The 55597-nt window shown below is 64.8% G+C and carries 56 protein-coding genes (1 of these 56 running past the window's edge); 17 read left to right on the top strand and 39 right to left on the bottom strand.

Going from position 1 to position 55597, the window contains the following annotated elements; genetic code table 11:
• Positions 1-127: 127 nt before the first annotated feature.
• The 4 genes from JQ603_RS30055 to JQ603_RS30040 form a co-directional block, all read right to left on the bottom strand.
• Entirely contained in the window at positions 128-553 is a 426-nt protein-coding gene (locus tag JQ603_RS30055) for a DUF1801 domain-containing protein (RefSeq protein WP_212345065.1), read from the bottom strand.
• A 47-nt stretch (positions 554-600) separates the two neighbouring features.
• On the bottom strand, positions 601-2367 hold the full coding sequence (locus tag JQ603_RS30050) for an adenylate/guanylate cyclase domain-containing protein (RefSeq protein WP_212345063.1): 1767 nt from the start codon (positions 2365-2367) through the stop codon (positions 601-603).
• 116 nt (positions 2368-2483) lie between these two features.
• Complete coding sequence (locus tag JQ603_RS30045) at positions 2484-2756, bottom strand: DUF2312 domain-containing protein (RefSeq protein WP_018641571.1); 273 nt, start codon at positions 2754-2756, stop codon at positions 2484-2486.
• A gap of 197 nt (positions 2757-2953) precedes the next feature.
• Positions 2954-3259, bottom strand: a complete 306-nt coding sequence (locus tag JQ603_RS30040) for a DUF1244 domain-containing protein (RefSeq protein WP_183244176.1) — start codon at positions 3257-3259, stop codon at positions 2954-2956.
• Between the two features lie 167 nt (positions 3260-3426).
• Between JQ603_RS30040 and JQ603_RS30035 the strand changes: the two genes are divergently transcribed.
• Both JQ603_RS30035 and pyk read left to right on the top strand, forming a co-directional pair.
• Positions 3427-4008 carry a DUF1036 domain-containing protein gene (locus JQ603_RS30035; protein ID WP_212345059.1) on the top strand — a complete coding sequence of 194 codons (582 nt, stop codon included), beginning with the start codon at positions 3427-3429 and terminating at the stop codon, positions 4006-4008.
• The gene (gene pyk, locus JQ603_RS30030; protein ID WP_212345056.1) at positions 4005-5441 is read left to right on the top strand and encodes a pyruvate kinase; all 1437 of its coding nucleotides are present in this window, start codon (positions 4005-4007) and stop codon (positions 5439-5441) included. The genes JQ603_RS30035 and pyk overlap by 4 nt, the downstream gene beginning before the upstream one ends.
• Before the next feature lie 151 nt (positions 5442-5592).
• Here the strand turns inward: pyk and JQ603_RS30025 are convergent, their stop codons facing one another.
• Positions 5593-6273: a TetR/AcrR family transcriptional regulator gene (locus JQ603_RS30025; protein ID WP_026311776.1), complete on the bottom strand. Its 681-nt coding sequence runs from the start codon at positions 6271-6273 to the stop codon at positions 5593-5595.
• A gap of 268 nt (positions 6274-6541) precedes the next feature.
• Here JQ603_RS30025 and JQ603_RS30020 point away from each other — a divergent pair, with 268 nt between their 5' ends.
• Complete coding sequence (locus JQ603_RS30020) at positions 6542-7525, top strand: phosphatase PAP2 family protein (RefSeq protein WP_212345053.1); 984 nt, start codon at positions 6542-6544, stop codon at positions 7523-7525.
• 417 nt (positions 7526-7942) lie between these two features.
• Here JQ603_RS30020 and JQ603_RS30015 read toward each other — a convergent pair whose 3' ends face one another.
• Entirely contained in the window at positions 7943-8107 is a 165-nt protein-coding gene (locus tag JQ603_RS30015; RefSeq protein ID WP_128949876.1) for a Flp family type IVb pilin, read from the bottom strand.
• A gap of 289 nt (positions 8108-8396) precedes the next feature.
• Between JQ603_RS30015 and JQ603_RS30010 the strand changes: the two genes are divergently transcribed.
• The gene (locus tag JQ603_RS30010; protein ID WP_212345050.1) at positions 8397-9869 is read left to right on the top strand and encodes a hypothetical protein; all 1473 of its coding nucleotides are present in this window, start codon (positions 8397-8399) and stop codon (positions 9867-9869) included.
• 70 nt (positions 9870-9939) lie between these two features.
• On the opposite strand, the gene JQ603_RS30005 is transcribed toward JQ603_RS30010, so the two are convergent.
• On the bottom strand, positions 9940-11715 hold the full coding sequence (locus JQ603_RS30005) for a DUF6798 domain-containing protein (RefSeq protein WP_212345047.1): 1776 nt from the start codon (positions 11713-11715) through the stop codon (positions 9940-9942).
• Between the two features lie 368 nt (positions 11716-12083).
• Between JQ603_RS30005 and JQ603_RS30000 the strand changes: the two genes are divergently transcribed.
• Positions 12084-12923: an alpha/beta fold hydrolase gene (locus JQ603_RS30000; protein WP_212345045.1), complete on the top strand. Its 840-nt coding sequence runs from the start codon at positions 12084-12086 to the stop codon at positions 12921-12923.
• 502 nt (positions 12924-13425) lie between these two features.
• Here the strand turns inward: JQ603_RS30000 and ftsH are convergent.
• From ftsH to tolQ, 10 genes are all read right to left on the bottom strand, one after another.
• Positions 13426-15348: an ATP-dependent zinc metalloprotease FtsH gene (ftsH, locus tag JQ603_RS29995; protein ID WP_018641582.1), complete on the bottom strand. Its 1923-nt coding sequence runs from the start codon at positions 15346-15348 to the stop codon at positions 13426-13428.
• 291 nt (positions 15349-15639) lie between these two features.
• Complete coding sequence (tilS, locus tag JQ603_RS29990) at positions 15640-16701, bottom strand: tRNA lysidine(34) synthetase TilS (RefSeq protein WP_212345042.1); 1062 nt, start codon at positions 16699-16701, stop codon at positions 15640-15642.
• 144 nt (positions 16702-16845) lie between these two features.
• Positions 16846-17898, bottom strand: a complete 1053-nt coding sequence (ybgF, locus tag JQ603_RS29985) for a tol-pal system protein YbgF (protein WP_212345039.1) — start codon at positions 17896-17898, stop codon at positions 16846-16848.
• A 190-nt stretch (positions 17899-18088) separates the two neighbouring features.
• Entirely contained in the window at positions 18089-18577 is a 489-nt protein-coding gene (pal, locus tag JQ603_RS29980) for a peptidoglycan-associated lipoprotein Pal (RefSeq protein ID WP_024337630.1), read from the bottom strand.
• Positions 18578-18845: 268 nt separating this feature from the next.
• A complete protein-coding gene (locus JQ603_RS29975) occupies positions 18846-19571 on the bottom strand; it encodes an N-acyl amino acid synthase FeeM domain-containing protein (RefSeq protein ID WP_212345036.1) in 726 nt (241 codons plus the stop codon).
• Between the two features lie 181 nt (positions 19572-19752).
• On the bottom strand, positions 19753-22086 hold the full coding sequence (locus tag JQ603_RS29970) for a putative bifunctional diguanylate cyclase/phosphodiesterase (RefSeq protein WP_212345033.1): 2334 nt from the start codon (positions 22084-22086) through the stop codon (positions 19753-19755).
• Positions 22087-22322: 236 nt separating this feature from the next.
• Entirely contained in the window at positions 22323-23687 is a 1365-nt protein-coding gene (gene tolB / locus JQ603_RS29965) for a Tol-Pal system beta propeller repeat protein TolB (protein ID WP_245003954.1), read from the bottom strand.
• 23 nt (positions 23688-23710) lie between these two features.
• Positions 23711-24670, bottom strand: coding sequence for a protein TolA (locus JQ603_RS29960; protein WP_212345447.1), 960 nt, complete (start codon positions 24668-24670; stop codon positions 23711-23713).
• 4 nt (positions 24671-24674) lie between these two features.
• Positions 24675-25127, bottom strand: coding sequence for a protein TolR (tolR, locus tag JQ603_RS29955; protein ID WP_080139316.1), 453 nt, complete (start codon positions 25125-25127; stop codon positions 24675-24677).
• Between the two features lie 42 nt (positions 25128-25169).
• Positions 25170-25886: a protein TolQ gene (gene tolQ / locus JQ603_RS29950; protein ID WP_018641591.1), complete on the bottom strand. Its 717-nt coding sequence runs from the start codon at positions 25884-25886 to the stop codon at positions 25170-25172.
• A 434-nt stretch (positions 25887-26320) separates the two neighbouring features.
• Here tolQ and JQ603_RS29945 point away from each other — a divergent pair, with 434 nt between their 5' ends.
• From JQ603_RS29945 to JQ603_RS29935, 3 genes are all read left to right on the top strand, one after another.
• Entirely contained in the window at positions 26321-26839 is a 519-nt protein-coding gene (locus JQ603_RS29945) for a DUF2231 domain-containing protein (protein WP_212345030.1), read from the top strand.
• Between the two features lie 385 nt (positions 26840-27224).
• The gene (gene ggt, locus JQ603_RS29940) at positions 27225-28931 is read left to right on the top strand and encodes a gamma-glutamyltransferase (RefSeq protein WP_245003952.1); all 1707 of its coding nucleotides are present in this window, start codon (positions 27225-27227) and stop codon (positions 28929-28931) included.
• Positions 28932-29205: 274 nt separating this feature from the next.
• Positions 29206-29493: a hypothetical protein gene (locus tag JQ603_RS29935; RefSeq protein ID WP_212345024.1), complete on the top strand. Its 288-nt coding sequence runs from the start codon at positions 29206-29208 to the stop codon at positions 29491-29493.
• 23 nt (positions 29494-29516) lie between these two features.
• On the opposite strand, the gene JQ603_RS29930 is transcribed toward JQ603_RS29935, so the two are convergent.
• Both JQ603_RS29930 and JQ603_RS29925 read right to left on the bottom strand, forming a co-directional pair.
• Positions 29517-30227, bottom strand: a complete 711-nt coding sequence (locus JQ603_RS29930) for an SDR family NAD(P)-dependent oxidoreductase (RefSeq protein ID WP_212345021.1) — start codon at positions 30225-30227, stop codon at positions 29517-29519.
• A gap of 24 nt (positions 30228-30251) precedes the next feature.
• On the bottom strand, positions 30252-31019 hold the full coding sequence (locus JQ603_RS29925; protein WP_212345018.1) for a serine O-acetyltransferase: 768 nt from the start codon (positions 31017-31019) through the stop codon (positions 30252-30254).
• A 309-nt stretch (positions 31020-31328) separates the two neighbouring features.
• Between JQ603_RS29925 and JQ603_RS29920 the strand changes: the two genes are divergently transcribed.
• On the top strand, positions 31329-32492 hold the full coding sequence (locus JQ603_RS29920) for an acyl-CoA desaturase (protein WP_212345016.1): 1164 nt from the start codon (positions 31329-31331) through the stop codon (positions 32490-32492).
• Here JQ603_RS29920 and JQ603_RS29915 read toward each other — a convergent pair.
• The 8 genes from JQ603_RS29915 to JQ603_RS29880 all read right to left on the bottom strand — a co-directional run bounded on the left by JQ603_RS29915 (position 32479) and on the right by JQ603_RS29880 (position 36112).
• Complete coding sequence (locus JQ603_RS29915; RefSeq protein ID WP_212345463.1) at positions 32479-32643, bottom strand: hypothetical protein; 165 nt, start codon at positions 32641-32643, stop codon at positions 32479-32481. The two genes, JQ603_RS29920 and JQ603_RS29915, sit on opposite strands and share 14 nt — an antisense overlap.
• Complete coding sequence (locus JQ603_RS29910; RefSeq protein ID WP_245003951.1) at positions 32640-32909, bottom strand: hypothetical protein; 270 nt, start codon at positions 32907-32909, stop codon at positions 32640-32642. Before JQ603_RS29910 ends, JQ603_RS29915 begins: the two co-directional genes overlap by 4 nt.
• A 53-nt stretch (positions 32910-32962) precedes the next feature.
• On the bottom strand, positions 32963-33130 hold the full coding sequence (locus tag JQ603_RS29905; protein ID WP_212345015.1) for a hypothetical protein: 168 nt from the start codon (positions 33128-33130) through the stop codon (positions 32963-32965).
• Positions 33131-33308: 178 nt separating this feature from the next.
• On the bottom strand, positions 33309-33800 hold the full coding sequence (locus JQ603_RS29900; protein ID WP_212345013.1) for a DUF2852 domain-containing protein: 492 nt from the start codon (positions 33798-33800) through the stop codon (positions 33309-33311).
• A 121-nt stretch (positions 33801-33921) separates the two neighbouring features.
• Positions 33922-34674, bottom strand: coding sequence for a TetR/AcrR family transcriptional regulator (locus JQ603_RS29895; RefSeq protein ID WP_212345011.1), 753 nt, complete (start codon positions 34672-34674; stop codon positions 33922-33924).
• A gap of 126 nt (positions 34675-34800) precedes the next feature.
• Positions 34801-35166, bottom strand: coding sequence for a YciI family protein (locus JQ603_RS29890; RefSeq protein ID WP_212345008.1), 366 nt, complete (start codon positions 35164-35166; stop codon positions 34801-34803).
• 55 nt (positions 35167-35221) lie between these two features.
• Positions 35222-35626: a YciI family protein gene (locus JQ603_RS29885; RefSeq protein ID WP_212345006.1), complete on the bottom strand. Its 405-nt coding sequence runs from the start codon at positions 35624-35626 to the stop codon at positions 35222-35224.
• 120 nt (positions 35627-35746) lie between these two features.
• Complete coding sequence (locus tag JQ603_RS29880; RefSeq protein ID WP_212345004.1) at positions 35747-36112, bottom strand: nuclear transport factor 2 family protein; 366 nt, start codon at positions 36110-36112, stop codon at positions 35747-35749.
• Between the two features lie 314 nt (positions 36113-36426).
• On the opposite strand from JQ603_RS29880, the gene JQ603_RS29875 reads away from it, so the two are divergent.
• From JQ603_RS29875 to JQ603_RS29855, 5 genes are all read left to right on the top strand, one after another.
• Complete coding sequence (locus JQ603_RS29875) at positions 36427-38091, top strand: methyl-accepting chemotaxis protein (protein WP_212345002.1); 1665 nt, start codon at positions 36427-36429, stop codon at positions 38089-38091.
• 226 nt (positions 38092-38317) lie between these two features.
• Entirely contained in the window at positions 38318-39106 is a 789-nt protein-coding gene (locus JQ603_RS29870) for an SDR family NAD(P)-dependent oxidoreductase (protein WP_212345000.1), read from the top strand.
• A gap of 129 nt (positions 39107-39235) precedes the next feature.
• A complete protein-coding gene (locus tag JQ603_RS29865) occupies positions 39236-39673 on the top strand; it encodes a hypothetical protein (RefSeq protein WP_212344999.1) in 438 nt (145 codons plus the stop codon).
• A 266-nt stretch (positions 39674-39939) separates the two neighbouring features.
• Entirely contained in the window at positions 39940-40290 is a 351-nt protein-coding gene (locus JQ603_RS29860) for a hypothetical protein (RefSeq protein WP_212344997.1), read from the top strand.
• Between the two features lie 428 nt (positions 40291-40718).
• A complete protein-coding gene (locus tag JQ603_RS29855) occupies positions 40719-41069 on the top strand; it encodes a hypothetical protein (protein WP_212344995.1) in 351 nt (116 codons plus the stop codon).
• Positions 41070-41173: 104 nt separating this feature from the next.
• On the opposite strand, the gene JQ603_RS29850 is transcribed toward JQ603_RS29855, so the two are convergent.
• From JQ603_RS29850 to JQ603_RS29835, 4 genes are all read right to left on the bottom strand, one after another.
• Positions 41174-41587: a VOC family protein gene (locus JQ603_RS29850; protein WP_212344993.1), complete on the bottom strand. Its 414-nt coding sequence runs from the start codon at positions 41585-41587 to the stop codon at positions 41174-41176.
• Between the two features lie 34 nt (positions 41588-41621).
• Positions 41622-42161, bottom strand: coding sequence for an SRPBCC family protein (locus JQ603_RS29845; protein ID WP_212344991.1), 540 nt, complete (start codon positions 42159-42161; stop codon positions 41622-41624).
• A gap of 187 nt (positions 42162-42348) precedes the next feature.
• On the bottom strand, positions 42349-43635 hold the full coding sequence (locus JQ603_RS29840) for an RNA polymerase sigma factor (protein WP_212344988.1): 1287 nt from the start codon (positions 43633-43635) through the stop codon (positions 42349-42351).
• Positions 43632-44000, bottom strand: a complete 369-nt coding sequence (locus JQ603_RS29835; protein ID WP_212344987.1) for a YciI family protein — start codon at positions 43998-44000, stop codon at positions 43632-43634. Before JQ603_RS29835 ends, JQ603_RS29840 begins: the two co-directional genes overlap by 4 nt.
• Before the next feature lie 144 nt (positions 44001-44144).
• On the opposite strand from JQ603_RS29835, the gene JQ603_RS29830 reads away from it, so the two are divergent.
• Both JQ603_RS29830 and JQ603_RS29825 read left to right on the top strand, forming a co-directional pair.
• Positions 44145-45110 carry a 2-hydroxyacid dehydrogenase gene (locus JQ603_RS29830; protein ID WP_212344986.1) on the top strand — a complete coding sequence of 322 codons (966 nt, stop codon included), beginning with the start codon at positions 44145-44147 and terminating at the stop codon, positions 45108-45110.
• A 311-nt stretch (positions 45111-45421) separates the two neighbouring features.
• The gene (locus tag JQ603_RS29825) at positions 45422-47389 is read left to right on the top strand and encodes a methyl-accepting chemotaxis protein (protein WP_212344985.1); all 1968 of its coding nucleotides are present in this window, start codon (positions 45422-45424) and stop codon (positions 47387-47389) included.
• 194 nt (positions 47390-47583) lie between these two features.
• On the opposite strand, the gene JQ603_RS29820 is transcribed toward JQ603_RS29825, so the two are convergent.
• Complete coding sequence (locus JQ603_RS29820; protein ID WP_212344984.1) at positions 47584-48270, bottom strand: TetR/AcrR family transcriptional regulator; 687 nt, start codon at positions 48268-48270, stop codon at positions 47584-47586.
• A gap of 106 nt (positions 48271-48376) precedes the next feature.
• Between JQ603_RS29820 and JQ603_RS29815 the strand changes: the two genes are divergently transcribed.
• Complete coding sequence (locus JQ603_RS29815) at positions 48377-49021, top strand: glutathione binding-like protein (RefSeq protein ID WP_212344983.1); 645 nt, start codon at positions 48377-48379, stop codon at positions 49019-49021.
• 72 nt (positions 49022-49093) lie between these two features.
• Here the strand turns inward: JQ603_RS29815 and JQ603_RS29810 are convergent, their stop codons facing one another.
• The 7 genes from JQ603_RS29810 to JQ603_RS29780 all read right to left on the bottom strand — a co-directional run.
• Positions 49094-49861 (bottom strand): substrate-binding periplasmic protein, encoded by a 768-nt coding sequence (locus JQ603_RS29810; RefSeq protein WP_212344982.1) that lies wholly within the window; start codon positions 49859-49861, stop codon positions 49094-49096.
• Positions 49862-49896: 35 nt separating this feature from the next.
• Positions 49897-50223, bottom strand: a complete 327-nt coding sequence (locus tag JQ603_RS29805; RefSeq protein ID WP_245003950.1) for a c-type cytochrome — start codon at positions 50221-50223, stop codon at positions 49897-49899.
• A gap of 104 nt (positions 50224-50327) precedes the next feature.
• Positions 50328-52046 (bottom strand): pyrroloquinoline quinone-dependent dehydrogenase, encoded by a 1719-nt coding sequence (locus JQ603_RS29800; protein ID WP_212344979.1) that lies wholly within the window; start codon positions 52044-52046, stop codon positions 50328-50330.
• Between the two features lie 296 nt (positions 52047-52342).
• Entirely contained in the window at positions 52343-53647 is a 1305-nt protein-coding gene (locus JQ603_RS29795; RefSeq protein ID WP_212344976.1) for a TRAP transporter large permease, read from the bottom strand.
• A gap of 31 nt (positions 53648-53678) precedes the next feature.
• Complete coding sequence (locus JQ603_RS29790; protein ID WP_212344973.1) at positions 53679-54272, bottom strand: TRAP transporter small permease subunit; 594 nt, start codon at positions 54270-54272, stop codon at positions 53679-53681.
• Positions 54273-54282: 10 nt separating this feature from the next.
• Positions 54283-55284 carry a TRAP transporter substrate-binding protein gene (locus tag JQ603_RS29785; RefSeq protein ID WP_212344970.1) on the bottom strand — a complete coding sequence of 334 codons (1002 nt, stop codon included), beginning with the start codon at positions 55282-55284 and terminating at the stop codon, positions 54283-54285.
• 33 nt (positions 55285-55317) lie between these two features.
• Positions 55318-55597 carry the 3' end of a hydantoinase B/oxoprolinase family protein gene (locus tag JQ603_RS29780; protein ID WP_212344967.1) on the bottom strand. Its footprint extends 1379 nt past the window's final position, so 280 of the gene's 1659 nt are visible here — the last part of the coding sequence; its start codon lies beyond the right edge, outside the window; it ends in the stop codon at positions 55318-55320.

Below are 55597 nucleotides of genomic sequence, written 5' to 3'. Positions count from 1 at the left end.
TAAGCCCTTACTATTTCCAAGAAATCAGTCTCGTAGCCCGGATGGAGCGAAGCGTAATCCGGGAAAGCGGCGCGTGCTGCGCGAGACCCCGGATTTCGCTGCGCTCCATCCGGGCTACAAGTGCAGCCTATCTCGCTTTCCTGCCCCGCCGATCCAGATGATAGGTCAGCGCCAGCGACAGGCAGACGGCGAGCTCCCGCTTCGGCAGTTTGCCCGCCACCGGCAGCAGCAATGCCCTGGTCTGCCGATACTCGAACTGATCTGGAAAGCGCTCGCGAAAGGTGTCGACCAGCGTCGTCTTGCAGTTGAACAGAATGGCGGCGTGATCGGAATCCTTCAGGCGCCCGAGCCTGATCGTTGAGCCACTGCCCGTCTCTTCGGTCAGATAGGCCGGCTCGCCCCATTTCAGGGTTTCGCTGAGCCGGCCGACCTCCTCATGCTTCGCGGCGGTCGCAAAGATCAGATCGCGCACCTGAAGGAGCCGCTTGCGCATCGACGCCGGAAAGGCGTCGAAGGCCCGGCTCACCTCACGCGGCACTATCGGCCCGGTCACAGTCTCACTCTCGATGGATCGGCGATCGGTCTCCGCCATGTGCCAGATCAGGCCGGCAGGCCTGCCCGGAGAAGGCCTGCCTCATAGCGCTGACGATCGACCTGCCGCTTGTAATGCTGGGTGGAAAGATGATTGGCCACGGAAAATGCCGGCTCACGCTTGAGCACTTCAGCCGCGTGCGCGCCCGCAGCCACTGCATTGCCCATCTGCGCGAAGATCCCGGCAAGGAATGCATGATGGGTGTGATCGGGGCGTGAGATCCTCGAGAAGGCTTCGGCGGCTTCGGCGTATTTCTCGGCACAGTAATAGGCGCGCCCGAGATGGCTCCAGAAGCGTTCCGGATGATACGGGTTGAGCCGCATCGCCTTCTTGATCCAGTCGATGCCCTCCTCCGGCCTTCCCAGCCAGGTCAGAAGCTCGCCCTGCTGCACTACCACGAGGTCATAGTTCGGGTTGAGCGCGAGCGCACGCTCCTGGTGGTAAGTGGCTTTATCATGGTCGTCGCGATTCAGATTGAGTGCCGCGAGGATGCGGTGCACGTCGCTGTCATTGTCGTCGAGGCCCAGCGCGGTTTCCAGCTCTGAAGCCACCTGCTGGAAGGTGGCGTCGCGATCCGCACACCAGTTATAGACCCAGGTCTGGCCCAGGACGCACGCCTTCCACGCGTGTGCGTGAGCATAGTTGCCGTCGAGTTCGAGCGCCCGGTCGAGCAGAAGCTGCGCCCGCGCATTGTCTTCGCGATTGGAGCGATGGTGCAAGGTCTTCGCGGCCAGCACGCATTCATAGGCGGCCATGTTGTCCGTCGGCTTGCGGTTCGCCCGATCGTGCGTCGCCGCCTCGACACGGCCGGGCAACGTGGCGACAATCGCCCGGGTCATCTCGTCCTGGATCGCGAAGATGTCCTTGAGCTCGCCGTCATAGCGCTCGGCCCAAATATGTCGATCCGTCTCCGCATCGATCAGCTGCACGGTGACGCGGACGCGCCCCCCGGCCTTTCGCACGCTTCCCTCGATGACGTAGTCGACACCGAATTCGCGGCCGACATCCTGCACCTTGACCGACTTTCCCTTGTACACGAAGGTCGAGTTGCGCGAGATCACCAGCAGGTCGTGGAAGCGTGAAAGCTCCGTAATGATGTCCTCGGTCAAACCGTCCGCGAAGAACTCCTGTTCCGGATCGCCGCTCATGTTGGCGAAGGGCAGCACCGCGATTGACGGCTTCTTCGACTTGCCAGTCGCCTTTGCAGCGGCCGTCGTGCCGACCGGCGCACTTGCCGGCCCGTCCTCCAATCGAATCCGGTAGACGCGGATGGCGCGCACGATGTTCTTGACGTTCTGCTCGCCGATGTCCTCGAATGCGACACCATCGAGGCGCTCGCCCAGTTGGTCGCGCACCGCGCTGGAGATGCAGATGCCTCCAGGCTCGGCCAGGGCCTCCAACCGTGCCGCGACGTTGACGCCGTCGCCGAAAATGTCGTTCTGATCGACGATCACGTCGCCCAGATTGATACCGATGCGGAATTGTATCCATCGCGGCGGCGGGACATCGGCGTTGCGGCGCCCCATCCGGCTCTGAATTTCAGCAGCGCACAACACTGCGTCGACGACGCTATGGAATTCGACGAGCAGGCCGTCGCCCGTCGTCTTGATGATGCGGCCGTGATTTTTGGCAATCGCCGGATCGATGAGCTCGATCCGGTGGGTCTTGAGGCGCGCGAGGGTGCCACCCTCGTCGACCTCCATCAGCCGACTAAAGCCGACCATGTCAGCCGCGAGGACCGCGGCGAGCCTGCGCTCTGGTCCAGGCACATCCATTGCTCGGTCCCTTCACCGAGCATTCTAGCAGACGAGCGGATTTTGCCCAAGCGCGGGCCGTCCGCAAATTGCGGCCCGGCGAGGTATCTTACGGGTGAGGCGCGGTCCTGCCGCCTTCAGAGCATCCCGAGCGCCTGCATGTAGGTCTCGAGGATGGTCTCGGCCTCGGCGCGCTCGTTGGGGTCCTGCTTGCGCAGGCGCACAATGGTGCGCAGCGCCTTGACGTCGTAGCCGTTGCCCTTGCTCTCGGCATAGACGTCGCGGATGTCGTCGGAGATCGCCTTCTTCTCTTCCTCCAGCCGCTCGATGCGTTCGATGATGGACTTGAGCTGGTCCTTGGCAAATTTCGTCGCGGGCTCGTCGTCGCGGACGGCGGCGGAGGTGGCCATCTTGGTACTCCCAATGGAACTGGCAAAACGAGGTGACGCCGGCATCCTCACCGCGCGTGCTGGGTAGACCCTTAAGCGTTAGCGCCCCCAGCGTTCAAGCAAGCATCGCGCTCGTCCACAGCGCGCCCACACCTTCCTGCGGGGGTGAAAAGAAAGCTGTTGTGTGATGCGACTCAGGCGATGCGTGGCGGGGCCGTTCAGTGCCCGTGGGGATGGACCTTCTTCATCGCCTCGAGCTGCTCGGGCGTGGCCGTGCCCTGGTACTTCGCCTTCCAGGTCTCGTAGGGCATGCCGTAGACGGCCTCCCGGCTCTCGTCCTTGCTCAAGGCGACGCCCTGGGCGTCCGCAGCGTCCTTGAGCCAGTTGGACAGGCAGTTGCGGCAGAAGCCGGCCAGATTCATCAGATCGATGTTCTGGACGTCGGTCCGGCTCCGCAAATGATCGACCAGGCGCCGGAAAGCGGCCGCCTCGAGCTCCGTTCTGGTTTTGTCGTCGATTGCCATAGCTGGATCCCTCGGCTGGCCCTTGGACATCGTCACCCTTACGGGATCAGGTGGGGTCCTGTCACAGATTTTGCCATATCGCGGGGCAAACGGGCCATGGCCCGGCTTTGGGGCGGTTCCCCGGCCCTACGCCAAATCGTCAATGATCTGGTATAGCTTCCGCAACAATGATTGCCGAATCTCCCCGCTCCCCGCTTCGCCTGCTCGCCCGGTTGGTCCCGGTGCTGGCGGTCGCCCTGCTGTGCCTCTGGACCAGCCCGGCTTCCGCCGACTTCCGCCTCTGCAACAACACCTCGAGCCGGGTCGGCATCGCGCTCGGCTACAAGGACGCCGAGGGCTGGACCACGGAGGGCTGGTGGAACATCTCGTCCCGCTCCTGCGAGACGCTGCTGCGGGGCACGCTGGTCGCCCGCTACTACTACATCTACGCCATCGACTATGACCGCGGCGGCGAATGGTCGGGCCAGGCCTTCATGTGCTCGCGCGACAAGGAATTCACCATCCGCGGCACCGAGGATTGCCTGGCACGCGGCTACGACCGCACCGGCTATTTCGAGGTCGATACCGGCGAGCAACGCGCCTGGACGGTGCAGCTCACCGATGCCAACGAACAGCCGGCGCAGCAGCGCGTGCCTGGCCTGCCCGGACCGGTTGGCCCGGGCGGCGTTCCGGGTTTGCCCAATAGCCCGCCCGGTGCTACGCCCCCGGGCTCGCCCGGCCTGCCACCCCCGCCTGGAAATAAGCCATGAGGCGTCTTCGCCGTATCAAGATTCTCGCGACCCTGGGACCCGCCTCTTCAGACCTCGCGATGATCCGCCGCCTGTTCGAGGCCGGCGCCGATCTGTTCCGCATCAACATGAGCCACACCCCGCATGACAAGATGCGGGAGCTGGTGGCGACGATCCGCAATGTCGAGTCGAGCTACGGCCGCCCGATCGGCATCCTGGTCGATCTTCAGGGCCCCAAGCTCCGGCTCGGCGCCTTCGCCGAGGGCGCGGTGCAGCTCCAGAACGGGCAGACCTTCACCCTCGATTCCGACAAGACGCCCGGCGATGCCACCCGCGTCCAACTCCCGCATCCGGAGATCCTGGCTGCGCTCAGGCCCGGCCATGCGCTGCTGCTCGACGACGGCAAGGTGCGGCTGATCGCGGAGGAGACCTCCAAGGAGCACGCGGTGACGCGTGTCGTGGTCGGCGGCAAGATGAGCGACCGCAAGGGCGTCAGCCTGCCCGACACCGACCTGCCGGTCTCGGCCATGACGCCGAAGGACCGCGCCGACCTCGAGGCGGCCCTCGTCACCGGCGTCGACTGGATCGCACTATCCTTCGTGCAGCGCGCCGACGACGTGATCGAGGCCAAGAAGATGATCCGCGGCCGCGCCGCTGTCATGGCCAAGATCGAGAAGCCGCAGGCGATCGACCGCCTCGCCGACATCATCGAGGCTTCCGATGCGCTGATGGTGGCGCGCGGCGACCTCGGCGTCGAGCTGCCGCTCGAGCGCGTGCCGAGCCTGCAGAAGCAGATGACGCGGATGGCGCGCCGCGCCGGCAAGCCGGTGGTGATCGCGACCCAGATGCTGGAATCGATGATCCAGTCGCCGGTGCCGACCCGCGCCGAAGTCTCCGACGTCGCCACCGCCGTTTATGAAGGCGCCGATGCCATCATGCTGTCGGCGGAATCGGCGGCCGGCAAATTCCCGGTCGAGGCGGTCTCGACCATGAACCGCATCGGCGAGGAGGTCGAGCGCGACCCGACCTATCGCACCGTGGTCGCGGCCCAGCGCCCGGCGCCGGAATCCACCGCGGGCGACGCCATCGCCGACGCCGCGCGGCAGATCGCCGAGACGCTGGACCTGCCGGCCCTGATCTGCTGGACCAGCTCGGGCTCGACCGCCGTGCGCGTGGCGCGCGAGCGGCCGAAGCCGCCGGTCGTGGCGATCACACCCAACATCACCGCCGGCCGCCGGCTCGCCGTCGTCTGGGGCGTGCATTGCGTGGTGGCGGAAGACGCGCGCGATCAAGATGACATGGTGAGCCGCGCCGGCCAGATCGCGTTCCGGGATGGCTTCGTCCGCGCCGGCCAGCGCGTGATCATCGTCGCCGGCGTGCCGCTCGGCATCCCCGGCACCACCAACATGGTGCGTATCGCCTCGGTCGGCCCCGAGGGCGACGCGAACATGTAGCCCCCGCCGGGGCGGCCAAACAAAAAAGTCGGAAAACAACCCCATGCACAGTAGCCGGCCGGTCAGGCTGACATGCCGGGGTTTCGCGAAAAGGCGCGCTCAGGCAATAACCTGAGCGCGCTCAGGGCGCCACCTCGGTCGCGGCGCGATTTTACGCCCCGACCAGCGCCTTCGTCGTCGGGAGCAGCGTCTGCTGGACCACGAGGCCGCGGGCGCGGGCGTCCATGACGCCGACGGCGCGCAGCGCCAGCAGCGTCACGGTCTGCACCGCATCGCGCATCTTGACGGGATCTTCGAGATTGTCGGGCGCGAGCGGCCCGACGAGCGCCTCGTGCAGCGCGCCCAGCAGCGCGGTGGCGGCAAGCGCGGTATCCTGCGCCGGCAGATGGCCGGCACGCACGGCCGCATCGATCCGGGCAGCGATCTCGCCGGCGATCTCGCGCCGGCTGGCAAGCCGGGAGGCGCTGACGTCGACATCGACCGGCTCGGCCAGGATGCCCCAGGCCAGCCGCCGCTGCGACAGGGTATGGACCGCCACCGTGGTGACCGCGGCTGCCAGCGCCGAGGACGGGCCCGGCGCGGCATCGGCCGCCCGGCGGATCGCCGCGAGCTCGTCACGCGAGACCTCGGCGATCAATTCGGAGATCAGCTCGGCCTTGGAGGGGAAGTAGCGGTAGACCGTTCCGGCCGCGACATTGGCCCGGACCGCGACCGGCGCAATCTGCACCGCCGCCATGCCGCCTTCCGCCGCCGCCTCCCGCGCTGCCGCCAGTATCGCACTGCGCCGGGCCGCAAGGCGCTTAACCACTTGATGCGTCCGCCGATAAACCATGGCGCGCTTCCTGTCCCACACACGCCGTCCGCACGCCCCGCGGCCGAACGCTTCGTCACGCAATTCGCTGCAAATCGCCCCGCAAGGACTGAACAACTATTCAGGGGGGATGACAAGATGCATTTGCGTGACGCGTCACGCCAAAGACGCAAGCGACAAATGCGCAAAGTGCGAGAGCCGGTTGATAGACGGCTAACCACGATTGTTACCGCCATCTTAAAGCAGGTCCGCGACCTTACCGCCGACTGCGATCCTAGCTCGGTGCAGCATGCTCGATTCGGACGCCCGAACCGCCTGGCGGCTCTTCAACCTGAACTGGCTTCCCATCGTGGCCATGGGCAGCCTGCTGGCGTTCGGGTTGCCCGCGACCGGTCTGAGCCTCGAGCCCGTCGCCTACAGCATCACCGTGGCGATCGCGGCCATCCTGGTCGGCGTCGCCTGTGGCCACCGGCTGACGAAGGGCGAGCTTGCCGATCCAAAACTGGTGTTCTCGCTCGGCACGATCGGACAGGTCATTTTCACCTGCGCGATCGTCGGACCTTTGAGCTACGTCGCGGGCAAGATGAATTGGCCGCTCCAGGACGAGGCGCTCCTTGCGATCGACCGCGTGCTCGGCCTCGATCCCGAGCCGATCGCGCGTTACATCAACGACCATCCCTGGCTTGCGGACGTCCTCGCGCGCGGCTACGGACTGATTAAATGGCCGCTGCTCGGCGTTCCCGTCGTGCTGACGCTGACGGCACGCTATGTGCGGCTGCAGGTGTTCATGCTCGCGATGAGCCTCGCGCTCGCGGTCACCATCGCGATCTCCGCAATGGTGCCGGCGATCGGCACCTATTACGGGCTGCAATTGCCGGCCGCGCACTTCCCCGAGATCAACACCGCGGTCTATGCCGGTCAGCTGCGCGACATCCTCGCGCTGCGCGACGGCAGCCTGCACGAGCTGCGGCTGTTCTTCCTCTCCGGCATCGTCTCGTTCCCGAGCTTTCACGCCGCGTCCGCCGTACTCTACATGTGGGCGCTGTGGCCGGTGCGCGGCATCGGCGGCATCGCAGCGGCGCTCAACCTGTTGATGATCGCGGCGACGCCGGCGATCGGCGCGCATTACCTCATCGACGTCGCCGGCGGCGTCGCCGTCGCCGCAGCCTCGGTCTGGGTGACGAAGTTTTGGGTTGAACGGCTTGCCCGCACGGCGCCTGCATCCGCCACACCCGCGCTACCGCCGGTCTGGCAGCCCAGCCTCGCAGAATAGCCGGGCACTCGCCGTCACAACCACGCTGCCGTAGGGTGGGCAAAGGCGCACAGCGCCGTGCCCACCATTTTTCCGCAACTGAGATCGAAGTGGAGCGCTCGCAATGATGTTGTGGGCGCGATGTGCCCCATCATCTGCGGTTGGTGGGTACGCTTCCGCCTTCGCTCTTCGAGCTACGGCGGACAAGTCGCTTTGCCCACCCTACAAGCGTCAATCCCGTCATCCTGAGGTGCTCGCGTAGCGAGCCTCGAAGGATAGATGGCCCCGATGCAGCCGGGCCGTCGCCCTTCGAGGGCCGCTTCGCGGCCACCTCAGGGTGACGGTGATGAATGCGCGGGCTCGGAAATGATGGCGTGCGCCCAAAAGAAAAGAGCCTCGTCGAAGACGAGGCTCTCAGAATTCCCAGGTCGTTCGGCCTTACTTGAGGCTGGACGAGATCGAGCCGAACTTGGTGTTCAGCGTGCTGCCGAGGTTGTTGACGACGGTGATGATCGCGAGCGCGATGCCGGCAGCGATCAGGCCGTATTCAATCGCGGTGGCGCCGGATTCATCCTTCACGAAACGCGAAACGAGGTTCTTCATAGAGTGCTCCCAAAAAGTACACAAGGCTACAACTGGTCTGGTCTCTTCGGCTTCCCAGCGCCGCCCGACCATGGAACCGAACCTAGAGACAAAGAATTGCGCCGCAGTTAATTCGACTGCGGAAACAAACAGCGGTTTGCGAGTATTCGCCGATGGTAAATCGAATTTGAAAACAATCCGTTAAATTGTAACGACATCACACGATGGTCGCGGTTTACCCGAAGTTATGATCGCCGTGGTCCAATGCCATCAGCCAATCCGACAAGAACAAGCAGGACGACGAGGCGGCATGTCGCTTTCCTTTGCCAGCAGCATCGCAGTACAGAGCCGCGCGCGAGCGCTGGTGCCGCTCTGCGTCGGAGCGGGCGCCTATCTCTTCTTTCTCTGTGTCGGCGATACGCTGCTGCAGGACTCCGACTCGTTCTGGCAGATCAAGATCGGGCAATGGATTCTCGATCACCACGCCCTGCCCTACACCGACTTCTATTCCTTCACGCGGCCCGGAGCGCCCTGGGTTTCGACGTCATGGTTGTCGCAGGTCGCGTTCGCGCTCTCCTATACGCAATGGGGCTGGGGCGGCCCGGTGATCCTCACCGCGGTCGCGGTCGCATTGTCGGCGGCGATCCTCGTCTATCTGCTCGAGGCGCATCTGGAGATGCCGCGCTCGGTGCTGTTCGCGATGCTGGCAGTCGTGCTGTCGCTGCATCACATCCTGGCGCGGCCGCACATGCTGGCGCTGCCCGTGATGATCGCATGGGTCGGCATGCTGATGGCGGCAGCCGATCGCAAGGGCACGTCGTCATGGCGCTGGCTGCCGCTGATGTCGCTGTGGGCGAACCTGCATGGCGGCTTCGTGCTGGGCCTCGCGCTGATCGGCCCGATGGCGTTCGTGGCGCTCTGGGGCCTTGAGTCCAATAAGCAGATCCGGCTGCTGCTGCGCTGGTTCCTGTTCGGCGTTGCCGCCCTGGCCGCGAGCTGCGTCACGCCCTATGGCTGGCGCACGCTGCTGGGTGCGACCAACATCCTCAATCTCGGCGAACTGCTGACGGTCATTTCCGAATGGTCGCCGGCGAACTTCGCATCCTTCACCGCGTTCGAAGGCGCTCTGCTCGGCCTGATCGCGCTCGGGCTCTATCGCGGCCTGACGCTGTCGCCGCCGCGCATTCTGCTGATCCTGCTGCTGACCTGGATGGCGCTCAGCCATGTCAGGAGCATCGAGGTCTTTGCCTTCCTGGTGCCGCTGGTGCTGGCCAAGCCGCTCGGCGAGAAATCGTCCCTGCAGCAAGCCGATGCGCAAACAAGCGAGAGCTGGCCTGCCCGGTACGTGACTGCAGCGGGCGCATTGATGATCGTGGCCGCAAGCTGGACCTCGACCTCGATCTTCATGTCGCATCACCGCTTCAAATTCACGATGGACCAGACGCCTGTTGCGGCGACCGACCTGCTCGAAAAGCGCGGGGCGCAGCGCATCTTCAACGCCTACAGGTTCGGCGGCTATCTGATCGCGCGCGATATCCCCGTCTTCGTCGACGGCCGCGCCGAGCTCTATGGCGAGAAATTCGTGATGGACTTCTTCAAGGCGACCGAGGGGAAGAAGCCCGAGCTGCTGCCCCGGCTGCTCGACGAGTACAAGATCGACGCGACGCTGCTGGCCGCCGATGCGCCGGGGCCCCAGATCCTCGACCACCTCAAGGGCTGGAAGCGTATCTATGCGGACGATATCGCGGTGATCCATGTGCGCGAGGGCGCCACGGCTCCGTGACGATCCCATGCACGGACCGCGCGTCCGGCGATCGTTGAGCGCCGCACCGGATCGCGCGACGCTCGGCTGATCAACCGGACGATTCACCTATCGCCGACGAAGCGTTCTTCTGCGCAGCCGGCTCGCTTGCGCCAGCGGAAAATACGCAGAGCCGTTTCGTTCGATAGAGCGCGCCGCTCTGCGCTTCCGGGCTCTGGCAGATATCGATGACATAGCCGACGCCATTGCGCGACGCATAGGCGAGGCGCTCATCCAGCGACTTCAGGCCGTCGACATCCGTCAACCTGCTTCGCCACGTCTGGTAATAGGACGGCATCCACATCGCGGTTCCGCCGCGCTTGTGATCGATCCAGACGCGACGGTGCGAGACGTATTCAAATACGCTGGCGCGATCGAGCGCCATGTCGGCGGTGCTCACCTCCGAGCGACCATCAAGCCCCGGCCGGCTTGGGGTGAGAAACATGGCGTTCAACGGCGTGTTGTTGCGCGCCCATGCGCCGACGGCGCCCCACTCCTCGATGGCCTCGTTGCAGATCCGGTTGAAGTTGAGACTGGAGCGGATCGCGAGCGGGTAAGCGAGAAACACGGTCGTGGCGAGCACCAGATGGCCCATGGTGCGCTGATAGGATGGGAGCGGTCCCGATCCTGTCGCTCGAAGAACATACATCAAGGCGGCGATGACGAAGGCGAGGCCGGCCCAGCCGTCGAAGCTCAGGAACAGCACGATGAGACACGCGGGAAGGAAGGTCGCCTCCTTGTCCCGCCGCAGCCACTTCGTCGCCAATGCCGCGATCGCGAGGGCGGCCAGGAGATGAATGACCGTGCTCGAGCGCAGGAAATGAAGGTTGAGGATGAACGGCGATCCCGTGGCGAAGGGAACGACGATGCCGATCAGATAGACCAGGATTGCGCCGGCATAGGCCGCCCGCAATTCCGCGGCAGCCTGCCTCAGCAGGAAAAACGCGAGCGCTCCGATGACGGCGACGCCGAGGAGCCCCGCAAGATCGCCTGGCGAGGTCGAGTCGATCAGCACGTGACCGGGGAAGTACTGACGGAGGAACTCGGCATAATCGAAACCGAACGGACGACCGAACTCCGGATTTGCCAGAAAGCCGTGAAGCACCGCAAACGCAAGCGGCAGGCACAGGACGAGACCGATCAGCGCACGCGAGGAGATCTCGCCGAATGTCGCCTTGCGCTGCGACAGAAAGTGTATCCCGATCAGCGCCAGCGGCAGCACCAGCCACACCGCAAAGAAGGCATTGATGAAGAACGTGATCCCAAGCGCAATCGCCGCCGCAGTGAAGCGGCCCCGGGCGGCAAAGTAGATCGCCAGCAGGGCCACGCCATTCGCCATCTCGGAATGGGTGAAGGTGTTGATGAAGAGGCCACCGGAGCCGGCGTAGCTGTAGCCGTCGAGAAAGGCGACGAAGCAGAGGATCAGGCTGAAGACGATCCTGTCGCGTTGTTCCGTTATCCCCAGCAACGAAGCACAGCACAGAAATCCGACGAAGCTGAGCAGGCGGGACAGGAAGAACAGAATGAGGAACAGCAACGGAACGTTGTCGAAGTATCGTTCGGCGCCGCTCAGGATCAGCCAGACACCGGACGCAAAATAGCGCAGCGACTGGATGAACCGGTCATCCGCATATTGCGGCTCATTGTAGAGACCGGCAACGATCGGCAGATGGTAGAGGTTGTTGGTGAGGCCGAAGACGAATCCCGTCCGCAACACCGACACCGCCGACGCGAACACGGCGACCGAAAATATCTCGACCCAGAAATTCGAGGTTCCGACCGCGCGATCGCGGCCGATCATGTCAGAGGTGACGTTGACGTCTGCCATTCGAGTGCCGGTGAAAGCGACCGCTGCGGATCAGCCTCGGTTGAGCGCCGTGCCGGCTATCCGTCCTGAAGCGCCCGTCCGCTCGCCCGCGCGGAGCGATGAAGACGGACAGCAGCAGAGCTAACCCACAAACGCTAATGGCGGATGAATCGGCGTTCCAGGAATGGCTCACTGGCCGATGGTAAACGCCGGGCTAAGGAACCATGCCATGAGATCGCAGCAAACTCCGATCATGATCGGGCAGCGATCGCAGGGCGGGCAAAGCGCGAGCGTGGCCACCATGTCGGTCGCGACCGCCGAGAGATGGCGGGCACGGCGCAAGGGCGCTGTTGCCCACCCTACGCCGATGATCCAACAGGAAGGCGCACATGATGTTTCGCAATCTCTTCGCCGCGCTCCTCGTCGCGGTCTCGATCACGGCCGCGCACGCAGCGCCGCGATGGCTGAACCTGCCGCCGACGCCGATCTTGCCCAGGGCGGCAGAGAGCGGCCTTGCGCCGGTCAACGGCCGCGGTGAGCCCGTGCTGTTGCTGCATGGCGGCCTCGCCAACGCCAACTATTGGGGCCACCAGGTCCGCGCGCTGCAACGGCACCATCAGGTCATCGTCATGGAGAGCCGCGGACACGGGCGCAGCAGCCGCAACCAGGAACCCTATGGCTACGATCTGATGGCGTCGGACGTGGTCGGACTGCTCGACCATCTCAAGATCAGGAAGGCGGCGATCGTCGGCTGGAGCGACGGCGCGATCATCGGCCTCGACATCGCCATGAAGCATCCGGAGCGGGTGAGCAGGCTGTTCGCCTTCGCGGCAAATTCGGATCCGTCGGGCGTTGCCGACATCGCCTCGAGCGAGGTCTTCAACGCCTACATCGCGCGGGCGGGCGAGGAGTACAAGCGCCTCTCGCCGACCCCGACGCAGTACAAGAGCTTCGTCGACGAGATCACCAAGATGTGGGAGAGCCAGCCGAAATGGACGGCCTCGGACCTCGCGGCGATCAAGGTCCCGACCTGGATCGTGGACGGCGACCACGACGAGGCGATCAAGCGCGAGAACACCGAGTTCATGGCGGCGAACATTCCGGGCGCCGGTTTGCTGATCCAGCCGGAAGTCAGCCACTTCTCGTTCCTGCAGGATCCCGAGCAGTTCAACGAGGATGTGCTGCGGTTCTTGAGGCGGCGGGATACGCCGAGAGCTGCGGCGAAGTGAGATATCGTAGGGTGGGCAAAGCGAAGCGTGCCCACCACGTCCGTCGTGATTGCGAGAGAGCGTGGGCACGGCGCAAGGGCGCCTTTGCCCACCCTACGAGGCCTGTGCCGGATCGTTAGAGCGGAGCTGTACCCACATCGTCATTGCGAGCCACCGGGTCCGCGCGACGCGCGGCCCGATGACAGGCTCCGCGAAGCAATCCAGAGCCTTTCCGCGGAGGCAGTCTGGATTGCTTCGCTGCGCTCGCAATGACGGAGTTTGCGGCGATGGCGCGCCCCACTCTCGTGTCCCGGACGCGCTGCAACGCGTTAGCGTTGCTGCGCAGAGCCGGGACCCAGGAGGCGACACGGGAGACGCCGAGACGTGGGCCCCGGCTCTGCAGCGCACCACGTCGCAAGGGCGACGCGCTGCGCTGCGTCCGGGGCACGCGAACTGAGGTTCAAGCCAACAAAAAAACGCGGCGTTGCCGCCGCGTTTTTCGATTTCATCTGCCGCTGCGCGATCAGGCCTGCGGCTGCGGCTCCAGGCCGGGATCCGGATCGGGCCGCGGGCGCGACTTGCCGGCCGGCGGCACGGCGGAGGCACGCGGGGTGGTGGGCTCGAGCACGGACTCGCGGTTCGGCTTCTTGCCCTTGAGCAGGTCGACGATCTCGTCGCCGGAGAGCGTTTCGAACTCCAGGAGACCCTTTGCCAGGGCTTCGAGGTCGGCGTGCTTCTCGGTGAGGATGCGGGTCGCTTCCTTGTAGCCTTCCTCGACCAGTCGACGGATCTCGGAGTCGATCTTCTGCACGGTCGCTTCAGACGCGTTCTGCGTACGCGAGACCGACATGCCGAGGAACACCTCGTCCTGGTTCTCGCCATACGAGACCGTGCCGAGCTCTTCCGACAGGCCCCAGCGCGTCACCATCATGCGGGCAAGGCGCGTGGCCTGCTCGATGTCGGAGGCGGCACCCGAGGTCACCTTCTCGCGGCCGAAGATCAGCTCTTCGGCGACGCGGCCGCCCATCATGATGGCGAGGCGCGAGGTCATCTGCTCCAGAGACATCGACAGCTTGTCGCGCTCCGGCAGCTGCATGACCATGCCCAGCGCACGGCCGCGCGGGATGATGGTCGCCTTGTGGATCGGATCGGTCGCGGGCACGTTGAGGCCGACGATGGCGTGGCCGCCCTCGTGATAGGCCGTCAGGAGCTTCTCTTCCTCGGTCATGACGAGCGACTTGCGCTCGGCGCCCATCATCACCTTGTCCTTGGCTTCCTCGAACTCGGCCTGCGTCACCATCCGCTTGTTGCGGCGGGCGGCGGTGAGCGCAGCCTCGTTGACGAGGTTCATCAGGTCGGCGCCGGAGAAGCCCGGGGTGCCGCGCGCGATGGTCTTGAGGTTGATATCGGGCGCCAGCGGAACTTTACGGACATGCACCTTGAGGATCTGCTCGCGGCCGACGACGTCCGGATTGGGCACGACGACCTGGCGGTCGAAGCGGCCCGGACGCAGCAGCGCGGGATCGAGCACGTCGGGACGGTTGGTAGCGGCGATCAGGATCACGCCCTCGTTGGCCTCGAAGCCGTCCATCTCGACCAGCAGCTGGTTCAGCGTCTGCTCGCGCTCGTCATTGCCACCGCCGAGACCGGCGCCACGGTGACGACCGACGGCATCGATTTCGTCGATGAAGATGATGCAGGGCGCGTTCTTCTTGGCCTGCTCGAACATGTCGCGGACGCGGGATGCGCCGACGCCGACGAACATTTCGACGAAGTCCGAACCGGAGATGGTGAAGAACGGCACGTTGGCTTCGCCCGCGACCGCACGCGCGATCAGGGTCTTACCGGTGCCGGGGGGGCCGACCAGCAGCACGCCGCGCGGAATGCGGCCGCCGAGGCGCTGGAATTTGCCGGGGTCGCGGAGGAATTCGACGATCTCCTGGAGGTCCTGCTTGGCCTCGTCCACGCCGGCGACGTCCTCGAAGGTGACGCGGCCATGCGCTTCGGTCAGCATTTTTGCGCGCGACTTGCCAAAACCCATGGCCTTGCCCGCACCGCCCTGCATCTGGCGGGACAGGAAGATCCAGACGCCGATCAGCGCGATGAAGGGCAGCCAGGAGACCAGCAGCGAGACGAACCAGGGCACGTTGTCGCCCGGCGGCTTCGCGGTGATCTGGACCTTGCTGTCATAGAGGCGCTTCACCAGCGTCGGGTCGTTCGGCGCATAGGTCTGGAAGCTGGAGCCGTTGGTGAAGGTGCCGTGGATATCCGGGCCCTGGATCACGACGTCGCGCACATTGCCGCGGTCAACTTCGCTCAGGAGCTGGGAGAAGGCGATGTCCTGCGAGGAGGCGCGCTGACCCGGATTCTGGAAGAGCGTGAACAACGCCAACAGCAACAAGACAATGATGACCCAGAGGGCGAAGTTGCGCAGATTGGCGTTCATCGATCTTCCTTCGTGGTCGCGCGGATCGCGGCCCTGATCCTTCAGGAGTTACTCGACCCAGTTACTTGGGGCAATTCGAGGAAATCCCCAAGGAATCCTCATCGTTAGACGCATACAATTTAGGTGCCGACCCGGTCGCTGCCAAGGGAACGAGATGGGACTATTTAGCCCATCTTAGAGCGATTCCCGCTGAAATAATGGCGCCCGAAGCGGGGTTTTTCCTGCCTGGTTAAGGTGTCCTGACGGCGTGCAGCGGAAGCGGCCGGTGTCATGATCCGCCCTCTCCGCCCTTCAAGTCCCCTTTTGGGACCGCCGCGCCGGCGCAGGCGCGATGTGGATACGCCCGCCGGCAAGGCTGATCAAGGCTCCCGCAAGGGTCTGCTTCAGGACCGGCCGGCCATTTGCGGCTGCGGGGGGGCCCATAGCCAGGGCCTGATCGAGCACGGACAACAAAGTTTCGACCTTGCCGAGTTCCGCCGGCCCTTCATGCCCGAGCGCATTGATGGCCCGCAGCAGGAGCCGCAGCCGGACCTCCTCCGGCAGGAGGGCAAATGCTTCGGCCTCGAAGCTGCGACCGCCTGCCTGCGGCGCATCGCCGCGCGCCCGCAACTGGAGGAAGCGCTCGGCGCCATCAACCAGCACCTCTACTGCCGCATTGGCGCGCGCCAGCCGGCCTGCGAGCCGCGCCAGGTTTCTGGCGTCACCGCCCTCGGCCGCGAGCTGCGGCAGCAGCGCGCGCAGCCGCGGCCGGGTGAAGGCGGTGTCGCGGTTGGTGGGATCGTCGGCGAAATCGATCTTCGCCCGTTTCAAGGTCGCCACGAGCTGCGACTTGGGAATGTCGAGCAGCGGACGCGCCAGTACGATGCCGTCGCGTTCCGTCAGCTGTGCCATCGCCGACAGTCCCGCAAGCCCGCTGCCGCGAAGCATGCGCATCAACAGCGTCTCGGCCTGGTCGTCGCGGGTATGGGCGGTCAGGACATGGCTTGCCCCCGCCTTGCGCGCGGCCTGCGCGAGCAGACGGTAACGCGCCTCGCGCGCGGCCGCAGGCAGTCCTGTCTTCGGCTTGGCGCCGCGCCAGCGCAGGGTCCGGTGCGGCAGGCCGAGCTCGGCCGCGAGCCGCTTGACCGCGCGCGCCTCGCGCGCCGCCTCCGGCCGCAAGCCATGATCGACGGTGACGACGGTGAGACGCGGGCCGCGCGAAAGGCTGCGCTGCCAGCGGGCCGCGAGCCACATCAGCGCGACGGAATCGGGCCCGCCGGAGACCGCGAGCACCAGGGCCGGCGCGTGCTTCAGGTCAGCGAAGAGCTGCTTCGCCGCGCGCGCCGAGATCGGTGAATTGTCGTCGTCTGACATGACGCTGCAATCGTCCGCGGATGGATCGACTGTTTAGCGCAATGCCATCCGCTTTGTCAGCGATCGCTCTTGTTTGAGCATGATCTTTTCGGAAAACCGCTGCACACTTTGCGCTAACGCGGCCCTTCGGGTCCGGATCATGCTCTAGCACTTCACCCGCTTCTGCTCGCGGTCGACAGCGGCTTTGACGCCGGCGGAAGCGCGCGGATATTTGCGGCCGATCTCGCCGAAGGCGGCGCAGGCGGCTTCCTTCTCCTTCAGCGCGGCGAGCGACTGGCCGAGCCGCAGCAGCGCATCCGGCGCCTTGGCCGACTTGTCGTATTTGGTGGTGACGGCGAGGAAGGCTTCGGCGGAATCGCGATATTGCTGGCGCTGGAAATAGCTCTCGCCGAGCCAGTATTGCGCGTCGCCGAGCAGCGGGTCGTTCGGATATTTCTGCGCGAAGTTCTTCATGGTCTGCTCGGCCAGCGCATAGTCCTTGCGCTGCATGTAGCCGATGCCGAGGTCGAACTCGTCGCGCGGCGTCGCCGAGGGCGGCAGCGTCGCAAGGCCCGTTCCGCCACCCTGCGCCGGATTGCCCTGCTGGGCCGGCGGATAGCCGGGCTGGGCCGCGGGCGGCACGCCTTGCTGATAGCGCGGGCTGGTGTTGGCGAGATCGAGCGGCTCGCCGGCGTTGCGGCCGCCGGGCGCGCCGGCTCCCGCCGGCATCGGCTGCTGTCCGCCGCCAAGGGCACGCGGTGCGCCGGGGGCATTGGGATTCTGGTTCGGGTCAAACGCATCGCCGCGGCGGCGCGTCCCGGGGGCGCCGGGCGCCGGCTGCTCCTGAACGATCGGCGGGGGAGCAGCGATCTGCGGCTGCTCGTAATTCGGCTGCACGGCCTGCTGCTGCTGGCGATAGGCCGGCGCGGCTTGCGCGGGCGGCATGGCAGTGACATTCGGCTGCACCGGCACCTGCCCGGGCGCGGCTTGCGCGCCGCCCTCCAGCGCCCGCAGGCGCTCCTCGAGCTGCCGGTTGCGGTATTGCAGTTCCTCGTTCTGGCCGGTCAGCTGGCGCAGCTGGTTCTCCAGCCGCTCGATCCGCATCTCGGGATCATCATCCGTCTGGGCCAAGATCGATTGAGCCAGGACGGGCGCGCACAGGGAGAGCAGCGCGGCGGTCGCCACGGTGCCGGTAAGAACCTTAAATCTAGATGACATCTTGCCCTGACGACGAAAGCGAAATGGCCTGCGACGGAACATGCGACGCGCCACACATTGAAGTGGAGTACGCCAAAAATGTGACTGCTACAAACCGGTTTCTGTCACAGATCGCTGAAACGAAACCGGCGCCCGTGAGGGGCGCCGGCATGATCGTTTTCTGAAGATGAACGGCGCCTGACTGAAAGCGTCAGGAGCTCGCGTTCAGCACGGTGACGGCGCGGCGGTTCTGCGACCAGCAGGAGATGTCGTTACAGACGGCCACCGGCCGCTCCTTGCCGTAGGAGATCGTGCGCATGCGGTTCGGATCGATGCCGCGCGAGGCGAGGAACGAACGCACCGACTGGGCGCGGCGCGCGCCGAGCGCGATGTTGTATTCGCGGGTGCCGCGCTCGTCGGCATGACCTTCGATGGTGAAGGAGTAGCGCGGATAGCTCTGCAGCCACTGCGCCTGCTTCTCGAGGGTGACGATCGCCTGCGGGGTCAGATCGGTCTGGTCGCTTTCGAAGAACACGCGGTCGCCCACGTTCACGACGAAGTCCTGCTGGCTGCCGGGCGTTGCCGCATTGGCCATCGCATCCGTCGCAGCATTCTTGTTGGCGCAGGCGCCCATCGACAGCGCGACGGCAAGCACCGCGGCCAGCTTCAATCCCTGGAGGATACGCATAGGATGTTTCATTCCGGAGCCTCCACGCTCACGTTAGTCCACTGCTGTCCGGTCTACAGGGGGTTGGTTAAGCGAACGTTCCGTCAACCTTGACGGAACCTTGCGTCAGCCGGTCAAATGCCCCCAACCAGCGAAAAGCAACCGTCATGGTTAATGGGTTGTAAATGTGGCGCGAGGGTGAAGGCAAGCCGCGTTAACCGGCAAAATCACGGGCTTTGCTTGAATTTTGGGCCTGAGGCCCGGAGTTGCCGACAGTCTTCAGTCAGGCGTGCTGGCGGTGTCAGGCGTGAACGGCGTCCGCCACCAGCACCCGCCGCTGCGGGACCTGACGCTGGCCGCCGCGCCCGAACAGCATCCGCCGCTCGAAGGCGGTGGAGCGCATGATCGGATAGCGCTCGAACACCTTCTTGCGGAAGGTCGGGAAGTCCGCCGCCATCAGTCCGAACGGCTTGGTGAGGCCGGGGACCAGCCTCGGCTCGGCGATGGTCTCGTGCAGGAACACCCGCCGGTAGAAGGCCTGGTGCTCCGGGCGCACGATCGCAAGGCCGAGATCGGCATGGAAATGCTCGCAGGCCATGTAGGCGAGCCGGGTCGTCAGATAGGGCAATTCCGGGACGCGCTTGACCTGATCAGGATCGGCGACGAAGCGGGTCGGGTCGATCATGATCTCGCCGCGATCGAGCCGCGGCAGCAGGATATCGGGAAAGACATCGGCCGACGTCGACTGGCGCCATTCCGAGTTCAGCACGCTGATGCGCACCGAGCTGCAGAGCTTGCCCCGGAGATAGACGCCGAAGGTCCACGCGTTCGGCAATTCGTCATACTGGTCGGTGACGCGCGCGTCCGGAGATTCCTTGACGGCGCCTTCGCGTAAGTAGGCGCGATAGCGGAGATTGTAGATCTCCTCCTTCTCCGCGGCCGTTTCCGCAAGATGATAGTCGACGTCGGTCAGGAGCTCGGCACCCCGTCCAACAGCCGAAATGATCGATCTGGCTGAGGACTGCATTCGAACTCCTTACCCACCACCGCTCATCGCAATTCGCGCGGGACAACTTCCACGCGCGTGATGATTTATTAACAGCTTCTTAACAACGAAGCAAAGCAATCGAAGTGTTAGGGTTAACCCCCCGTAGCACTACGGTACCTGGCAACAGTCTGAAACGACGGGAGATTTCGGGAAGCGGGAATCAGGCGAAGGAGCGCGAGCCCACGACCTGGAGTAGGCTCTCGCCGCGCCGCCCATGCGAGGCGTTGAGGAGCTGGCGCATCCGCACGGCGGGCACCGGACGGCTGAACAGATAGCCTTGCGCCTCGGACACGGTGCCGTCGGCGCTGATCAGCTCGAGCTGCTCGTTGGTCTCGATGCCCTCGACCACGACCGCCATGCCGAGGTCGGCCGACAGGCGTGCCACGCCGCGGAGCAGCGTCAGCGGCCGGTCGGTGTCGATGCCTTCCAGGAAGGAGCGGTCGATCTTCACCTTCTGCATCGGGAAATTGTGCAGGTAGCTGAGGCTCGAATAGCCGGTGCCGAAATCGTCGAGCGAGATGCGCACGCCGAGCGCATGCAGCTGCGACAGGATATCGTGGGTCAGCTGGGTGTTGCGCAGCAGCGAGGACTCGGTGATCTCGATCTCGAGGCGATGCGCCGGAAGCCCCGAGACTTCCAGCGCGTAGCGGATCTCGCTCAGGACGTCGCGCTGGTGGAATTGCTGCGGCGAGAAGTTGACGGCGACGCTGACGCCCTCCGGCCACTTCATGCATTCCATGCAGGCGCGGCGCAGGATCCAGCGGCCGAGATCGACGATCAGGCCCATGTCCTCGGCGACCGGAATGATGTCGACCGGCGAAACCGTGCCGCGCACCGGATGATTCCAGCGCAGCAGCGCCTCGCAGGTCGTGATCTTGCCGGACTTCAGATTGACCAGCGGCTGGTAGAACAGCTCGAACTCCTCGTTGGCGAGCGCCTTGCGCAGGTCGAGCTCGAGGATGCGGCGCGCCTCGACGGTCGCCGCCATCTCATCGCGGAAGAAGCAGAAAGTGCCGCGGCCGTCGGCCTTGGCGCGGTACAGCGCCATGTCGGCGTTCTTGAGCAGGGTGTCGGCGCTGACCTTGCCGTCGGGCGAGGTCAGCGCGATGCCGACGCTGGCGCCGATCTCGACCAGGTGATTGTCGATGCGGTAGCGCTCGCTGAGCCGCTCGACGATGCGGCGGGCGAGGCTCGCGGCGTCCTCGGCCGACGAGATGTTCTGCTGGAACACGACGAACTCGTCGCCGCCGAAGCGGGCGACGAAATCTTCCGGGCGCAGCATCTCGCGCAGGCGGTTGGCAACCGCGCACAGGAGCTGGTCGCCGCAGGGATGGCCGAGCGTGTCGTTGACCTGCTTGAACTGGTCGAGGTCGACGAACAGCAGCGCCGAGAGCCGTTCGGCGTGGTGCGCGTTGGCCAGCAGGCGCTCGATCTCGTCGCGGAAAGAGACGCGGTTGGGCAGCGCGGTGAGCTCGTCGTAGCGGGCGAGATGGCTGATGCGGGCTTCGGCGTTGGTGCGTTCGGTGATGTCTTCGAGCAGCAGCACGGTGCCGCCGCCGGTCATCGGCTGGAAGGTCCAGGCCAGGGTACGGCCGCGCGAGGGATCCGGATCGGCGGTGACGATCTCGCAGATCCGCGCATGCGCGATCTCGGCCATGATCTGGTTGCCGCTCTCCGCCGAGATGGAGCCCGCGGCGATGCAGGCCGACACGATGTCGGCCGCGGTGGCCCCGCGCTTGACCAGATCCTCTGGCAGATCCATCAGCTGGCCGAAGCGATGGTTCATCACCGCAAGGCGCCCGTCGGCGCGAAACATGCACAGGCCGTGCGGCATGTTGTTGAGCGCGGTGTCGAACTGGCTCGCCAGCGCGGATTCGCGGAAGCTCGAGGTCAGCGCCTTGACGAAGATCGCATGCAGGCTGAGGTTGATGTTCTTCAAGCCGATGAAGAAGAACATCAGCAGGATCGCAAGGCCGACGTGGTAGGGGCCGCCGTGCAGCAGCAGCGCGAGCGACATCGGACCGCAGGCGAGCGCGACGTGCCACTGGATCACCCGGGGCTGGCCGTAATTGCGGGCGGCGCCGCCGGCGGTGTAGCCGATGCCGATGGCGACAGCGAGCATGTCGGCCACCGGATCCTCGTTGTTGTAGATGACGACGAAGGCCCAGATGCCGAGTACCGCCGCATAGCTGAGCGCGCCGATCCAGTAGCGCGGCTCCAGATGCTTGGCTTCCTCGAACGACAGTGGGTGCGCACGGTTCTCGTATCCGCGCATCTGGAACGCGCGCGCGGTACCGATGGCGATCAGCAGAAATGCGAGCGGCCACAGCAAGACGTCGCCGGTCTTCAGCGCAGTCATGACCGCGGCCACGGCGGCGGAGGCCGAGCCGAGGAAAATCGCCCAGAAATTCTGCACCATAGAGTTGATGAGAGCGGCGTAGAGTATCGGCTCCAGCTCGTCTCGATCGCTCTGCTTCTGGTCGGCCAGCTGCATTGGCTAATTACGCATCCTGTTTAGAGCGTACTTTTACCCAACCCAGGTGAAGCCTTTCTGAGGGAACATCGTTAAAGTCGAGTTGTTTTTCGGCAATTGCGAACCCGATTCTGCTGAAATATCAAGCAACTAGGCAAGCGTTGCCGGGCACAAGGTGAAGGAAAGCTTGCTTTCCCCACCGAACGCGAAAAAATCGGCGCGTTTTTTCGATAACATCGCGCGTCTGAACACGCGGTCTATTGACCGGCCGTCGAGGACAATAGCGGCGACCACGCCGGGTCGGAGGCGAAGCCCGGCGTCGGCACCTTCAGCTCGTTGCGGCCGGAGATGTCGACGGAGTACAGCGACGGTCCGCCATTGCCACCGGGATCGCGGAAGAACATCAGCACGCGGCCGTTGGGCGAGAAGGTCGGGCCCTCGTTGTGGAAGCCGGAGGTGAGCAGACGCTCGCCGCTGCCATCAGGCTTCATCACGCCGATCGAGAACTGTCCGCCGCCTTGCCTGGTGAAGGCGATGTAATCGCCCTTCGGCGACCACACCGGTGTCGAATAGCTGGCGTTGGTGTCGTCCTTGGAGAAGGAGATGCGCTGCGCCTGTCCTCCGCCCGCCGCCATCACATAGATCTGCGACCGGCCACCGCGATCGGACTCGAAGCAGATGCGGGTGCCGTCCGGCGAGTAGGACGGAGACGTGTCGATCGCCGGCGTGTCGGTGAGGCGCGTGGTCGAGCGCGAGCGCAGATCCATCACGAACAGGTTGGAATTGCCGCCCTGCTGCAGGCTCATGATCACGCGCTGGCCGTCCGGCGAGAAGCGCGGCGCGAAGGTCATGCCCGGGAAGTTGCCGACGATCTCGCGCTGGCCGGTCTCGATGTTGAAGAGATAGACCTTCGGATCGCCCTGGCCGAACTCCATGTAGGTGATCTCTTGCGAGTTCGGCGAGAAGCGCGGCGTCAGCACGAGGTCGGAGCCGCGGGTCAGATAGCGCACATTGGCGCCGTCCTGGTCCATCATCGCGAGCCGCTTGACGCGGCGCTCCTTCGGCCCGGTCTCGTCCACGAACACGACGCGGCTGTCGAAATAGCCCTTTTCGCCGGTCATGCGCTCGTAGATCTGGTCGGAGATGATGTGGGCGATGCGGCGCCAATATTCCGGCGAGGTGAAATATTGCTGTCCCGCGAGCTGCTGGCCGGTGACGACGTCCCACAGGCGGAATTCGGCCTTGAGCCTGCCGTCCGGTTGCCGCGTCATGCGGCCGGTGACGACCGCCTGCGCGTTGATGGTCTTCCAGTTCTCGAATTGCGGCGCGGCGTCGATGTTGCTGATGCGCTCGATGAAGGCGGCCTGGTCGATCGGGGAAAACAGGCCCGAGCGCTTCAGATTGTTGGTGATGACCTGCGTGACGCCATTGCCGACGTCGCCGTCGGACGGCGAGCCCGGCACGAAGTTGGTGATCGCGATCGGAATAGGCCGAAATTCGGTGGGATTGATTTCAAGCCGCTTTTGGGCCTGGGCGAAGGCGGGTCCGCCCCCAAGCATCGCCAGCGCCGATCCACCAATGGTCATGAAGCGGCGGCGGTTCATCGATCGGATGTCATTCATCGCAAAATTCTTTGGTTCGGATGTCACAGCATATCTTTCAGGCCGAAGCGCATCGGAATGGTTTTCCAAGTGTCATATTGTTGCTTTGGCAGGAACGAATAGGCCTGACATTGCACGATGGCGCGCTTGCCACTCTCCGCCACTGCCTGAGCGATCGACCGGGACGGTCCTTTCGCCGCAACGACAACCGGCTCGGATGCTAGCGTTCCATCGATCTTCATGTAGATATCGATGTCCGCTTCGTATTGATCGGCATCCTGTCCGTTATAGGTGGGCGTGAAGCAGCGTTTGACCGCCGACATGAACGCACCTTGCCAGGTCGCGACGTTGTTGGCGGCAGTCCCGGTCGTCGATCCCAGCGAAGCCGACGCATTCAAAGTCGAGCCGGCGAGCTCGTGTCGGGTCGTGGCGCGCTTGTCGAGGTCGCGCTGGATCTGCGCGGGATCGAAGGTGCGCTCCTTCGGCTTCGGCTGCTGCTGCGGCTGCACCGCCGCGACCTTCTGCTCGACCGGCTTCGGCGGCGGCTTCTTGGTGTCCAGCTTCTTCTGGAGTTCGGCGATCGGATCTTCCTTGGCCGGATCAGGCTTCTTTTCCTGCGGCTTCGGCTCTTCCTTCGGCTTGGCCTCGGCAACGGGCTTCGGCGGCTCGGGCTTCTTCTCGACCGGCTTCTCCACGGGCTTCGGCGGCGGCTCCGGCTGCGAGTTGGTCTTGATCAGCTCTTTCTTCTCGGTGACCTTGCCGACGGCATCCTCTTCGGGCTTGGCCTCGGCGATCTTCTCGACCTTGGGCTTCGGCTCTTCCTTCTTGCCGGTCTTCTGCCCAGCCATCATCTTGGCGAGCTGATCGGTGGAGATGATGTCGACCGGAAGCGACTCCTCGGGCGCGATGTAGGCCTTGCTGCTAAAGGTGACGAGGCCCCATCCAAGCACGAGGACATGGAGGGCAATCGACGCAACGAGTGTCTTGTCGACGTTCACCTTCACCGGTCTAGGACCCCTGATCCGCTTCCGTGACGAGGGCAAGCTTCTTGAATCCGGCACCGGACAACAGGCCCATCACCTTGGCCACCGTGCCGTAATCCGCCTTCTTGTCGGCGCGCAGATAGATGCGTTCCTCGAGCCCGCCGCGGGCATCCGTGATCGCCTTCAGCTTCGGCACCAGCTCGTTGATCGCGACCTCGGCGTCGTTGATGAAGACCTTGCCCTTGATGTCGACCGACATCTGCAGCGGCTTCTGGTCGTTGTTTTCGAGGCTCTTGGCCTGGGTCTGCGGCAGGTCGAGCGGCACACCGACCGTCAGCATCGGCGCCGACACCATGAAGATGATGAGCAGCACCAGCATCACGTCGACCATCGGCGTGACGTTGATCTCGGCCACGACGGGCTTGCGCCGGCCACGGCGCCCGCCGCCTCCGGACGAACTCGCAACGTTCATGGCCATGATCGCGTGCCCAAATTGCCCTTCACACTATACATGCCGTCGTCAGCCCCGCTCGTCGATCTGACGGGACAAAATGGCTGAAAATTCATCAGCGAAGCCCTCGAGCCGCTGGGCCTGCCGGTTCACCTCGGACGTGAACTTATTGTAGAAAATAGTGGCAGGAATGGCGGCGATAAGGCCGACCGCGGTCGCAAACAGCGCCTCGGCAATGCCGGGGGCGACCACCGCCAGGGAGGTATTCTTCGACGCCGCGATCGACTGGAAGCTCGACATGATGCCCCAGACCGTGCCGAACAGGCCGACGAAGGGGCCGGCGGAGCCGACGGTGGCGAGCACCAAAAGGCGGCGTTCCAGCCGCTCCACCTCGCGCGCGATCGAGACGTTCATGACCTTGTCGATGCGCATCTGCAGGCCCGCGACCGAGCGGGCGTGGCTTTCGAACGAGCGCTTCCACTCGCGCATCGCCGCCACGAAGCAGGCTGCCATGGAATGCGTCGGCTTGGCCGAAAGGGTGCGATAGAGCTCCTCGATCGACTCGCCGGACCAGAAGGCCTGCTCGAAACGGTCCATCGAGCGGCGGGTGCGGGCGAACAGGAAGATCTTGTCGATGGCGATCGCCCAGACCCAGACCGAGCAGGACAGAAGTCCCAGCATCACCGCTTTCACGATCCAGTGAGCCTGCCAGAACAGCGCAATCAGCGACACGTCCGCGGAAGCGGCAACCGGAAGGGCTGACTGAGCCACGTCGGCCGGATTCATAAGCAGTATCCTCTCAAGGCGATCTCTAAACCTCATGTCCCGGCCAGCAAATGACCGCCGGTTCCCCAACCGCCGCGCCAACCGCGCAGCCGGCAAGCCCGCTCAAAGCCTTGTCTTTCTTGGGGTGCAGGGCTCGTCCAAAGCCGGCCGCCTGCATTCCCTGCCAAGATGTCAAAACTAAGGGCCTTGACCCCAGCCTTGACCTTCGGGCTCCGGGCACGCCTGTCCACCCTTACCAGAGCCCGCCGATGGTTAATGCGGGGTTACCGGCGGCGCAATTGGCTGCGGGAAAGGCAGGCGGCGCAGGGGGATGGCCGGGCGCGCAGGTGCGGGGCAGTCGGCCGCAGGGCCCGGGCTCCACCAACCATGCCCCCCGAGGAACCAGCCCTCGCCCCCAAAATTGTCCCGAAAATCACTTTCAGCGAGGCATTGCCATGAGCATCAACCCCAAGACGACGGCCGCCATTGGCGACCATCCGCTCCACCCCATGATCATCCCGTTCCCCGTGGCGTTTCTGGTCGGCGCACCCATCGCCGATCTGGCCTTTATTGGAACCGGCGACGGTTTCTGGGCCAGGGCCGCCATGTGGCTGATCGGCGCCGGCATCGTCATGGCGCTGGTTGCCGCCACGGCCGGCTTTACTGATTTCCTGAGCGAGCCCCGGATCCGCCGTCTCAATGATGCCTGGTACCACATGGTCGGCAATCTTGCGGCCGTCGTGCTGGCGCTCGTAAATTTGTATCTGCGCTATGCGCAAGGCAGCGAGGCCGCGATCAAGCCCTGGGGCGTGGTGCTGTCGCTGATCGTCGTCGGCATCCTGCTGTTCACGGGATGGAAGGGCTGGGCGATGGTCTATCGCCATCACGTCGCCGTGCTGGACGCTCCGGGCCAGACCAGCTCGGAGCCGGTCACGCCTCAACATGGCGGCGAGAGCCACCGCCGCGCCGCCTGATGGCGTGATGACGCCCGCTGATCGGGCTCGGGGCAGCTGGTCAATTGCGCGGGCGTTGCCGGAGGTGGAAGCTGCCAGCTCCGAGCAAGGCCGGTTCCCTCCCCCTTCGCGAGCGAGGGTTGGCGAGAGCGATGCAACACGGGGGTTCGCTCCATAGGCGCCTCAAAGCGCAACGACGGACGCACCATTCCCTGGGCCACCCCTCTCCCCCGCCCTCCTCGGGAGCGCAGTGTGGCCCGGGGCTGGCATCGCGCGTCGCCACATCCTCATGCTCCCTCGGCGGGCGCGAGCTGATAGGGTTCGTTCGCGGACAACAACGTGCCGATATCACCGGCCAGCCTGAGGACCCCCCCCCATGCCGAAACCCCAAACAAATGTGCGGTGGATGACCGCCGCGGTCGTATCGATCTGCCTCGTCATATTCGGCGCCGCACGCGCGGCATCGGTTGCGCCGGTCGCCGCGGAAAACGGCATGGTGGTGTCCGCGCAGCATCTGGCGACACAGGTGGGCGTTGAGGTGCTCAAGCGCGGCGGCAACGCCGTCGATGCTGCTGTGGCCGTCGGTTATGCCCTTGCCGTCGTCTATCCGGCGGCCGGCAATCTCGGAGGTGGCGGCTTCATGACGATTCAGCTCGCCGACGGCCGCAAGACCTTCCTCGATTTCCGCGAGACGGCCCCCAAGGGGGCGACGGCCAATATGTATCTCGACAAGGACGGCAACGTCATCAAGGGCATCTCGACCAAGGGGCATCTGGCCGTGGGCGTTCCGGGGTCCGTCTCGGGTATGGAATATGCGCGCGAAAAATACGGCACCATGAAGCGCGCCGACCTGCTCGCTCCCGCGATCCAGCTCGCCGAACAGGGATTTGTGCTCGACCAGGGCGACATCGACCTGCTGCGCACGGCGACCGACGATTTCAAGGACGATCCGGCATCCAGCGCCATCTTCCTGAGCAACGGCCAGCCATTCGGCGTGGGCGACAGGCTGGTGCAATCCGAGCTGGCGAAAACCCTGCGCGAGATCAGCAGCAAGGGCACCGACGGCTTCTATAAGGGCTGGGTCGGCGGCGCCATCGTGGCATCCAGCCAGGCCGGCAAAGGCCTGCTGACGCAGGACGACCTCGACGGCTACAAGACGCGCGAGCTCGCACCTGTCGAATGCGACTATCGCGGCTATCACGTGGTTTCCGCGCCGCCGCCGAGCTCGGGCGGCGTCATCATCTGCGAAATCCTGAATATCCTGGAAGGCTATCCGCTCAAGGAGCTGGGCTATCACTCCGCAGCTGCCATGCACGTGCAGATCGAAGCGATGCGGCACGCTTACGTGGACCGCAACAGCTACCTCGGCGATCCCGACTTCGTGAAGAATCCGCTCGACCGCCTGCTCGACAAGGCTTACGCGGCCAAGATTCGCGCCGTGATCGACCCGAACAAGGCCGGCGTCTCCAAGGACATCAAGCCGGGCGTCGCGCCGCACGAGGGCAGCAACACCACGCACTATTCAATCGCGGATAAGGACGGCAACGCCGTGTCCGTCACCTACACGCTGAACGACTGGTTCGGCGCCAAGGTCACGGCGGCAAAGACCGGCGTGCTGCTCAATGATGAAATGGATGACTTCACTGCCAAGGTTGGCGTTCCGAACCTGTATGGACTGGTGCAGGGCGAAGCCAACGCCATCGCGCCCGGCAAGCGGCCGCTCTCTTCGATGAGCCCGACCATCGTCAGCAAGGACGGCAAGCCGGTGATGGTGGTGGGCACGCCCGGCGGCAGCCGCATCATCACGGCCGTGCTGCAAACCATGATCAACGCGATCGACTACGGCATGAACGCGCAGGAAGCCGTCGACATGCCGCGCATCCACCAGCAGTGGCTGCCCGACCTGACCAATGTCGAGAACTACGCGCTGTCGCCGGACACGCAGAAGATTCTGGAGAGCATGGGCCACAAATTCGGCCCGCCGCAGCCGGCCAACCATCTGGCAGTCATCATCGTGGGCGCGCCGTCGCTTGGCGGCAAGCAGGTCGGCAACAACCGCTACTATGGCGCCAACGATCCCCGCCGCAACACGGGGCTAGCCGACGGGTATTGAGAGAACGCGTGGGTTGTCGGCACAAGGAAGGCGAAGGCATCGACGATGCCTTCGCTGCTGACGAGGGCGGCACACAATGTCAGGGTTCCTGCCAAGCTGAATAAATCCCTATGCAGCCTGTGCCACCCGCGAGGGTTTGTTTCACCGGCCGATCGGCAACACACTCTATTGTCTTTGCCTGTAAGTCGGCGGACGATGCGGGAATGGGCCGCTGGTCAGACAACTGAAAATAGTTGCCGGCGAGTTGCCCGACGACCTTGTTCGGGAGATTCGCATGGAACAGATTCTGATCAACCTCGTCTCAGGCGCGCTTGGTGGAATTGGTGCGGGCAAGTCTTCGCCGACATTTGATCTCGGAATGGCCGGAAACGTCATTTCAGGCCTGGTCGGTGGCGGATTGCTCGGCCAGGTCATTACGTTGCTGCTTCCGTCCATCATGGCCGCAGCCCAATCTGGAAACTTGAGCGTTGGCGGCATCGTGTCACAAGTCGTCGCCGGCGGCGCCGGCGGGGCGATCCTCACTGCGATCGTCGGAGCCATCAAGAACAAGGCTGCCGCCTGATCGGTGAGGCAAGGGACAAGGCCTCACCACTTCTCCTTCGAGGTCCGCACGTCGAGCTCGAACGACCAGGCGCGTTCGGGCTGGCGGTAAAGAAAGGCGAAGGCATCGACGATGCCTTCGATGTCGATCAGGCTGTCCTCGCGGCCGGACGCGTCCGGAAAACGCGAGAAGATCTTGTCGCCGGCGATGGCGCCATCGACCACGACATGGCCGACATGGATGCCGTCACCCGCATATTCCTTGGCCATCGCCTGCGCCAGCGTGCGCAAGCCGGCCTTTGACGAGTTGAAGGCACCGTAGCCGGAGCGGCCGCGCAGCGAGGCGCTGGCGCCGGTGAAGAGCAGCGTGCCCATCTTCTTCGGCACCATGCGGCGGACCGCCTCGCGGCCGAACAGGAATCCGCCGAAGCACACGACGCGCCAGGCGTTTTCGAAATAGTCGGCGTCCATGTCGATGATCCTGCCGGGCGTGTTGTTGCCGGCATTGTAGATGGCGAGGTCGAGGTCTTCGCCGGCGGCATCGAACAGGGCGACGATGTCGCGCTCGCTGGTCGCGTCCGCGACGATGGGCACCGCCGCACCGCCCGCCTTGGTGATGCCGTCTGCAACGGCCTGCAGCGCGGAAAGCGTCCGGCCCGCGACGATCACCTTGAGCCCGTCGGCCGCAAAGCGCTTGCAGAGCCGGGCCCCGAGCCCGCGGTCCGGGCCGACGCCGATCACGATTGCCGTCTTCATGGGAGTCTCCGAACAATGATGGGATCAGGCCACTGATGCGGGCTCGGGGCAGTTGGTCAATCGCGCGGGATTGCCGACCGCGGTGCAGCCGGCGGGAATGTCCGACGTCACGACCGTGCCGGCGCCGATCTTGGCAAAATCGCCGATGCTGATGTCGCCGAGGATGGTCGCACCGCCGCCGATGTAGACGCCGCGACCGATGCGCGGCGAACGCGCCGGCAACTCGCTGCGACGGCCGATGCTGACGTTCTGCAGGATGGTGACCTCGTCGCCGATGACGACGTTGGCGCCGATCACGATACCCGTGGCGTGGTCGAGATAGACCGCCGATCCGATGCTGGCGGCCGGATGAATGCTGACCTGCAAGACGTTCGAGGCCTCGTTCTGGAACAGCAGCGCCGCATCGATGCGGCCGCGATGCCAGAGCCAGTGCGAGACGCGCCAGGCCTGCAGCGCGACGTAGCCCTTGTAATGCAGCAAGGGCGGCAACAGCTCGGCGATGGCGGGATCGCGAAGGGCGATGCCCTGCAAGTCGCGGCTTGCGGCTTCGATCAGGTCCGGCGACCCGCGAAAGGCCTCGAGGGAAAAGCTGGTGAAACGCGCCTGCTCCGCTGCCGAGCCGCCAAGCCTGCGTCCGATCAGACCGGCCAGGGCGGCCGCAAAATCGCCATGGATCAGGACCGTATCGGCAAGGGACTTGCCGAAGACCGGATCGGCCGCCATCGCACGCTGCGCTTCATCGCGTATGTTCTGCCAGAGATTGTCGCTCGTCGAGGTCGCAGCTGCCATCATCGCCGCCTCTTTCTTCTCACCTCGAATATAGGCCGTGGGCCGCCCGCGCGCCACGCCGCGTCGGCGGGCAGGCGTGACACCCCTCGCAACATGCCGCAGTTCCCCGTGAGGCTACGAGCTTGCGTGCCAGGCACCCGCAACCATATAGTCGATCGCGTTTCGGCCGACGCTGCTTCGGCCGGGGATGTACGCGCAAGGCATCCTTCTCAAGCCCCCGCGGTGGTCCGCCATCCGCGGGTTTTTCATACCCGGCGTCCTGCGCGGCCGATGCGAATACCCGATCCCCCTCACCCAAGGTCACTCCAAGACATGTCGCCCAACGCGCCTGCCGACGACCACCATGACGACGTCATGTACCCCTCCGCCATACCGTTCGTGCTGGTCCATCTCGGCTGCTTCGCCGCCATCTGGTCGGGCGTCACCTGGGAGGCCGTCGCGATCTGCGGTGCGCTCTATGTCGTGCGCATGTTCGCAATCGGAGCAGGCTACCACCGCTATTTCTCGCACAAGGCTTTTGCGACCGGCCGGGTGTTTCAGTTCATCCTGGCTTGCCTCGCGCAAAGCAGCGCACAGAAGAGCGTTCTGTGGTGGGCGGCCAAGCATCGGCACCATCATCTGCATTCCGATACCGAATTGGACGTGCACTCACCGCGCCAACGCGGCTTCCTGTACAGCCATGTCGGCTGGATCTTTTACCGGGAGCACGACGAGACCGATCTCGTGAAGGTCGGAGATCTCACGGTCTATCCGGAGCTGATGTGGCTGCATCGGCTGGAGCTCCTGCCGGCCGTTGTGCTTGCAGCGCTCTGCTTCGCAGCTGCGGGGTGGTCGGGTCTGATCGTCGGCTTCCTGTGGAGCACGGTGCTGGTCTATCACGCGACCTTCTGCATCAACTCCCTCGCCCATGTGCACGGACGCAAGCGCTACGTGACGGGCGACGATTCCCGCAACAACTGGCTGCTGGCGTTACTCACCCTGGGAGAGGGCTGGCATAACAATCACCACGCCTACCAGAGCAGCGTGCGACAAGGCTTTCGCTGGTGGGAAGTCGACGTGACCTATTACATCCTGAAGGTCCTGTCCTGGTTCGGAATCGTCTGGAACATGAAGGCGCCGCCCGAACTGGTGCTGCGCAACGAGCAGCCGCTCGGCGCACGGGTCATCAATCGGGCGGCCCGCCAGCTCGCCGGACGGTTCGACGCTCACGCTCTGGCGCACGCGATCTCGTCGGCGCTGCACAGGGCCGATCTGGCGCAGCTGCAACTGCCGGCGCTGCACGAGATCTTCAATCGCGCCCACGAAGGCGTCGATGCGCTGACGCATCTGCATCTGCCGAAGATTCCGACGCGCGACGAGTTTCTCACCGAGGCCAGGGCGATGTTCGCGCGAACGCGATCGCTCAACGAGATCGTGGACCACGCCTACGAGCACTTCTTGACGTCGGTCCGCGCGCAGCTCGTCACGGTGCGCTGAACTTTTCGGCGCCGCTGATGCCGCCGGGACGCGTACCCTCGCGCGCCCGGCCCGGCCGCGCACGTCTGCGCAGGCGGAGCGCATAAAGCCAGCCGCCGGCCGCGACGAGAGCGGGAAGGACGAACAGCGCGAAATCGCGGAGCAGGATCATGGCTCAAAGTCCGCCGTCGCAAACGAGACCGCGCGCCTGAGCGCGAATGCGGCAAGCTGATAAAGGGCGAGGCTGAGAAGCACCTTCCAGGCGTTGCCGACCACGAGGTCCGGATAGAATTTGATCTCCGTCGGCCATCCGTTGAGGAACGCGATCGCGAACGGCACCGAGGCACCATGTCTGTCGAACAGCGCCGACGCGCGCTCGAGCAGCGCGATGCGGCGGCTGATCTGTTTGCTCTCGGCCTCGGTCATCGTCGTACCCATTGACGCCGCTACGGCGCCGTCAGGGCTTGGTCGGATCCGGCGTGAATTGGGTTCTACCGGTCCCGCACATGTGCGTGATCGACGCCGCACAGCGAACGCCCGCCGGCACAGAGCCGGAAATGGCAGTCGGAATCGAGCGCGCAGCTGCCGTAGACCAAGCTGATATAGCCGAGCACCGCGAAGGCGGTGATGCCGATCAGCAGGCGGGTGGTGAGGTCCATGCGCTTTGGTGTCGGTGAACCCTGTTACGGTTCGGGGGCTCGATCTGCTCCCTCTCCCCGTTCTTACGGGGAGAGGTGAAAACCAAACCGCCCGCCTGCGGGTTGCGCAGACGGGCGGCTCGGGGCCATCAGGACTTTGGGGGCATGTGCCTGAAGGCTTTGAGAGGTGCCGGCCAGATCAGCCCTGCTGCTGGTCGGTCGGCGGCGGGGTCGGACGCGTCTTGTGCTGCGCCATGAACTGGTCGAACTCTTCCTTGTCCTTGGCGTGGCGCAGACGGGTCAGGAAATCCTTGAACTCGCGCTGCTCTTCCTCGAGCCGCTGCAGCGTCTCGCTGCGGTATTCGTCGAAGGCGCGGTTGCCGGAGGACGGCGGGCCGAAGCCAAAGCCGAAGCCGCGGCGCTCCATGCGGTCGCGCATGCGGTCCATCTTGTACTGCATCCGCTCCATCTTGTTCTGCCAGCGATCCTGGTTGCTCCAGCACGACATTCTTCTGCTCCCGAGTGTGAAAAAGAGAAGGGCAAGTCCGATCGGCCACCAGATGATGAAGCCGAGGATGGTCACGGCGATCCAGCCGGGATGCCAGGGCGTGTCGAGCATGCGGGGACGCTCGTACTGTTGGTATTGGTCCGAAGGGCCGCGCCATCGATTGACATCAGCGGTGTAGGCCATTTCCCATCTCCATCACGGCACCAGCGCCGTTGTGAATGTAAATAACATTTACATAGCTAGACCATCCCGCGATTTTGTCAAGCTGGCCGCCTGACACAGGTGCGGAATTATTTGCGCAACTTTATTTCGGCTTGCCCCAAGGACCACCTGGGGTGCCGCCCGGCGGGACGCCTGAACCGGAGGAGGCCTCCGGCGGCACCGGCGGCGGCTCGGCGCCCTTGGCGGGCGGGCGGCGGTCGGTCGGGAAGCCGAGCCCGCGCAGATAGATCAGCACCTCGGCCTCCAGCAGTTCGTCCGGCGACATCGGCAGCTTGCGCCGCGCGGCATCGCCACGCGAGAATAGCGAGGCCACGCCATGCGCCATCGACCAGATATGCAGCGCCATCATCATCGCCGGCGGCCGCGGCGTGCCCGGAGGTGCAAGTGCGGCAAGCCGCTCGGCCGCGGCGCGGATGATGTTGAAGGCGCGTTCGCTGGCGGCCTGCAGCGCCGGATTGGCATCGACCGGCAGGCCGGATTCGAACATCGCGTTGTAGAAGGCCGGCTCCTCGCGGGCGAAGGCGAGATAGGCCTTGCCGACGCGCTCGAACGCGGTGACCGTATCGGGACGGCCGTCGTCCCAGGCCGCGGTGAGACGCGCCTCGAACTGCTCGAAGCCGCGCTGGGCGATCGAGGACAAGAGCTCGTCGCGATCGCGGAAATGCCGGTAGGGCGCCGCCGCACTGACGCCGGCCATACGCGCGGCATCGGCAAAGGTGAAGCCGGCCGCACCCTTCTCGGCGATCAGCCCGAGGGCGGCCTGCAACAGGGCTTCCTTCAGATTTCCGTGGTGATAGCCGCGCTCGGCGCGGCGCTGCTCCTTGCGCCAGCTCATGTGAACGGCTTTTACATGAGCCGGGCGTGAAGGTCACTAGCGGGAATCGCGCGTGATTAACCCGTACTTCCACGGTCCTGCCGGGCCGATGCGCTTGCATCGCGCCCGGAAACGACGTTGCCAGGGCTACATCTGCGGAATCGGCAGCACCGGCATGACCTCGATCGCCTCGCCCGGGAACATCGCAAAATGCGGATGGTTCTCGAACAGCTTTGCGGCTTCCTCCTGCGAGGCGGCCCGCACCACCGTGAAGCCGGTCAGCGCGTTGCTGATCTCGGTGATACCGCTTCCGTCGATCCTGCGGGTCTTGCCGAGCGGGCCACCGATCTCGAGGATGACGTCCTTGTGCTTCTCGACCCAGCCGTGCCAGGCGGCCATGCCCTCGCGCTCTTTTGCCTTGCGCTCGGCCTCGGGCATCGCGTGCCAGGCCTTCATTTTCGCCCCGCTCATGCTGCCGAGATAGACGGCAAGGAATTTGTGTTCGGCGCTCATGGATGTCTCCTCTGGTTGATTGGCTGGCTGGAAAATCGGGTAGCGGCAGTCCCGTCTACGTCTTCAGGTCGTCGAAGCCGGCGGCGGCCGCCTGCACTTCCGGCGGAAAGTCGCTCATCTCCTGCACCTGGCGGATCTCGATGATTTCGTTCGGCGAGGCCGGGCACTTCTTGGCCCAAGCGATCGCCTCGGCGCGCGAGGCGACCTCGATCATCCAGTAGCCGCCCAGAACTTCCTTGGCTTCCGCGAAGGGACCGTCGGTCACGATGGGCTCGCCGGTCGCGAACGACACGCGCGCGCCCATCGACGGCGGATGCAGGCCGTCCAGCGTGATCAGCACGCCGGCATCCTTCAAGGCCTCGTTGTAGCGCATCATCGCGGCGACGCGCTCGGGATCGAGTTGGACGTCCGCCGGCGCGTTCTCGTAGCCGAGCGGGATCATCAGCATCATAAATCGCATGTGTTCCCCACTTTCACTGTCGGGGAGAGCGGCGGCAGAGCCGCCCGCCTTCACCTCCAAGACGAATGAACTCCCGGGGAACCGACATGGTGACGAAAATTATTCGGGGGAGGCGCCGCGCTAGCGCGACTGCGGCAGGAAACGGCCGTCCTTCCGGCTGGCGCCGAAATAGACCTCGATGCGCCGGACCTTGCCGCCGGCGAAGGTGAAGAACTCGATGTTGCGAAAGCTCTTGCCGTCGGTTGCCACGCAGCAATAGGTGACAAAGGCCTCATCGCCCCGGACGAAGATCCGCTCGATGTCATGCCGCGCGATCCAGCCGGTGTCCCTCCAGCAGCGTTCGAAATAGGCCGCCTTGTCGAGGTCGTCGTCGAACGGACTGGTGAAGCGGAAGTCGTCGGCAAGCGCATCGCTCACCCGTTGCCGGTCATTGGCAAGATAGGCGGCAAACAGGTTCCGGATCACGCGCTCATGGTCATCAACCATCGATCGTCTCCGCGGCAAGCATCCCCTAATGCAAGACGATTCCCGAGCGGCCGCACCGACAACGCACGCGGACTGCGGCAACACGACGCGGCCATGCATCCCGTACAAATACGGGACGCTCTATGAACCTCGTCGTGCATATGAATCTGGAACGCCTGCCGGTTGAAAGACATGGCTTCCGCACGTGAAATCGCAGGACCGAGACGGCTTCTGCGACGGTTTACAGATGCTCAAGAAGACCATGCAACTTTTTCCCAGAGGGGAAACGATACGACGATCCTACCAATTGCCATCGGGAACATTGCGGAGCTCACGTGTTCAATTTTCAAAGCAAGAAAGTCAGACATGCGGTCGCAGAGGTCGAGGCGCTCGACCGGTCGCAGGCGGTCATCGAATTCGGTCTCGACGGCACCATCCTCGATGCCAATGAGAACCTGCTCAAGATGAGCGGCTACACGCTCGCCGAGATCAAGGGCAAGCACCACAGCATCTTCGTCAGTCCGGCGGAGCGCGACAGCGCCCGCTATCGCGACTTCTGGGCCAGCCTGAACCGCGGCGAGTTCCAGACCACGCAGTACAAGCGTTTCGGCAAGGGCGGCAAGGAAGTCTGGGTCCACGCCTCCTACGCGCCGCTGCGCGACGAGAACGGCAAGGTGGTCAGCTTCATCAAGTTCGCCACGGACATCACGGCGTACAAGATCAAGACCATGGAGGATTCCGGCAAGATCGCCGCGATCAATCGCGCGCAGGCCGTGATCGAGTTCAACATGGACGGCACCATCGTCACCGCCAACGAGAATTTCCTGGGCGCGATGGGTTATTCGCTCGACGAGATCAAGGGCAAGCACCACTCCATGTTCGTGACGCCCGAGGACCGCGCCAGCCCGGCCTATGCTGCGTTCTGGGCCAAGCTGAACCGCGGCGAGTTCGAGGCCGCCGAATACAAGCGGCTCGGCAAGGGCGCCAAGGAGATCTGGATTCTTGCGACCTACAACCCGATCCTCGACGAGAACGGCAAGCCGTTCAAGGTGGTGAAGTTCGCGACCGACGTCACCGCGCAGAAGATGAAAGCGGCCGACAATGATGGCCAGCTCGCCGCGATCCAGAAGTCGCAGGCGGTGATCGAGTTCAACATGGACGGCACCATCCGCACCGCCAACGAGAATTTCCTGAAGGCGATGGGCTATTCGCTGGCCGAGATCAAGGGCCAGCACCACTCGATGTTCGTCGAGCCGGACGAGAAGAACTCGGCCGCCTACCGCCAGTTCTGGGAGACGCTCAACCGCGGTCAGTACCAGGCCGCCGAATACAAGCGTATCGCCAAGAGCGGCCGCGAGATCTGGATCCAGGCCTCCTACAATCCGATCTTCGACCTCAACGGCAAGCCGTACAAGGTGGTGAAATACGCCACCGACATCACCGCGCAGGCGATCGGCCGCAAGAAGGCCGACAATGCGCGCGGGCTGATCGAGGCGGTTGCCGCCGGCAGCGAAGAGATGAGCGCCTCGATCCGCGAGATCTCCCAGACCATGGCGAAGTCGCGCGAGACCTCCAAGGTCGCGACCACCAAGGTCGAATCCGCCGACCTCCAGGCCCAGAAGCTGACCGCGGCCGCACAGGCCATGAGCGGCATCGTCGAGATGATCTCAGGCATCACCAGCCAGATCAATCTGCTCGCGCTCAACGCCACGATCGAATCGGCCCGCGCAGGCGAAGCCGGCCGCGGCTTTGCCGTGGTCGCCTCCGAGGTGAAGAGCCTCGCCAATCAGGCCAAGCAGGCAACCGACACGATCACGACCGAAATCGACGCGCTGAACACCATCTCCGGCGACGTCGCGCACTCCCTGACCGCGATCAAGGTCGCGATCGCCGGCGTCAACGAGTTCATCGCCTCCACCGCCGCCGCGGTCGAGGAGCAGAGCATCGTGACGGAGGACATGTCGACCAACATGCAGCGCGCCTCGGCTGAGCTGGCGTAGGTCGTCAGCCTTACTCTGTCCCCGTCATCCTGAGGTGCTCGCCGTGCAAAGCACGGCGAGCCTCGAAGGATGAATCGGCCCGGCCTGTGGCCGTCGCCCTTCGAGGGCCGCTGAAGAAGCGGCCACCTCAGGGTGACGGAAATCTATTCTTGCCGGAACGAAAGCGAAGTAAAAGGCGCTGGCCGCCCGTGCGGCTTCCGTTTCCGCCAGAAGGACAGACCAGCCCATGCCGCAAGACCCGCAAAAAGTCGCCCTCGTCACCGGAGCCGCGCGCGGCATCGGGCTTGCGACCGCGAAGAAGTTCCTTGGCGAGGGCTGGCGCGTGGCGCTGCTCGACATCGAGGGCGAGCTGCTCGGCCGTGCGGTCGCCGGGATCGGCCAGGACGAGGCGACGCTGGCGCTGACCTGCGACGTCTCCGACGCGGCCGCGGTCGGCGCCGCGATGACGGCGATCGAGCGGCGGTTCGGCCGGCTGGACGCGCTCGTCAACAATGCCGGCATCGCCGTGTTCGCGCCGCTGATGGAGACGTCGGACGCCGACTGGCGCCGCGTGCTCGAGGTCAACCTCACCGGTCCGTTCCTGTGCACCAAAGCCGCCGTGCCCCTGATGCGCGACAGCGATGGCGGCGCCATCGTCAATATCACCTCGATCTCGGCGGTGCGCGCCTCGACGCTGCGCTCGGCCTACGGCACCAGCAAGGCCGGTCTTGCCCATTTGACGAAGCAGCTCGCGGTCGAGCTCGCCTCGCTCAACATCCGCGTCAACGCGGTCGCGCCCGGGCCGGTCGACACGGCGATGGCCAAGCAGGTGCATACAAAGGAGATCCGCGCCGATTATCACGACGCCATTCCGCTCAACCGTTACGGTCTCGAAGAGGAACTCGCGGAAGCGATCTACTTCCTGTGCTCGGAACGATCGAGCTACATCACCGGCCAAATTTTGGCCGTTGATGGCGGCTTCGATGCGGCCGGCATCGGTCTGCCGACGCTGCGCGGGCAAAGGCGGAGCGGGTAGGCACAGTATCTGTAGGGTGGGCAAAGGCGCTCTTGCGCCGTGCCCACCACCTTCTTCCGGATTTGCGGTGCCGATGGTGGGCACGCTACGCTTTGCCCACCCTACGACGTCGAATGTGCGGAGAGTACGATGCAAAGCGTTCCTTTTATCCGGGCCGTAATCCTCGCATCCGCGCTCGTCGCCGCCACGCCCGCTGGCGCCGAAATCCGCATCATCCAGTCGCCGGGCGGACAAGTCGGGCCGTTCCTCGATCTGTTCGAGAAGGTGCGCGCAAGCGGCGAGCGCGTGGTGATCGACGGGCCCTGCCTGTCCGCCTGCACGCTGGTGCTGAGCATCGTGCCGGGCGAGCGCATCTGCGTCACGAGGCGCGCCGTGCTCGGCTTCCACGCCGCACGTTCGATCGACCAGCGCGGACGCATCTATGCCGAGCCGGAAGCTTCCGAAGCGGTGCTGGCCGCCTATCCCGGCCCGGTGCGCGACTGGATCAGCCGCCGCGGCGGTCTCAGCTCGCGGCTACTGCTGCTGAAAGGGCGCGACCTCGCCGCAATCTACCCGCGCTGCCGGTGACGCCTGGGCGCGGGCGCCGTGACTGCGATCAGCCCGCCACTGTGCGGCGATTAGGCAGTTCAGCCAAATTTCCCCTCCGCGGCCCCTGAATCCGCTCAAGCGCTTTGCAATGGCTGCACAATTTACGCGGTTTGCAGCGTTTCCCTGCGGTTTATGATTGAATTTGGCCAGACTGAGGCCGCGGCGGCGTCACATCTCAGCAGTGGTCACAGAGTAGTATGGTTTTGCCTTTTCAGGATTGCTCATTTTCAAGCGGGTCGCACGCTATGCAACCCATCGATTTCCACTACCGCCTGTCGGACCAGGGACGGATCGTCCTCGGTCAACTGAGCTCCGCGGAAACCGTCGAGTTCGAATTGCTGTCGCGACGCGACCGCGAGGGCCTGATGGACCTCGCGTCCGAGCTGCGGCTGCTCGAGCTCTATTTGAAATATGTAGGCTCGGGCTCGGGCACAGACGCCGCGCTCGCGCCGTCGCAACCCGACCGGCACGGCGTCGAGCCGCCGCGACCGGGGAGACGGACACCCTCCACGACGGCGCGGCCGCGCAACTACATCGTCTCGATGCTTGTCATCGCAAGTGTCAGCTTCACGCTCATCGCGTTGCTCGTGAGCTGACGGGCAAGCGCGCCGGCGACATTGCGCCGGTCACACGCTTCGTCGGTTCTAGAAGAACCTCGGGATCATCTGCGCCAGTTCCATGCTCGCGCAGATGAGCATACCCCACAGTGCAAAGTTGATCTGTAGCGCCGCTGCCATCGGTCGCTCCCCTTCCAAGTCACGCCCATCCCAGTTTGTAGAATTTATGAAGAAATGATTAGCGATTTTGACGCTGAGTTCACAGCCTATTATTGCGCCAGTTATTGTGCGATGCGGGCCGCACCTCTCCACGAAGCGGCCTCACTGCTTTCGCAAAGTGATGCGAGATCATGATTCCTAATTCAGCCATGCCGGCCACGTCGTTTCCCTTAAGTTCCATTTAACTGGCGCGATGCGATACTTCCCAAGCGGAATTTGCGTGTCGCGTACCGCTCCAAAGGCCCGGCATGATGCGACACGGCTTATTCTTGCTCACTTTTTGCGCAGCGCTCATGGGGTGCGCGGTTGCGCCGGCGCAGGAGCGTCGTCCGATCGCATGGGACGGCCTCGGCCAGAACCCGAATCGCTCTCACGTCACAAAGCGGCGCGCCGCCAGTCCTGCACCCGCGCAGGACAATCCCAATCAGGAGCGCGAAAGGGTGCTCGCCACCTTGCGTCCGTATTCCGAAGCGTGGTGGGCGGTCCACGACGAGATCGAAGCGGAGAACGACAAGCAGCTCGGCACCAAGCTCGTGATCTGCCCTCGCTGCGTCCAGGCTCCGTCCTCCGGCGAAGACGTGACCGGATCAATCCGGTGAGAGGCATACGCCGATCGGCGCATGACGTGACCGGCCTGGGCGCGCCCCTCACCGGCAATCATCGAGAGAGGTGCGCCCGCCGGCATTTCAGCTGATCGTGCCTGTCACATTCCCTCTGCGGGGCAGTTCACCATCCAGGGGATGCCGAACTTGTCGATGCACATGCCGAAGCCTTTGGCCCAGAAAGTCTTGCTGAAAGGCATCGTGACAGTGCCGCCATCGGCGAGCGCGTTGAACTTGCGCTCGGCGTCCGCGACATCGGCGATCGTCAGCGAGATCGAAAAGCCTTGCGGTTTGTGAAAGTGCTCGGGCGGCGCGTCGGAGGCCATCAGTACGGCGCCACCGGGCAGCGTCATCCGCGCGTGCATGATCATCTTCTCGCGACCGGGCGCGGCGGGCATGTCCGGCGGCGCATCCGAGGAACGCAGCATCGCGTCGATCTTGCCGCCGAGCACCTTGGCGTAATAGGTGAATGCCGCTTCGCAGGTGTCCTGATAGAACAGATAGGGATTGAGCATCGTTTCTCTCCTCTTTCTTCCTTGGCAGTGGGGCTCATTGTTTTTCGGTGAGCTTCTTCAGGCTCGCAAGGCCGGCCTCGAAATCCTTGCCGATCATGCTGTCCATGTTGATGAAGACTTGCATCAGCTTGGACAGGAACGGGGCCGGACCGTACATCGCCCATGTGACCAGAGTAGTCTCGCCTTGCGGCACAAAGGTGAACTCGGCGGTGTTGTGGCCCTCGAAGGGGCGCTCGAAATCGAGCTTGATGCGGAGCTTCGACGGCGAGCTCGCCTCGAGGATCTCCATGTGGCCGGCGCCGACATTGTTGTTGCCGTCCCAGGCATAGGTCGCGCCCTTGCCTGTCGCAGTTCCGCCGAAGGTCCGCTTCATCGCGGGATCGCGGTTCTCATAGGGAGACCAGGTCGTCCAGAAGCGGAAATCGGCAACCTGCGGATAGATCGCGGCGGCCGGCGCCTTCATGGCGAGGCTGCGCTCGACGCGGAACGTGTCGGGTTTTGTGAGAGCAAAGACGAGGACTCCGGCGATGCCGACGGCGAGAACGATCGCGATGATGGAAAGGGCTTTCAGCATGAATGGCTCCCTGGATATGGGATTAAGACGAAGGGGGATGGTCGGGGCCGACAATTGATGGAATGTTTTTTGATCGTCATTCCGGGATGGTCCGAAGGACCAGACCCGGAATCTCGAGATTCTCAGGTGCGCAATTGCGCACCATAGTTCGGTCCTGCGGACCGCCCCGGAATGACGAGAAGCGCCGTCACTTCACCTTCGCGCTTTCCTTTGCCTTCGGCTGGCTATCCCGGATCAGCCGGTCGAGATGCATGCGGATATGGGCGGCTTCTGCGGAGGTGTTGGCCAGCGCGATGGCGCGGTCGAAGGCGACGCGGGCTTCGTCATTGCGACCGAGCTGCATCAGGAAGGCGCCGCGCACGCCGTAGAAATGGAAGTAGTTGGCGAGTTTCGACGCCAGCGGCTCGATCAGGTCGAGCGCGGCCTGCGGCCCACGCACCTTGGAGACCGCGACGGCGCGGTTGAGCGTCACCACGGGCGAAGGCTGCATCACCTCGAGCGCGCCATAGAGCAGGTCGATCTGGGCCCAGTCGGTCTCCTCCGGCATCGACGCGCGCGCATGCAGCGCGGCGATCGCGGCCTGGATCTGGTACGGCCCGCTGCGGCGATGGCGCATCGCCTTGTCGATCAGCGCGAGCCCCTCCGCGATCATGGTGCCGTTCCATAGCGAGCGGTCCTGGTCGTCCAGCAGGATCAGCGAGCCGTCCGCGGCAAAGCGCGCGGCGCTGCGTGCGTGCTGCAACAGGATGAGCGCGGTGAGCCCCATGATTTCAGGCTCGCTGGGGAACAGCCGCAGCAGCAGCCGCGCCAGACGGATCGCTTCCTCGCACAGCGGTGTGCGGATCGCCGCGGTGTCACCGCTCGCGGAATAACCCTCGTTGAAGATCAGGTAGATCATCGCCGCGACGCCGGCGAGCCGCTCGGAGCGCTCGATTGCGCCCGGCGTCTCGAACGGCGTCCCCGCCTCCGCCACCTTCGCCTTGGCGCGCGTGATGCGCTGCTCCATCGCCGCGTCCGAGACCAGGAACGCGCGGGCGATCTGCTTCACGGTGAGGCCCGAGACGATGCGCAAGGCCAGCGCGATCTGCTGCGTCGCCGGCAGCTGCGGATGGCAGCAGATGAACATCAGCCGCAGGATGTCGTCGCGGTAATGCGAACCGTCGAGCCGTTCGGCGAGCGCGCCCTCGGCGTCGTCGAGGTCGGAGATCGCCTGGTCGTCCTCGGGCAGCGGCTGCTGCTTGCGGGTCCGGCGCACCTCGTCGATCGCAACGTTGCGGCCGACCATGATCAGCCAGGCCGCGGGATCGCGCGGCGGCCCGTTCTGCGGCCAGGTCTTCAGCGCGCGCAAGGACGCATTCTGGAAAGCTTCTTCGGCGGTATCGAGATCGCGGAAATAGCGCAGCAGCGCGCCCACCGCCTGGGGTCGCGCCGAGGTCAGCGCAGTCTCGATCCAGGCGGTTTCGGTCTCGCTCACGTCAGGTTTCCTCCGGGCCGGAACACGCCGACGGGACGCACCTCATAGGCGCCGCCGGGATTGGCCGCGCCCAGTTCGCGCGCAACGTCGAGCGCGTCGTCGAGATTCTTGCAATCGACGATGTAGAAGCCGAGCAATTGCTCCTTGGTCTCGGCATAGGGACCGTCGAGCACCAGCGGCGGGTCCTCCTTGCGCAGGGTCGCCGCCGCCGTGGTCGGCAGCAGCCGCGCCACCGGCCCGAGCCGACCCTGCTTGGTGAGCTTCTCCTGCACCACGGCGAGCTTCTTCATCACGGTCTCGTCCTGCTCCTTGCTCCAGGAGCCGACGAAATCCTCATCGTGATAGCAAAGAATCGCATAAAGCATGGGCAGCACCTTCCCTGACCTCTTGTTCTGAAGACGGTCCAATATGCCCCGCCCCGACAGGGCTGCGGAAAAATTTTGCAAGAAAAATCCGGCAGATCGTGCCAAGGAGGGCCTTCAAAAGCGGAACCCGACGAGGCACTTCGAATGACCAAAGGTACACTGGCCGTCCTGATCAACAGCACGCAGCAGAACTGGCTGCCGGAGCGCTGGAAGGCCCGGTTCGACTCGGTCTGCGGCGGCCGCCGCGTGGTGCTGCTGCCCAATGCCTCCCTCGATCCGGCCGAGGTGCACTATGCCGCGGTGTGGAAGCCGGTGCCGGGCGATCTCGGCTCCTTCCCGAACCTCCGGGCCATCTTCAATCTCGGCGCGGGCGTCGATGCGCTGATGGCCGACAAGAGCCTGCCCGACGTGCCGCTGGTCCGCGTCGCCGTCCCCGACCTCACCAACCGCATGACCGAATATGTCGTGCTGCACGTGCTGATGCACCACCGCCAGGAGCTGTATCTGCGGGACTCGCAGCGCGAAAAGCGCTGGGAGCCGAAATATCAGTGGCCGGCAAGCGCCGTCACGGTCGGCATGATGGGCCTGGGTACACTCGGCGCCGATGCGGCCGACGTGCTGCGACGGTTCGGCTTCCGTGTCGTCGGCTGGAGCCGCAGCCCGCGCACGATCGAGGGCGTCGAATGCTTCCATGGCGCCGCCGGGATGGACGCGTTCCTGCGCAAGACCGACATTCTGGTGTCCTTGTTGCCGCTGACGCCCGACACCCACGGCATCCTCAACCGCGACGTCTTCACAAAGCTCAACCGCTCGGGACCGTTCGGAGCGCCCGTGGTCATCAATGCCGGCCGCGGCGGCCTGCAGAACGAAGCCGACATTCTCGCATGCCTCGACGACGGCACGCTCGGCGCCGCCTCGCTCGACGTCTTCGTGCAGGAGCCGCAGCCGAAGGACAGCCGGTTCTGGACCCATCCCAAGGTGCTGCTGACCCCGCACAACGCCGCCGACACCGACGCGGAGGCGATCTCGGCCTATGTCGCCGAGCAGATCGCGAAGTTCGAGGCCGGCGGTGCGCTGGAGAATGTGGTGGACCGAGTCAGGGGGTATTAGGCCCCGCTAGCTCAACACACCCGGTGTCGTCCTGGCGAAAGCCAGGACCTCCGCGCGAGCGCTTGCGCTCGTCGCGATTACCCCAGGGAGGAGTTGCGGCGCGACGGCGGCAATTCCGAGTCTTCGCCAAACCAGATTCGGTGGCTATGGGTCCTGGCTTTCGCCAGGACGACACCGGAGTTTTTGGCACGCGCCCACCGTTTCACTCGCGCCGCCCCCACAACCACCGCGCACCGCCGGTATCCCGTTCACCCTCTCTTAGCGAGAAGTTGATAGGCGTTCTTAACCAACGCTCAAAGAACGAGTCGGACATGCGGGCGAGCCTCGGCCTCAGGATGCGGATCACGGTTGCGCTGGCGGTGACGGCGGCGGCAACCGCGCTGATCGCAGTGCTCGGCGCGATGTGGATCATCGCGGGGATCATCGACCGCGCCGACCAGCGCGAGCTGCGCAGCCATTACGACGCCCTGCAATCGCGCATCACTGAAGAGTCCCGTCGCGCCGCCGCCATGAGCGCCGTCGTGGCGGCGATGCCGGCGACGCAGGAGGCGATGGCGAAGCAGGACCGCGAGGCGCTGGTGCGCCTGTTCGGGCCGGTGTTCGCCGCGACCAAGTCGGAGTACGGCGTCGATCAGTTCCAGTTTCATGTGGCGCCGGCGACCTCGTTCCTGCGCGTGCACCAGCCCGCGAAGTTCGGCGACGACCTCTCCGGCTTCCGCAAGACCGTCGTCGCCGCCAACCAGGACCGCAAGGTCGTGGTCGGGCTCGAAGGCGGCGTCGCCGGTCTCGGTATCCGCGGCGTGGTGCCGATCGCGCAGGCCGGCAAGCATCTCGGCTCGGTTGAGTTCGGCCTGACCTTCGGCCAGTCCTTCCTCGACGACTTCAAGACAAACCGTCATGTCGACGTCGCCTTCCATCTCGCCGACGGCTCGGGCTTCAAGCTGTTCGGCGGCACGCTGAAGGGCAAGAGCTTCTTCGATCCGGCCGATTACGGCCGCGCCGCCGGCGGCGAGTTCACGGTGCGACAGGCCAGGCTCGATACCACGCCGGTCGCCGCGCTGCTCGGACCGATCAGGGATTTTTCCGGCAAGCCGCTCGGCGCCGTCGAGCTGGTGATGGACAATGCAGACTACGAAGCCTCGGCTGACCGCGCCTGGTGGCTTTCGATCGGCATCGCCGCGCTTGGCCTCGTGCTCGCCGCGATCGTCGGCTATCTCATCGCCCGCAGCATCTCGCGGCCGATCCTGTCGATCACGTCGGTGATGCGCGAGCTCGCGGACGGACGTCTCGATGTTGACGTGCCCGTCAGCAAGGCGAATGACGAAGTCGGCGCGATGGTGAAGGCCGTCGCGGTGTTCCGCGACAATGCGGTGAATTTTGCAAAACTCCAGGCCGAGCAGCTCGAAGCCAAGGCGCAGTCCGAAGCGGAGAAGCGCCGCGCCTTCGCTGCGCTCGCCGACAATTTCGAGGCCAGCATTCGCGACGTCGTCACCACGGTGTCCGCCGCGGCGGTCGAGATGGAGCACACCGCGCGCTCGATGTCGGCCATCGTCGCGCAGTCGCGCGAGCAGACCCGCACCGTGTCGTCGGCCTCGGCCCTCGCCTCGGAGAACGTGCAGACGGTGGCGGCGGCCGCGGAGGAACTGTCGTCGTCGATGACCGAGATCAGCCGGCGGCTGGCGCATGCGACCGAGGTGGTCGGCAAGGCCGCCAGCGACGGACGGCAGTCGAACGCCCGCGTGCAGAGCCTTGCGGACGCCGCGCAGAAGATCGGCGACGTCGTCTCCTTCATCAACGGCATCGCGGGACAGACCAACCTCTTGGCGCTCAATGCGACGATCGAAGCGGCGCGCGCGGGCGAAGCCGGCCGCGGCTTCGCCGTCGTCGCATCCGAAGTGAAGGCCCTGGCGACGCAGACTGCAAAAGCGACCGAGGAGATCGGCGCACAGGTCACCGCCGTGCAGGGCGAGACATCGGGCGCGGTCGACGGCATCCAGTCGATCTGCACGACGATCCAGCAGGTCGACGAAATCTCCGCGGCGATTGCCGCCGCCGTCGGGCAGCAGGGCACGGCGACGCAGGAGATCGCGCAGAACGTCCAGCAGGCCGCGGCCCGCACCGGCGAGGTCTCGCAGAACATCGCAGGCGTCACCGACGGCATCGCAGCGACGGGCACGGCGGCCGAGGAAGTGCTGGGCTCGGCGATCGAGCTGGCGAAGCAATCGCAGCGCCTGCGGGATGAGGTCGATCGTTTCCTGGCGCAGATCCGCGCGGCGTAAGCGGGACGAAAGCTGGCGCGCCATTCTCCGTGTCGTCCTGGCGAAAGCCAGGACCCATTACCCCAGGCGGAAGTTGCGGCGCGACGGCGGCAACTCCGAGTCATCGCCAAACTGCATTCGGTGGCTATGGGTCCTGGCTTTCGCCAGGACGACGTCGGGGGAGTTCGCGCCACAAACTCGGTGTTGTCCCCGGCTCAAGCCTTAGCGCCCGTCCCCACCATCACATCGATCGCCCCCTTCACGATCGCCTCGAGCTCCTTGCGCGGAACGCGGGCGCGCGCGCGGATGGCGATGGTGTGGACGGTGGCGGAGGCGATCTGCGCCAGCGCGAACGGATCGGCGCTCTCCGGCAACTCGCCTTTCTCCTTGGCGCGGCGGAAGCAACTTGCAAACGCCTTGTCGAGGCCGGTGAGGCCGTCGAGCACCATGGCACGGATCTCGGGATCACCGACGGCCTCGGACGCCGCGGTGACGACCGTGAAGCAGCCGCGCGGGCCGGTGTCGCCGGACAGATAGATGTCCAGCGCGGCAGCGTAGATGCGCTCCAGCCGCTGGCGCAGCGGCATCTCCGCGCGAAAGATCTCGACCATGGAGGCGGCGGCCTCCTCGCGATAGCGCTGGTAGCTCTTGATGTAGAGCTCGCGCTTGTCGCCGAAGGCACCGTAAAGGCTCGGCCGGTTCATGCCGGTCGCTTCGCTGAGATCGTCGAGCGAGGTGGCGGCAAAGCCTTGCTTGCGAAACAGGTCGAGCGCCTTGCCGAGCGCGACATCGGGCTCGTAGGCGCGGGGACGACCGCGGCGCTTGGGTTCGCCGCGGCGCTCGGGTTCGCCGCGACGCTCGGGCTGATTGGCAGCAGTTGGCGGCTTCGATTTTTGTACCATTTCGCAAAATAATCCTTGACCATGGATATATTATGCAAGATGGTACAAAAATCAATCTGGCCAGGTTGAGCGACACTCAGAGAGGAATTGCCCAAGGAGGCTACAGATGGATCTCTATTTCTCGCCGCTCGCCTGCTCGATGGCGACGCGCGTCGCATTGTATGAAGCCGGCGCCGAGGCGAATTATCTCGAAGTCGATCCGCCGACCAAGACCGTGCTGAACGACGGCTCCGATTTCCGCACCGTCAATCCGATCGGCCTGGTGCCGACGCTGCGCACCGACGAGGGCGTGGTGCTGACCGAGAACGCCGCGATCCTGCAATACGTCGCGGACCGGTTTCCGCAATCCGGCCTCGGCGCCACGGCAGGTATCGAGCGCACCCGGCTGCATCAATGGCTCTGCTTCATCGGCACCGAATTGCACAAGGGCCTCTTCATTCCCGTGCTCGACCGCAAGGCGCCACAGGAAGCGAAAGCCTATGTGCTGGAGAAGAACCTGTCGCGGCTCGACTATCTCGACGATTACCTGAAGGGCCGCGAGTTCCTGCTCGACCATTTCAGCGTGGCCGATGCCTATCTCGTCACGGTCATCAACTGGACCATGGCGACGCCGCCGATCGAGCTCGCGAAATGGCCGAACGTGAAGGCGTATTGCGAACGCCTGCGCCAACGGCCGTCGGTCGCAAAGGCCGTTGCGGAGGAGTTCGAGCTGTACAAGGCCGAGCTCGCGCGGAAGAAGGCCGCGGCGTAAGGCCATCTCCGTAGTTCGCGCGGCAGCCGTCCCGGCTCGGTCGGGACGGCGTCGTTCCGTCCTGCAGCTCGCCTATCTCGGCGCCTGCAGCACGATGCCATAGCGGCCGTAGATCCGGTCGATCGTGCCGTCGCTTCGCAGCCGCTCCACCGCTCCGTCGATGGCTTCGCGCAACGCATCATCCGGACGGATCATGCCGACGGCGACGTTCCAGTTGAGATCGACGACGCTCTCGTCGCGATCCAGGATCCGGAGCTTCTTGTCCGGATGCGTCAGGTTGAAATAGCTCGCTGCGGTGGGCGTGACGGCGGCGGCATCGATCTCATGGTTCGACACGGCCTCCAGGCTGTCGCTCTCGAAGCCGAAGGTCGACGTCGGCACCCGTCGTTGACCGATGATCATGGCTGCGATCGATCCGACCTGCACGCCCACCTTGGTCTTCTCGTTGAGGCTCCCGAACGAGGTGAGCGTGCTGGATGACGGCACCGCGAGCGCGACGCCCGTGCGATAATAGGGTTTCGAGATCCTCAGGCGGGTTTCGCCCTGCGCTACGCGGTCGGCGATGACGTCCAGAAGAATGTCGCAGCCGGCGCTGCGCATCTGATACTGCGTGATGATCCAGTCGAGCCTGAGCGAGACACCGAGCTCGCGTGCCAGCACCCGGCCGAACTCGACCTGAAAGCCGGGCGGATCGCCGGCCTTGTGCGCGAAGGGAAGCGAATTGGGATGCGCGCACAGCCCGATCACGCCGCTCGAACGGATCGCGTCCAGGGTTCGCGCCTGCGACGATCCCGACAGAACGATGGCGGCGGCGGCGACGAGCGGGGCAAATGCCTTCATTCCGTTCTCATCTGGATGGATCGGGCCTTTGCGATTCAGCCCTCGCGCGGTTTCAAGGCGCGGATGTATTTGACGATCCGGTCGATCTGGGCGTCGGTGAACGCGCCGTCGAATGCCGGCATCGCCCCCTGCTTGCCGTGCTTGATGCGGTCGCGAATAAAGTCGTCGTCGCGCGGCGAGTTCATCAGTTGCGGCCCCTTGCCGGCTGCCCGGCCACCGTCGGAGTGACAGAAGCCGCAAGTCCCCGCGAACACCTGCTCGACCTCGAGCGTCCCGTTCTCGGGCGCGGGCGTGGCGGATTGTGCTTGCGCCATCACGGCGCACAGTAGCGAGGCGCCCAGCGCCGCAGGAATCGTCTTCAAATGCAATCTCGACACGTCCGTTCCATTCCTAAAATCGCGCGCGCCGCTTCGACCGGTCATGGAGGGGCCCAGCGCCCGCTCCATGACCGAATGGTTGCGGCAGGCTATTTCAGGCTGAAGACGATGAGCGCGCCGTCGTCACGCGGCATGCTCTTGTAGACGCCGCCGAAGTTCGGCGCATATTCGTCGGCCAGCATACCGCCGAAGCCCGCTGTCACGGCGATATATTGCTTGCCGCCCGCGGAGTAGCTGACGATGCCGCCTTGATGGCCGGTGCCGTTGTTGTGCTTCCACAGCTCGGCCCCGGTTTCGGCGTCGTAGGCGTGAAGGACGCCGCGGGAATCAGGCACGAACACGAGATTGCCGGCGGTCGACAGCACGCTCCCGAGCGGCGGCTCGGGGTAGCGAACCTCCCATTTCTTTGCCCCCGTGATGGGATCGCGCGCGTCGAGATGTCCATAGATCTCACCGCCAGGGGGCGGCGCCATCTTGAAATCGGCGCCGATGTTGAGCTGAACCTGCGGCGCAGTGACCGGCGTCGTCTTCTGGATATCGAGCGTCATGCACCATTCCTGGCCGATCTTGTAGTAGAGACCGGTCTTCGGGCTGTACGAGCCGGCGTTCCAGCTGATGCCGCCGCCGATGAACGGACACAGCGGCGGTTCGGTGACCTTCCCGACCGCGAAATCGCGACGGCCGATCAACGCGCCGGTCTTGGGATCGATATCCTTGACGAAGTTGATGTTCTCGACCAGCCGCCAGACGTTCTTCACGCCGAGATTGCGGTCGTAGACGAAGACGAAGCCGCCCTTGTTCGGATGGACCACGTATTTCTGCCCGTCTCGCTCGAGCATCACGAACTCGCCGACGGCACTATCGAAGTCCCAGGCATCGTGCGGCAACTCCTGATGGTAGGACTTCAGCTTGCCGGTATCGATATCGAGAGCGATCACCGAGCTCGTATAGAGGTTGTCGCCGGGACGCGCCCCTTGCGTCTTGTAGTCGGCGCCCGACCAGTCGTAGAGCGGCGCCGGGTTTGCGGTGCCCCACAGGATGGTGTTGGTCTCGGAATCGTAGGTGCCCGGCATCCAGCCGCCACCGCCGCCGGTGCGCCAGGAATCGTTGCCCCAGGTTTTCATGGCCTCGTCGGTGCCCGCGACCGTCAGGAACTCCCACTTCTTCTTTCCGGTGGTGGCATCGACGGCGAAGATCGGGCCGCGGCCCGGCCATTCGCCGCCTTGCGAGCCGATGATCACACTGCCCTTCGCGTAAAGCGGCGCGCCGGTGAAGCCGACCGTGAGCTTCTGCGAGTCGATCAGCCTGGTCTCCCAGAGGACCTTGCCGGTCTTCGCATCGAGCCCGAAGAGACGACCATCCATCGTGCCGACGAAGACCTTGCCTTCGCCGAGGGCTACGCCGCGGTTGTAGGGCGAGTGGGTCTGCCGGCTGATGAGCGCCTCATCCAGCTCCGGAAAGAACGACCAGAGAACCTCGCCCGTCGCGCCGTTCAGCGCGAAAACACGGCTGTAGGAACCCGAGTAGTACAGCACGCCGTCGGCCGCGAGCGGCATCGACTGCAGGCCGCGCGTCGATCGTCCTGGAATGTGCATCCAGGCGACGCCCAGATTGCCGACATTGTTCGCGTTGATCTGCGCGAGCGGGCTGTAGTGATGGGACTTGTACGAACCGTGATAGGTGAGCCAGTCGTTCTGGCCGGCGCCGTCGATCCGGGCCGTATCCACGGTTTGGGCCAGCGCCGCCGACGCCGCGAATGCCGCAACGGCGAGAACAGGCAAGCCCGAGTTGAGCCACTGCTTCCTCATATGCACTTCCTCCCGCTTGGTGTTTATTGATTGCGTCTCGTGAACGCCGCTGCGAGGAATGTTTGCAGTTCGGTACGCGTCGATTGTCCTCCATCGGACATGAGCTGCCAACAGATGTCCCCTCTCTGGGCGGATGTCGCCAAGGGAGCCACGTTCACTGCCGTGATTGCTGTCGCACGTCTGCTTGCACAGCGTACGCCGGATCACAGAGCGTGCAAAGACGGAATGCGCGCAAGGGGCGAATTGGCGCGGGCGAATTGAAACGACAGCGGCCCTGACCGTTCGATCTCTTGCGGCTATCCGTACAGCACCCGCGGCAGGATCGTGACGATGCCGGGCCAGAGCGTCAGCAGCAGCACGAAGCCGACCATGATGACGAGATACGGCAACGTAACGCGCGCGATGTAGCCGAGGCCGTCCTCGGTGAGACCCTGGATGACGAAGAGGTTGAAGCCGACGGGCGGCGTGATCTGCGCCATCTCGACGGCGAGCACGAGGAAGATGCCGAACCAGATCTCGTCGAAGCCGGCGCCCTTCACGATCGGCAGCACGATCGGCAGCGTCATCACGATCATCGAGAAGCCGTCGAGGAAGCAGCCGAGGATCAGATAGAAGATGACCAGCACCACGATCAGCATGAAGGGCGACAGGCCGAGCCCCTTCACGAAGGCCGCGACGGCCTGAGGAATGCCAAGGAACGCCGCGGCGTTGCCGAGGATCGAGGCCCCCAACACGATCAGCGCGATCATCGAGCAGGTGACGACCGAACCGATCAGCACGTCGCGCATCACCTGCTGCGACATCGAGCCCTGCGCCCAGGCGACGAGCCCCGCGCCGAGCACGCCGACGGCGGCGGCCTCCGAGGGCGTTGCGAGCCCGCCATACATCGAGCCGAGCACACAGGCGATCAGGAACAGCGCCGGCGCGAGATCCTTCAGCGCGGCGAAGCGTTCGCCCCACGGCACCTGCGAAAGCTTTGCTTCCGTCTCCGGCACCATCGCGGGCTTGAGGCTGGTGTGCAGCATCACCCAGCCCATGAAGGTCGCGGCTAGCAGGAGTCCCGGCAGCACGCCTGCGGTGAAGAGCTTGAGGATGGAGACGTCACCGAGCACACCGTAGATGATCATGATGTTGGACGGCGGGATCAGGAAGCCCAGCGTGCCGGCGCCGGCGAGCGACCCGATCGCGATGTCGCGCGAATAGCCGCGGCGCAAGAGCTCGTTGAGCGACATCCGGCCGATCACCTGCGTGGTCGCGGCCGACGAGCCCGAGATCGCCGCGAAGATGGTGCAGCCGATCACGTTCACATGCAGCAGGCGGCCCGGCAGCAGCCCGGCCCAGGGCGCCAGCCCCTGAAACAGCGAGCGCGACAGGCGGGTGCGGAACAATAGCTCGCCCATCAGGATGAACAGCGGCAGCGCCAGCAGCTCCTGCGTGGTCAGGATATTCCAGGCGTATTGCGGCAGCAGCTTGTCGAGCGGGATCGAGCGGAACATCGCGAGCAGCAGCGTCGCGGTGAGCGCAAGCGTGAGGCCGATCCAGACGCCGCAGGCCAGCAGCGCAAACAGGATCGCGAACAGGGCGAGGACTTCGATGGTCATGCGATCTTGAATCCGGGTGCGGGCAAGGCGGTCATTCGACGGGAGAGGCCTTCATGCGGTGATCCTCCAGCGGCAGGCCGAGCACTGCCTGGATCGCGCGCGCCAGGAACTGGAGCGTGAGCAGCAGCATGCCGAAGGTGACCACGGCTTGCGGAAACCACAGCGGCGTGTCGCTCGAGGTCGAGACCTGGCCGCGCACGAAGGCGCTCCAGGCGAACTTCGCCATGGCCGAGGTCAGGAACGCCATGAAGGCGAAGCCTGCAGCCGCCGAGAGGATCTCGAGCGCGCGCTGCACCGGCACTGGTGCGTTCTTCAGGAGCAGCACGACGCGGATGTGGCCCCCGACGCGCAGGGTCATGGCGGCGCCGAAGGTGAAGGACGCCGCCATCAGGTAGGAGGAATATTCCCACGCGATCGAGATGCTCGGCGGGAAGAACGGCAGGAAGTTCGAGAGGAAGCGGGTGGCAACCTCGCAGAGCATCAACAGCGTGAGCGTGAGCAGACAACCGCCGCCGATCCAGCCGTCGAGCCGACCGAGGCGATCGATGCCGTCGAGGACGATGCGCAGCGGCGCGGGCGCCGCTGCATTGAGACTCTGCGGTGCTTCGGACGAAACGCTCACCACGATCCCGCCCTCAGCCGCGCTTCATTTCGGCGAGATAGGCGCGCACCGGCTTGTCGGCCGCCGGCACGCGCTTGAGGAAGGCATCTAGCTGCGGCGCGGTCTTGCCGCGGATGACCGTCATCATCGCATCCGAGACCGGCACCACCTCCATGCCGCCTTCCTTGAGGCGGCTGAGGCTGTCGGCGTCGGCCTTGAGCGAGTTCGCCCAGAAGCCGGGCTCCATCTTCGCCGCGATATCCGCGACGAGCTTCTGCTGGTCGGCGCTGAGCGCCTTCCAGGAGTCGAGATTGACGGTGAGCATCTGCGACGACCAGACATGGTTGGTCGGATAGATGTATTTGAGGAATTCCCAGAACTTGCCGTCGACGCCCGACACCGCCGAGGTGGAGACGCCCGAGACGGCGCCCGATGCCAGCGCCGGGATCGTCTCGCCCCAGGGGATCATCACCGGCGCCATGCCGACCACGGCCAGCATGTCGACCGCGTTCTTGTCGGGTACGCGGATCTTGATGTTCTTGAGGCCGTCCACGTCGGCGACCTTGACCTTGAGATGCAGATATTGCGTCGGCCACGGCACGATGTAGAGGATCTTCTGGTTGTTGCGCGCGGCGACCTTCTCGTATTCGGGCCGCACATATTTGTGCAGCACCTTCAATTCGTCCATCGAGCCGCACAGGAAGGGGATGCTCTCGACGCCCATGAAGGGCTCGTCGCCGACCTGCTGGATGTTGAGGACGTCGGCGAGCGGCACGAGGCCGTCGCGCACGGCGCGCAAATGCTCGGGCCCCTTGAAGCCGAGCTGACCGCCGGCCTTCACGGTGATTGCGACCGAGCCGCCGCTCTGCTTCTTCACTTCTTCCGCGAATGCCATCGCGTTCTGGGTGTGGAAATTGCCGTCGGGCCAGACCGTCGACATGTCCCAGCTTGTCGTCGCCGCCCGCGCGCGGGTCGAGATGTGGCCTGCAGCCAGCAGCGTCGCTGCGCCCGCGGTGAAATTACGTCGCGTGATCATGACCCCCCTCCGTTTATCAAGCGCGCTGATGCATCAACGCGCGTACCCATAAACCTTGACTGCGTTGTCCGAAGACACCAGACCGCTCGCGATGTCGTCCTTGACCGCCGCACGATCGCGCTCGGTCGGCGCACCGATGCCGGCACCGCCGGGCGTCATCACCACCAGCCGGTCGTCCGGCGGCACCTGCTGAAAGCCTTTTCCACGCAGCTTCTTGCCCGATTTCAGGCCGACATAGCCGGCCTCGCCGTTCTGGCCGCCATCGCGGCCGCGCGGCGGATGATCGATGCGGTCGAACGCCGCGAGAATGTCG

Origin of the sequence: Bradyrhizobium liaoningense, from assembly GCF_018130825.1 — a bacterium.
Taxonomy (GTDB): Bacteria; Pseudomonadota; Alphaproteobacteria; order Rhizobiales; family Xanthobacteraceae; genus Bradyrhizobium; species Bradyrhizobium liaoningense_B.
The sequence above is the reverse complement of the archived record's forward strand: the minus strand, read 5'-3'. Positions and strand labels throughout refer to the sequence as shown.

Coding starts and splice junctions, on each gene's coding strand:
- JQ603_RS30050 (WP_212345063.1), bottom strand. CDS start 2,367: ATGGATGTGCCTGGACCAGAGCGCAGGCTCGCCGCGGTCCTCGCGGCT.
- JQ603_RS30045 (WP_018641571.1), bottom strand. CDS start 2,756: ATGGCCACCTCCGCCGCCGTCCGCGACGACGAGCCCGCGACGAAATTT.
- JQ603_RS30040 (WP_183244176.1), bottom strand. CDS start 3,259: ATGGCAATCGACGACAAAACCAGAACGGAGCTCGAGGCGGCCGCTTTC.
- JQ603_RS30035 (WP_212345059.1), top strand. CDS start 3,427: ATGATTGCCGAATCTCCCCGCTCCCCGCTTCGCCTGCTCGCCCGGTTG.
- pyk (WP_212345056.1), top strand. CDS start 4,005: ATGAGGCGTCTTCGCCGTATCAAGATTCTCGCGACCCTGGGACCCGCC.
- JQ603_RS30025 (WP_026311776.1), bottom strand. CDS start 6,273: ATGGTTTATCGGCGGACGCATCAAGTGGTTAAGCGCCTTGCGGCCCGG.
- JQ603_RS30020 (WP_212345053.1), top strand. CDS start 6,542: ATGCTCGATTCGGACGCCCGAACCGCCTGGCGGCTCTTCAACCTGAAC.
- JQ603_RS30015 (WP_128949876.1), bottom strand. CDS start 8,107: ATGAAGAACCTCGTTTCGCGTTTCGTGAAGGATGAATCCGGCGCCACC.
- JQ603_RS30010 (WP_212345050.1), top strand. CDS start 8,397: ATGTCGCTTTCCTTTGCCAGCAGCATCGCAGTACAGAGCCGCGCGCGA.
- JQ603_RS30005 (WP_212345047.1), bottom strand. CDS start 11,715: ATGGCAGACGTCAACGTCACCTCTGACATGATCGGCCGCGATCGCGCG.
- JQ603_RS30000 (WP_212345045.1), top strand. CDS start 12,084: ATGATGTTTCGCAATCTCTTCGCCGCGCTCCTCGTCGCGGTCTCGATC.
- ftsH (WP_018641582.1), bottom strand. CDS start 15,348: ATGAACGCCAATCTGCGCAACTTCGCCCTCTGGGTCATCATTGTCTTG.
- tilS (WP_212345042.1), bottom strand. CDS start 16,701: ATGTCAGACGACGACAATTCACCGATCTCGGCGCGCGCGGCGAAGCAG.
- ybgF (WP_212345039.1), bottom strand. CDS start 17,898: ATGTCATCTAGATTTAAGGTTCTTACCGGCACCGTGGCGACCGCCGCG.
- pal (WP_024337630.1), bottom strand. CDS start 18,577: ATGAAACATCCTATGCGTATCCTCCAGGGATTGAAGCTGGCCGCGGTG.
- JQ603_RS29975 (WP_212345036.1), bottom strand. CDS start 19,571: ATGCAGTCCTCAGCCAGATCGATCATTTCGGCTGTTGGACGGGGTGCC.
- JQ603_RS29970 (WP_212345033.1), bottom strand. CDS start 22,086: ATGCAGCTGGCCGACCAGAAGCAGAGCGATCGAGACGAGCTGGAGCCG.
- tolB (WP_245003954.1), bottom strand. CDS start 23,687: ATGAATGACATCCGATCGATGAACCGCCGCCGCTTCATGACCATTGGT.
- tolR (WP_080139316.1), bottom strand. CDS start 25,127: ATGGCCATGAACGTTGCGAGTTCGTCCGGAGGCGGCGGGCGCCGTGGC.
- tolQ (WP_018641591.1), bottom strand. CDS start 25,886: ATGAATCCGGCCGACGTGGCTCAGTCAGCCCTTCCGGTTGCCGCTTCC.
- JQ603_RS29945 (WP_212345030.1), top strand. CDS start 26,321: ATGAGCATCAACCCCAAGACGACGGCCGCCATTGGCGACCATCCGCTC.
- ggt (WP_245003952.1), top strand. CDS start 27,225: ATGACCGCCGCGGTCGTATCGATCTGCCTCGTCATATTCGGCGCCGCA.
- JQ603_RS29935 (WP_212345024.1), top strand. CDS start 29,206: ATGGAACAGATTCTGATCAACCTCGTCTCAGGCGCGCTTGGTGGAATT.
- JQ603_RS29930 (WP_212345021.1), bottom strand. CDS start 30,227: ATGAAGACGGCAATCGTGATCGGCGTCGGCCCGGACCGCGGGCTCGGG.
- JQ603_RS29925 (WP_212345018.1), bottom strand. CDS start 31,019: ATGATGGCAGCTGCGACCTCGACGAGCGACAATCTCTGGCAGAACATA.
- JQ603_RS29920 (WP_212345016.1), top strand. CDS start 31,329: ATGTCGCCCAACGCGCCTGCCGACGACCACCATGACGACGTCATGTAC.
- JQ603_RS29915 (WP_212345463.1), bottom strand. CDS start 32,643: ATGATCCTGCTCCGCGATTTCGCGCTGTTCGTCCTTCCCGCTCTCGTC.
- JQ603_RS29910 (WP_245003951.1), bottom strand. CDS start 32,909: ATGGGTACGACGATGACCGAGGCCGAGAGCAAACAGATCAGCCGCCGC.
- JQ603_RS29905 (WP_212345015.1), bottom strand. CDS start 33,130: ATGGACCTCACCACCCGCCTGCTGATCGGCATCACCGCCTTCGCGGTG.
- JQ603_RS29900 (WP_212345013.1), bottom strand. CDS start 33,800: ATGGCCTACACCGCTGATGTCAATCGATGGCGCGGCCCTTCGGACCAA.
- JQ603_RS29895 (WP_212345011.1), bottom strand. CDS start 34,674: ATGAGCTGGCGCAAGGAGCAGCGCCGCGCCGAGCGCGGCTATCACCAC.
- JQ603_RS29890 (WP_212345008.1), bottom strand. CDS start 35,166: ATGAGCGCCGAACACAAATTCCTTGCCGTCTATCTCGGCAGCATGAGC.
- JQ603_RS29885 (WP_212345006.1), bottom strand. CDS start 35,626: ATGCGATTTATGATGCTGATGATCCCGCTCGGCTACGAGAACGCGCCG.
- JQ603_RS29880 (WP_212345004.1), bottom strand. CDS start 36,112: ATGGTTGATGACCATGAGCGCGTGATCCGGAACCTGTTTGCCGCCTAT.
- JQ603_RS29870 (WP_212345000.1), top strand. CDS start 38,318: ATGCCGCAAGACCCGCAAAAAGTCGCCCTCGTCACCGGAGCCGCGCGC.
- JQ603_RS29865 (WP_212344999.1), top strand. CDS start 39,236: ATGCAAAGCGTTCCTTTTATCCGGGCCGTAATCCTCGCATCCGCGCTC.
- JQ603_RS29860 (WP_212344997.1), top strand. CDS start 39,940: ATGCAACCCATCGATTTCCACTACCGCCTGTCGGACCAGGGACGGATC.
- JQ603_RS29855 (WP_212344995.1), top strand. CDS start 40,719: ATGATGCGACACGGCTTATTCTTGCTCACTTTTTGCGCAGCGCTCATG.
- JQ603_RS29850 (WP_212344993.1), bottom strand. CDS start 41,587: ATGCTCAATCCCTATCTGTTCTATCAGGACACCTGCGAAGCGGCATTC.
- JQ603_RS29845 (WP_212344991.1), bottom strand. CDS start 42,161: ATGCTGAAAGCCCTTTCCATCATCGCGATCGTTCTCGCCGTCGGCATC.
- JQ603_RS29835 (WP_212344987.1), bottom strand. CDS start 44,000: ATGCTTTATGCGATTCTTTGCTATCACGATGAGGATTTCGTCGGCTCC.
- JQ603_RS29830 (WP_212344986.1), top strand. CDS start 44,145: ATGACCAAAGGTACACTGGCCGTCCTGATCAACAGCACGCAGCAGAAC.
- JQ603_RS29825 (WP_212344985.1), top strand. CDS start 45,422: ATGCGGGCGAGCCTCGGCCTCAGGATGCGGATCACGGTTGCGCTGGCG.
- JQ603_RS29820 (WP_212344984.1), bottom strand. CDS start 48,270: ATGGTACAAAAATCGAAGCCGCCAACTGCTGCCAATCAGCCCGAGCGT.
- JQ603_RS29815 (WP_212344983.1), top strand. CDS start 48,377: ATGGATCTCTATTTCTCGCCGCTCGCCTGCTCGATGGCGACGCGCGTC.
- JQ603_RS29810 (WP_212344982.1), bottom strand. CDS start 49,861: ATGAAGGCATTTGCCCCGCTCGTCGCCGCCGCCGCCATCGTTCTGTCG.
- JQ603_RS29800 (WP_212344979.1), bottom strand. CDS start 52,046: ATGAGGAAGCAGTGGCTCAACTCGGGCTTGCCTGTTCTCGCCGTTGCG.
- JQ603_RS29795 (WP_212344976.1), bottom strand. CDS start 53,647: ATGACCATCGAAGTCCTCGCCCTGTTCGCGATCCTGTTTGCGCTGCTG.
- JQ603_RS29785 (WP_212344970.1), bottom strand. CDS start 55,284: ATGATCACGCGACGTAATTTCACCGCGGGCGCAGCGACGCTGCTGGCT.